General features: G+C 45.8%; 55 protein-coding genes and 1 riboswitch. Of the genes, 23 read left to right on the forward strand and 32 right to left on the reverse strand.

Annotated elements, in window-relative coordinates:
- Positions 1 to 251: 251 nt before the first annotated feature.
- The 4 genes from ACK8OT_RS16410 to ACK8OT_RS16425 all read right to left on the reverse strand — a co-directional run bounded on the left by ACK8OT_RS16410 (position 252) and on the right by ACK8OT_RS16425 (position 2,556).
- Positions 252 to 740, reverse strand: coding sequence for a hypothetical protein (locus ACK8OT_RS16410; protein WP_410197590.1), 489 nt, complete (start codon positions 738 to 740; stop codon positions 252 to 254).
- Between the two features lie 182 nt (positions 741 to 922).
- Positions 923 to 1,432, reverse strand: coding sequence for a hypothetical protein (locus ACK8OT_RS16415; protein ID WP_410197591.1), 510 nt, complete (start codon positions 1,430 to 1,432; stop codon positions 923 to 925).
- Positions 1,425 to 2,105 (reverse strand): hypothetical protein, encoded by a 681-nt coding sequence (locus ACK8OT_RS16420; RefSeq protein ID WP_410197592.1) that lies wholly within the window; start codon positions 2,103 to 2,105, stop codon positions 1,425 to 1,427. The genes ACK8OT_RS16415 and ACK8OT_RS16420 overlap by 8 nt, the downstream gene beginning before the upstream one ends.
- Before the next feature lie 82 nt (positions 2,106 to 2,187).
- Complete coding sequence (locus ACK8OT_RS16425) at positions 2,188 to 2,556, reverse strand: DUF7674 family protein (protein WP_410197593.1); 369 nt, start codon at positions 2,554 to 2,556, stop codon at positions 2,188 to 2,190.
- Positions 2,557 to 2,971: 415 nt separating this feature from the next.
- On the opposite strand from ACK8OT_RS16425, the gene ACK8OT_RS16430 reads away from it, so the two are divergent.
- From ACK8OT_RS16430 to ACK8OT_RS16440, 3 genes are all read left to right on the forward strand, one after another.
- Complete coding sequence (locus tag ACK8OT_RS16430; protein ID WP_410197594.1) at positions 2,972 to 3,850, forward strand: DNA replication terminus site-binding protein; 879 nt, start codon at positions 2,972 to 2,974, stop codon at positions 3,848 to 3,850.
- A 178-nt stretch (positions 3,851 to 4,028) separates the two neighbouring features.
- The gene (locus tag ACK8OT_RS16435) at positions 4,029 to 6,389 is read left to right on the forward strand and encodes a YgiQ family radical SAM protein (RefSeq protein WP_410197651.1); all 2,361 of its coding nucleotides are present in this window, start codon (positions 4,029 to 4,031) and stop codon (positions 6,387 to 6,389) included.
- 136 nt (positions 6,390 to 6,525) lie between these two features.
- A complete protein-coding gene (locus ACK8OT_RS16440; protein WP_410197595.1) occupies positions 6,526 to 8,043 on the forward strand; it encodes a right-handed parallel beta-helix repeat-containing protein in 1,518 nt (505 codons plus the stop codon).
- A gap of 63 nt (positions 8,044 to 8,106) precedes the next feature.
- Here ACK8OT_RS16440 and ACK8OT_RS16445 read toward each other — a convergent pair whose 3' ends face one another.
- Positions 8,107 to 8,670, reverse strand: coding sequence for a lipid-binding SYLF domain-containing protein (locus ACK8OT_RS16445; protein ID WP_410197596.1), 564 nt, complete (start codon positions 8,668 to 8,670; stop codon positions 8,107 to 8,109).
- 89 nt (positions 8,671 to 8,759) lie between these two features.
- Positions 8,760 to 9,065 (reverse strand): putative signal transducing protein, encoded by a 306-nt coding sequence (locus tag ACK8OT_RS16450; protein ID WP_410197597.1) that lies wholly within the window; start codon positions 9,063 to 9,065, stop codon positions 8,760 to 8,762.
- Between the two features lie 121 nt (positions 9,066 to 9,186).
- On the opposite strand from ACK8OT_RS16450, the gene ACK8OT_RS16455 reads away from it, so the two are divergent.
- Positions 9,187 to 9,447: a DUF5062 family protein gene (locus ACK8OT_RS16455; protein WP_410197598.1), complete on the forward strand. Its 261-nt coding sequence runs from the start codon at positions 9,187 to 9,189 to the stop codon at positions 9,445 to 9,447.
- Positions 9,448 to 9,453: 6 nt separating this feature from the next.
- Here ACK8OT_RS16455 and murQ read toward each other — a convergent pair whose 3' ends face one another.
- From murQ to ACK8OT_RS16475, 4 genes are all read right to left on the reverse strand, one after another.
- Positions 9,454 to 10,350, reverse strand: coding sequence for an N-acetylmuramic acid 6-phosphate etherase (gene murQ / locus ACK8OT_RS16460; protein ID WP_410197599.1), 897 nt, complete (start codon positions 10,348 to 10,350; stop codon positions 9,454 to 9,456).
- 7 nt (positions 10,351 to 10,357) lie between these two features.
- The gene (locus ACK8OT_RS16465; protein WP_410197600.1) at positions 10,358 to 10,717 is read right to left on the reverse strand and encodes a DUF2956 domain-containing protein; all 360 of its coding nucleotides are present in this window, start codon (positions 10,715 to 10,717) and stop codon (positions 10,358 to 10,360) included.
- Between the two features lie 183 nt (positions 10,718 to 10,900).
- Positions 10,901 to 13,759, reverse strand: a complete 2,859-nt coding sequence (locus ACK8OT_RS16470) for an FAD-binding and (Fe-S)-binding domain-containing protein (protein WP_410197601.1) — start codon at positions 13,757 to 13,759, stop codon at positions 10,901 to 10,903.
- A 166-nt stretch (positions 13,760 to 13,925) separates the two neighbouring features.
- Positions 13,926 to 14,348 (reverse strand): ATP-binding protein, encoded by a 423-nt coding sequence (locus ACK8OT_RS16475; protein WP_410197602.1) that lies wholly within the window; start codon positions 14,346 to 14,348, stop codon positions 13,926 to 13,928.
- A 90-nt stretch (positions 14,349 to 14,438) separates the two neighbouring features.
- Between ACK8OT_RS16475 and ACK8OT_RS16480 the strand changes: the two genes are divergently transcribed.
- On the forward strand, positions 14,439 to 15,278 hold the full coding sequence (locus ACK8OT_RS16480) for a TIGR02285 family protein (protein ID WP_410197603.1): 840 nt from the start codon (positions 14,439 to 14,441) through the stop codon (positions 15,276 to 15,278).
- Positions 15,279 to 15,285: 7 nt separating this feature from the next.
- Here ACK8OT_RS16480 and ACK8OT_RS16485 read toward each other — a convergent pair whose 3' ends face one another.
- From ACK8OT_RS16485 to cobU, 3 genes are read right to left on the reverse strand one after another with little or no spacing between them, the layout of a single operon-like run.
- Positions 15,286 to 16,179 carry a cobalamin-binding protein gene (locus ACK8OT_RS16485; protein ID WP_410197604.1) on the reverse strand — a complete coding sequence of 298 codons (894 nt, stop codon included), beginning with the start codon at positions 16,177 to 16,179 and terminating at the stop codon, positions 15,286 to 15,288.
- The gene (gene cobO / locus ACK8OT_RS16490; RefSeq protein ID WP_410197605.1) at positions 16,179 to 16,784 is read right to left on the reverse strand and encodes a cob(I)yrinic acid a,c-diamide adenosyltransferase; all 606 of its coding nucleotides are present in this window, start codon (positions 16,782 to 16,784) and stop codon (positions 16,179 to 16,181) included. Before cobO ends, ACK8OT_RS16485 begins: the two co-directional genes overlap by 1 nt.
- Positions 16,785 to 16,812: 28 nt before the next feature.
- Complete coding sequence (cobU, locus tag ACK8OT_RS16495) at positions 16,813 to 17,373, reverse strand: bifunctional adenosylcobinamide kinase/adenosylcobinamide-phosphate guanylyltransferase (protein WP_410197606.1); 561 nt, start codon at positions 17,371 to 17,373, stop codon at positions 16,813 to 16,815.
- Between the two features lie 523 nt (positions 17,374 to 17,896).
- On the opposite strand from cobU, the gene ACK8OT_RS16500 reads away from it, so the two are divergent.
- From ACK8OT_RS16500 to ACK8OT_RS16525, 6 genes are all read left to right on the forward strand, one after another.
- Complete coding sequence (locus ACK8OT_RS16500) at positions 17,897 to 19,567, forward strand: ABC transporter substrate-binding protein (protein ID WP_410197607.1); 1,671 nt, start codon at positions 17,897 to 17,899, stop codon at positions 19,565 to 19,567.
- Positions 19,568 to 19,681: 114 nt separating this feature from the next.
- On the forward strand, positions 19,682 to 21,358 hold the full coding sequence (locus tag ACK8OT_RS16505; RefSeq protein WP_410197608.1) for an ABC transporter permease: 1,677 nt from the start codon (positions 19,682 to 19,684) through the stop codon (positions 21,356 to 21,358).
- 46 nt (positions 21,359 to 21,404) lie between these two features.
- Positions 21,405 to 22,046, forward strand: a complete 642-nt coding sequence (locus ACK8OT_RS16510; RefSeq protein ID WP_410197609.1) for an ATP-binding cassette domain-containing protein — start codon at positions 21,405 to 21,407, stop codon at positions 22,044 to 22,046.
- Positions 22,047 to 22,071: 25 nt separating this feature from the next.
- A complete protein-coding gene (locus tag ACK8OT_RS16515; RefSeq protein WP_410197610.1) occupies positions 22,072 to 22,542 on the forward strand; it encodes a PliI family lysozyme inhibitor of I-type lysozyme in 471 nt (156 codons plus the stop codon).
- Positions 22,543 to 22,546: 4 nt separating this feature from the next.
- Positions 22,547 to 22,984 (forward strand): arsenate reductase/protein-tyrosine-phosphatase family protein, encoded by a 438-nt coding sequence (locus ACK8OT_RS16520; RefSeq protein ID WP_410197611.1) that lies wholly within the window; start codon positions 22,547 to 22,549, stop codon positions 22,982 to 22,984.
- A 121-nt stretch (positions 22,985 to 23,105) separates the two neighbouring features.
- Complete coding sequence (locus ACK8OT_RS16525) at positions 23,106 to 23,639, forward strand: DUF7482 domain-containing protein (RefSeq protein ID WP_410197612.1); 534 nt, start codon at positions 23,106 to 23,108, stop codon at positions 23,637 to 23,639.
- An 11-nt stretch (positions 23,640 to 23,650) separates the two neighbouring features.
- Here the strand turns inward: ACK8OT_RS16525 and ACK8OT_RS16530 are convergent, their stop codons facing one another.
- The 3 genes from ACK8OT_RS16530 to fadI all read right to left on the reverse strand — a co-directional run bounded on the left by ACK8OT_RS16530 (position 23,651) and on the right by fadI (position 27,779).
- Positions 23,651 to 24,247 carry a GNAT family N-acetyltransferase gene (locus ACK8OT_RS16530; protein WP_410197613.1) on the reverse strand — a complete coding sequence of 199 codons (597 nt, stop codon included), beginning with the start codon at positions 24,245 to 24,247 and terminating at the stop codon, positions 23,651 to 23,653.
- Between the two features lie 110 nt (positions 24,248 to 24,357).
- The gene (gene fadJ, locus ACK8OT_RS16535; RefSeq protein ID WP_410197614.1) at positions 24,358 to 26,463 is read right to left on the reverse strand and encodes a fatty acid oxidation complex subunit alpha FadJ; all 2,106 of its coding nucleotides are present in this window, start codon (positions 26,461 to 26,463) and stop codon (positions 24,358 to 24,360) included.
- Complete coding sequence (gene fadI, locus ACK8OT_RS16540; RefSeq protein WP_410197615.1) at positions 26,463 to 27,779, reverse strand: acetyl-CoA C-acyltransferase FadI; 1,317 nt, start codon at positions 27,777 to 27,779, stop codon at positions 26,463 to 26,465. The genes fadJ and fadI overlap by 1 nt, the downstream gene beginning before the upstream one ends.
- Before the next feature lie 161 nt (positions 27,780 to 27,940).
- On the opposite strand from fadI, the gene ACK8OT_RS16545 reads away from it, so the two are divergent.
- The 9 genes from ACK8OT_RS16545 (at position 27,941) to ACK8OT_RS16585 (ending at position 37,565) form a co-directional block, all read left to right on the forward strand.
- Complete coding sequence (locus tag ACK8OT_RS16545) at positions 27,941 to 28,900, forward strand: AAA family ATPase (RefSeq protein ID WP_410197616.1); 960 nt, start codon at positions 27,941 to 27,943, stop codon at positions 28,898 to 28,900.
- Entirely contained in the window at positions 28,897 to 29,844 is a 948-nt protein-coding gene (locus ACK8OT_RS16550; RefSeq protein ID WP_410197617.1) for a DUF58 domain-containing protein, read from the forward strand. The genes ACK8OT_RS16545 and ACK8OT_RS16550 overlap by 4 nt, the downstream gene beginning before the upstream one ends.
- Before the next feature lie 61 nt (positions 29,845 to 29,905).
- Positions 29,906 to 30,388, forward strand: a complete 483-nt coding sequence (locus ACK8OT_RS16555; protein ID WP_410197618.1) for a DUF4381 domain-containing protein — start codon at positions 29,906 to 29,908, stop codon at positions 30,386 to 30,388.
- On the forward strand, positions 30,381 to 31,346 hold the full coding sequence (locus tag ACK8OT_RS16560; protein WP_410197619.1) for a vWA domain-containing protein: 966 nt from the start codon (positions 30,381 to 30,383) through the stop codon (positions 31,344 to 31,346). Before ACK8OT_RS16555 ends, ACK8OT_RS16560 begins: the two co-directional genes overlap by 8 nt.
- Before the next feature lies 1 nt (position 31,347).
- Entirely contained in the window at positions 31,348 to 33,273 is a 1,926-nt protein-coding gene (locus ACK8OT_RS16565) for a VWA domain-containing protein (protein ID WP_410197620.1), read from the forward strand.
- 16 nt (positions 33,274 to 33,289) lie between these two features.
- Positions 33,290 to 34,924 (forward strand): BatD family protein, encoded by a 1,635-nt coding sequence (locus ACK8OT_RS16570; RefSeq protein ID WP_410197621.1) that lies wholly within the window; start codon positions 33,290 to 33,292, stop codon positions 34,922 to 34,924.
- 20 nt (positions 34,925 to 34,944) lie between these two features.
- Positions 34,945 to 35,514, forward strand: a complete 570-nt coding sequence (locus ACK8OT_RS16575) for a sigma-70 family RNA polymerase sigma factor (RefSeq protein ID WP_410197622.1) — start codon at positions 34,945 to 34,947, stop codon at positions 35,512 to 35,514.
- A complete protein-coding gene (locus ACK8OT_RS16580; RefSeq protein WP_410197623.1) occupies positions 35,511 to 36,224 on the forward strand; it encodes a DUF3379 family protein in 714 nt (237 codons plus the stop codon). Before ACK8OT_RS16575 ends, ACK8OT_RS16580 begins: the two co-directional genes overlap by 4 nt.
- Positions 36,225 to 36,353: 129 nt before the next feature.
- Positions 36,354 to 37,565, forward strand: coding sequence for an EAL and HDOD domain-containing protein (locus ACK8OT_RS16585; protein ID WP_410197624.1), 1,212 nt, complete (start codon positions 36,354 to 36,356; stop codon positions 37,563 to 37,565).
- 85 nt (positions 37,566 to 37,650) lie between these two features.
- Here ACK8OT_RS16585 and ACK8OT_RS16590 read toward each other — a convergent pair whose 3' ends face one another.
- Positions 37,651 to 39,228: a Na+/H+ antiporter NhaC family protein gene (locus ACK8OT_RS16590; protein WP_410197625.1), complete on the reverse strand. Its 1,578-nt coding sequence runs from the start codon at positions 39,226 to 39,228 to the stop codon at positions 37,651 to 37,653.
- 38 nt (positions 39,229 to 39,266) lie between these two features.
- Positions 39,267 to 39,439: riboswitch (Lysine riboswitch) on the reverse strand.
- Positions 39,440 to 39,890: 451 nt separating this feature from the next.
- Here ACK8OT_RS16590 and ACK8OT_RS16595 point away from each other — a divergent pair.
- On the forward strand, positions 39,891 to 40,283 hold the full coding sequence (locus ACK8OT_RS16595) for an H-NS family histone-like protein (RefSeq protein ID WP_410197626.1): 393 nt from the start codon (positions 39,891 to 39,893) through the stop codon (positions 40,281 to 40,283).
- Between the two features lie 46 nt (positions 40,284 to 40,329).
- Here ACK8OT_RS16595 and galE read toward each other — a convergent pair whose 3' ends face one another.
- From galE to queE, 3 genes are all read right to left on the reverse strand, one after another.
- A complete protein-coding gene (galE, locus tag ACK8OT_RS16600; RefSeq protein WP_410197627.1) occupies positions 40,330 to 41,340 on the reverse strand; it encodes a UDP-glucose 4-epimerase GalE in 1,011 nt (336 codons plus the stop codon).
- Between the two features lie 176 nt (positions 41,341 to 41,516).
- A complete protein-coding gene (locus ACK8OT_RS16605; protein WP_410197628.1) occupies positions 41,517 to 41,741 on the reverse strand; it encodes a DUF3820 family protein in 225 nt (74 codons plus the stop codon).
- Between the two features lie 10 nt (positions 41,742 to 41,751).
- Complete coding sequence (gene queE, locus ACK8OT_RS16610; RefSeq protein WP_410197629.1) at positions 41,752 to 42,429, reverse strand: 7-carboxy-7-deazaguanine synthase QueE; 678 nt, start codon at positions 42,427 to 42,429, stop codon at positions 41,752 to 41,754.
- A 67-nt stretch (positions 42,430 to 42,496) separates the two neighbouring features.
- Between queE and queC the strand changes: the two genes are divergently transcribed.
- Complete coding sequence (gene queC, locus ACK8OT_RS16615; protein WP_410197630.1) at positions 42,497 to 43,153, forward strand: 7-cyano-7-deazaguanine synthase QueC; 657 nt, start codon at positions 42,497 to 42,499, stop codon at positions 43,151 to 43,153.
- A gap of 85 nt (positions 43,154 to 43,238) precedes the next feature.
- Here queC and ACK8OT_RS16620 read toward each other — a convergent pair whose 3' ends face one another.
- A complete protein-coding gene (locus ACK8OT_RS16620) occupies positions 43,239 to 43,823 on the reverse strand; it encodes a tRNA-uridine aminocarboxypropyltransferase (protein WP_410197631.1) in 585 nt (194 codons plus the stop codon).
- Between ACK8OT_RS16620 and rrtA the strand changes: the two genes are divergently transcribed.
- Complete coding sequence (gene rrtA / locus ACK8OT_RS16625; protein WP_410197632.1) at positions 43,822 to 44,430, forward strand: rhombosortase; 609 nt, start codon at positions 43,822 to 43,824, stop codon at positions 44,428 to 44,430. The genes ACK8OT_RS16620 and rrtA overlap by 2 nt on opposite strands.
- A gap of 16 nt (positions 44,431 to 44,446) precedes the next feature.
- On the opposite strand, the gene pyrF is transcribed toward rrtA, so the two are convergent.
- The 11 genes from pyrF to gyrA all read right to left on the reverse strand — a co-directional run bounded on the left by pyrF (position 44,447) and on the right by gyrA (position 57,330).
- The gene (pyrF, locus tag ACK8OT_RS16630) at positions 44,447 to 45,148 is read right to left on the reverse strand and encodes an orotidine-5'-phosphate decarboxylase (protein WP_410197633.1); all 702 of its coding nucleotides are present in this window, start codon (positions 45,146 to 45,148) and stop codon (positions 44,447 to 44,449) included.
- A gap of 1 nt (position 45,149) precedes the next feature.
- Positions 45,150 to 46,319, reverse strand: a complete 1,170-nt coding sequence (lapB, locus tag ACK8OT_RS16635; protein ID WP_410197634.1) for a lipopolysaccharide assembly protein LapB — start codon at positions 46,317 to 46,319, stop codon at positions 45,150 to 45,152.
- Positions 46,320 to 46,325: 6 nt separating this feature from the next.
- Positions 46,326 to 46,613, reverse strand: coding sequence for a LapA family protein (locus ACK8OT_RS16640; RefSeq protein WP_410197635.1), 288 nt, complete (start codon positions 46,611 to 46,613; stop codon positions 46,326 to 46,328).
- Positions 46,614 to 46,736: 123 nt separating this feature from the next.
- Complete coding sequence (ihfB, locus tag ACK8OT_RS16645) at positions 46,737 to 47,027, reverse strand: integration host factor subunit beta (protein ID WP_410197636.1); 291 nt, start codon at positions 47,025 to 47,027, stop codon at positions 46,737 to 46,739.
- A 179-nt stretch (positions 47,028 to 47,206) separates the two neighbouring features.
- Positions 47,207 to 48,883, reverse strand: coding sequence for a 30S ribosomal protein S1 (gene rpsA / locus ACK8OT_RS16650; protein ID WP_410197637.1), 1,677 nt, complete (start codon positions 48,881 to 48,883; stop codon positions 47,207 to 47,209).
- Positions 48,884 to 49,006: 123 nt separating this feature from the next.
- On the reverse strand, positions 49,007 to 49,696 hold the full coding sequence (cmk, locus tag ACK8OT_RS16655) for a (d)CMP kinase (RefSeq protein WP_410197638.1): 690 nt from the start codon (positions 49,694 to 49,696) through the stop codon (positions 49,007 to 49,009).
- A 227-nt stretch (positions 49,697 to 49,923) separates the two neighbouring features.
- Positions 49,924 to 50,937 (reverse strand): class 1 fructose-bisphosphatase, encoded by a 1,014-nt coding sequence (fbp, locus tag ACK8OT_RS16660; RefSeq protein ID WP_410197652.1) that lies wholly within the window; start codon positions 50,935 to 50,937, stop codon positions 49,924 to 49,926.
- Between the two features lie 150 nt (positions 50,938 to 51,087).
- Positions 51,088 to 52,368, reverse strand: coding sequence for a 3-phosphoshikimate 1-carboxyvinyltransferase (gene aroA / locus ACK8OT_RS16665; protein WP_410197639.1), 1,281 nt, complete (start codon positions 52,366 to 52,368; stop codon positions 51,088 to 51,090).
- 11 nt (positions 52,369 to 52,379) lie between these two features.
- Entirely contained in the window at positions 52,380 to 53,483 is a 1,104-nt protein-coding gene (gene hisC / locus ACK8OT_RS16670; RefSeq protein ID WP_410197640.1) for a histidinol-phosphate transaminase, read from the reverse strand.
- A gap of 2 nt (positions 53,484 to 53,485) precedes the next feature.
- Complete coding sequence (gene serC, locus ACK8OT_RS16675) at positions 53,486 to 54,580, reverse strand: 3-phosphoserine/phosphohydroxythreonine transaminase (RefSeq protein WP_410197641.1); 1,095 nt, start codon at positions 54,578 to 54,580, stop codon at positions 53,486 to 53,488.
- Between the two features lie 59 nt (positions 54,581 to 54,639).
- Positions 54,640 to 57,330, reverse strand: coding sequence for a DNA topoisomerase (ATP-hydrolyzing) subunit A (gene gyrA, locus ACK8OT_RS16680; RefSeq protein WP_410197642.1), 2,691 nt, complete (start codon positions 57,328 to 57,330; stop codon positions 54,640 to 54,642).
- Positions 57,331 to 57,438: the final 108 nt, after the last annotated feature.

Consider the following 57,438-nt stretch of genomic DNA (forward strand, 5'->3'; position numbering starts at 1 on the left):
TTCAAATATGCTTGATTCAACAAATACACTTTTCATAAGGAAAGTGTACGCAAGTAACGTATGGATAGCAAACTATACGTAAATAACGTAGTAACTAAATGTAGGGGGGCGAATCTCAACAGAGCTAAAACGCCCAATTAACGTGTGAGCAACACTGCCACTGAGCTAAAGCACTGCGCCGTAAACACAAAACTCAACTCGAAGTGAAAGCGCCAAGCGTTGCGAATCACTGTTGAATTGTTTGTATGGATTTATTTTTCAGGTGACTGAGAATAGTCAATACCAGAATAAGGCAGACAATCATTAGTACACTTCTCTACGATAATACTAATATACCTTGTATTTTTAATTTGCTCTTTAGTTAATTTAAAAGCGTTAAGAGACCTGTAAGCCTCTCTGTCAGATTGGGATTTATTTGGCAAGAATTCAGTACCATAAACAACACCGATTAGTATTTTTCTATCTTCGTCTAATAAATGCATACCAATATTAAAGCTAACCTTTTTATCACCATTGTTATAAATATTAAATAATGGATAAAAAGTAACAATTCCTGGGTGCCCTACATCTGTCATATCAGCGTGCGCAATAACTTTGATTCCGGGAGAATAATCATACTCTTTTTTGATTAATTCAAAGCATGGCTTATCAGTACAATCAGAAATATCTACATTAACAATATGCTCTTCAGCTACAGCAGTTATTGAAAATAACAAAAATATTAAAAGAGTAAATTTCATTTTCAAACCTATCAGATATAAATACAACATGTTGAGTAGACGGATTCATAATGCCGAGTTCAGCAGCGGATTTTAAGTTCTAGTTTTGCGGTAAAGTGAGCGCAGCGAGCCGAAAAACTTGGACTTAAAGCAGTCCCGCACGCGAAGTGTGCGTTGCTGCAACGACTTGTTACGTTATATTCTCAATAGATAGACATACAATTTATGCATAAATAATAGCTTTCAACCACTCTTATAATTTTCAAGTATTTTTTATATGCAATATAAAAGTTTAATTGCATTGACCCAATAACCCCACCGATAAATAGCAAATTCTTAACAAAGGTTCCTATTTCCCCATATTTCAACGCAATATTCAAACGAATAGCTAGAAAATATGCAGCAAGGCAGCCGATAAGAACTACCCATGGCCAAACACTCGAGTACCCCGAAAGAGCCTTGTTATTCCATATGGTGTAGGCTTCTTGAAATGAAACGCCTAGATCTTCTGATAATTTTCTCGGCCAAGTAATTAATATTCGTCGTAATTTCATAGCTTTCACCATAACCAAAAAAAGATTCTTCTTCACCACATATGGAATAAGAACGCCCGGTTCACCAAGCAAATTCTTGATGGCGGCTTTTTTGCCACGCAAAAAAGGTGACAGCGGAAATTTGTCCGGTGCAGCCGCTTGTTCTATTGTGTTAACCACGCAGGTAGGTCACCTCTACCTTATCACCGCAGTAAAATGCAGAATCGTCTTTTTTCGAAAACTCGAGACCTTCTTCAATGGTAACAACCAGTGTCTGTGAATCTTGCCACTCTGCGCCAACTTGCGCACCTTCTTTACTGAAGTAAAAAACTGAGCCGCCACCAGAACTCCACATCATTAGCGCGGAGGTATGGATATATTTACCATCGCTAAATTCTTCGGTAACCGTGAAGACTTTTCGGTTGTCAGGAGCAACAAGCTCAACTAATTTATTGACTCGGTAATCATGTTTTGGCTTCTTACGTCTTTTCTTCGTTTTTCTTTCGGATGATATTTCTTCTAGAAATGAATCTAGTGCGATTTTCCTATTCTTTATGTCGTCCTTGCTCGCTCCTAGTTCTTCCCAAAGCTTTAAATCACTGCCACTCGCAATGATAGATCGGACTTTTTCATACACGCTAGGTTCTAGGCTTTTTGTCTCCCATTGAGCATAAGCAAGAGCAAACCAAGAGTTATTCGAATCTTCATAGTCTTCGAAGTATTCAGAAAACGATTCCTTGACTTCTGAGCTAGCGTGCTCGGGACTCGCACCATTGTTATAAATATCAAAGAAACCATCATAAACATCAGCAAATGAATCAATATGTTCGACATTTACTCCCCATACACCCACTACGATTCATCTCCTAGTGTCGTTAGCAATAGAACGCCGCCAGAACGCGCGCGAGGTACGAGCGTCGCTGTTGCTGGCCTTGTTAACGGCCACTATGTAAGTTGTCATTATACTCTTCCATCTCATCCCAGGCTTTCCGCATTAAAGGTGGCATTGCAGTATATGCCCACGATCGCTCCTTTTTACCGTCAGTGAAGTTTAGATGCTCAAGGAACGATACATTCAATGCATTTTCTAGCTCCGAGGACGCGGACGGAAATAGTTTGACAAACAGTTCACAAACCCTTTTAAATTCATTCGTTTTAGCACCATCAATAAAAGACTGTGCTAAATGTCTGAATTCACCAATTTGAAGATGTAGAAGGCCTTCATCCTCTCTGAGCTCTTCGGATATTTCCGGGAACTCCTTTTCAATTAGGTCTAGTGCTTCCGTTCCGGAGATCATATTCATTTACCGTTAACAGCTGTACTATACGGAATTCCGTTAAGATCCTGCTTATTAGCTAGCAACCCCCATCATCCCACATAAATAAAATTAGAATTTTCAGCCAGTAAATATCACCTTATCACCCCATAACAAGCTATACAGAGGAAAGACAAAGCGGGACTGAGTTTAGCGAGCCTAGTATGGCTTGTTAAATTTCTGGCTATACATTTTTTGTGATTATATATCAATACGTTGGAAATCCGCTGTGAACAAACCGAGCTTTTTTTGAGAAATTTAGCGAATCAAAGTGAGCTATAATTGAGTAAAGACATTGTAACTGTGTAAAAACATAGCTCAGCCATTTTACTCCCCAGATTTAAAAACGCCCTATCACCAATAGATTATGGTGATAGTGCCCTAGCTGAAGCTAGGGCATTTTGTGATACCATGGCGCTTATTTCATCGCGCTGTTTATGTTATGCAACTTGCCGACCTACTCGATACCTTAGATAACCAACTTGCCCAGCTGCAGCAGTTAGTGCTTGGCAGCCCTAGCCGGCGGGTTGATATTTATGATTTGCCGGTTTATGACAAGACGCAAAATACCATTCCTGATCAGGTACCAGTGAACTATGTCGGTGGGCAAGCAGGCCTTAAATTAGGTTGGTCGCGCATTAAACAATACAGCGGCGACCCGAATACCAATTTAAAGGTTACCCGCAAGGCAGCGGGGTTTATTTGGCTGGATTGTCCGCCTCAGGTTTTGGCCGAGCATTGCGATAAAATTAACCAAACCAAGCAGGCTATCAAGGACTATTTAAGCTCACTCAGCAGTCGCCATGCTCGGTTTAATCAGGTGCACACTTTGCGCCCCCACGCCATTACCTTGCAAATTACCCGCAAGGTGCATTACTGCATTGAGCCCTTAACCAGTATTCGCTTTAGCTGGGCGACCAAAACCAGTAATGTGCGCGCCAATACCGACAAAGCATTGCATCAAGCGGCGCAATTATTGCCTGTGGATGCCGCCATTGAAGAGCAAGCCAAGGTGAAAGTATTGGCCGCTAATATCGCCAAAGATCGTAATAAAAGCGTGTCATTTCGACGCCGCCTTGCGCCGACTCCGGTGATCCATTTGCGTTTTGCCGAGCAGCCGCTGCACCTCTCAAGCAAAACCAAACAGTTAACCAATGCCACACCGATTTTAATTGCAGGCGATAGCAGCGCACTTAAAAGTGTTGGTCAATTATTGCCGTTTGATAATGAGGCACAAAAGAAAGTCAGCTACAAAGCGCAGCAAGTGATTATTAAAAAGTAACCGTTAGAGCAATCGATTAAATACCGAACCCTCATGGGCTTATGTATATGAATTCTCAAAGCATGAGCACGACTTTTTTTAGCATAGTGTTAACACAACAAATTAGGGTATAATTTGCGCCCCAAAAGTTGTGGATCTCGTTATGCCAAGCCAAATGCAAAAAACAACATCAATTCAAATGGGTGCCGAAATCGGCCTGTTTGATTACCCAAAATATCGCCCAGAGCTAAAGCCTGCGCCGTTTCTACCCATGTCAAAACGGGAAATGAAGCAGCTCGGTTGGGACAGTTGTGATGTAATTTTGGTGACAGGCGATGCTTATGTCGACCACCCTTCTTTTGGCATGGCGGTGATTGGTCGTATGTTGGAGTCACAAGGCTTTCGCGTCGGCATCATTGCCCAGCCCGATTGGAGCAGCAAAGATGCCTTTATGGCGCTAGGTCGCCCGAACCTGTTTTTTGGCATCACCGCGGGCAATATGGACTCGATGATCAACCGTTACACTGCGGATCGTAAATTACGCAGTGATGACGCCTATACCCCGAATAACGAAGGCGGCAAGCGCCCCGATCGCGCAGTGCTTATCTATTCGCAGCGTTGCCGTGAAGCCTATAAAGAAATTCCTATCGTATTGGGCGGCATTGAAGCCAGTTTACGTCGTCTTGCCCATTACGATTACTGGTCGGATAAAGTGCGCCGCAGCGTATTACCGGACGCCAAAGGTAACATTTTATTGTTTGGTAACGCCGAGCGCGCACTGGTTGAAGTCGCCCATCGTTTAGCTAAGGGCGAGCCCATTGCTGAAATGACCCGTATTCGCGGCACCGCCGTGATGCTTAAAGAGGTGCCAGAAGAATACAAGGTGGTTGATTCTTCACGTATCGACACGCCGGGCAAAGCCATGGTGATGGCTAACCCGTATCAAGTTGAGCCAGAGTGCGCCAGCGATGCCGGAGCCGTCGAAGAAAAGCCCAAACCCATTCGCGTGCAAACCTCGCGTCACGATGCCAAAAATACCGTGGTGCGTTTGCCGTCGTTTGAAAAACTGAAAAACGATCGCATTTTATACGCCCACGCTAGCCGAGTGATGCACCTTGAAACCAACCCTTGGTCTGGTCGCGCCTTAGTGCAGCAGCACGCCGAGCGTGAACTTTGGGTAAACCAAGCGCCTATTCCATTAACCACAGAAGAAATGGATCGGGTATTTGGCTTTCCTTATGCGCGAGTGCCTCACCCTAGTTACGGCAAGGCAAAGATCCCTGCCTATGAGATGATCAAAACCTCGGTCAACATTATGCGCGGCTGTTTTGGCGGCTGTTCATTTTGCAGTATCACCGAGCATGAAGGCCGCGTGATCCAAAACCGCTCGCAACAATCCATTATTAAAGAGATGGAAGACATTCGTGACAAGGTGCCCGGCTTTACAGGCACCATTTCCGATTTAGGCGGGCCTACTGCGAACATGTACCGTTTAGGCTGCTCCGATCCTAAGGCTGAGGTCAATTGTCGCCGCCCGTCTTGTGTATTTCCTAAGATCTGTGAAAAGCTTAATACCGACCATCAGCACACCATAGAGTTATATCGTGAAGCCCGCAAAGTGAAAGGCGTGAAAAACGTCATGATCGCGTCTGGCGTACGATACGATCTGGCCATTGAATCGCCAGAATACGTTAAAGAGTTGGTGACGCATCACGTTGGCGGTTACTTAAAAATTGCCCCCGAGCACACCGAAAAAGGCACCCTAGATCTGATGATGAAACCGGGCATGGGCGCGTATGACAAATTCAAAGAAATGTTTGAAAAATACAGCCGTGAAGCAGGTAAAAAGCAGTATTTGATCCCCTACTTTATTGCCGCGCATCCGGGTTGTACCGACGAAGACATGCTGAACTTGGCACTGTGGCTGAAACAAAACGAATTTGAGTGCGATCAGGTACAAAACTTCTACCCCTCGCCCATGTGTAATGCCACGGCCATGTATCACGCTGAAACCAGCCCGCTGTCACGGGTTAAATACAAAAAGCGTAAACCACTAACGGTAGCCAAAGGTGAACGCCAGCGCCGCTTGCATAAAGCCTTGTTACGCTATCACGATCCACTGAACTGGCCGCTATTGCGTGAAGCCTTAACCGAGATGGGTAAAGCCCACTTGATTGGTGAAAAGCCGGGCTGTTTGATCCCATCAGCCGAAGCCGAGCACATTAATGTGCGCGGTCATCGTCGCCAATCGGGTCGCCATGGCAGCAATCGCTTTGCCACTAAGCACCCTAACCAGCCTGATATTCGCAAAGATGGCCAAAACAAAGGCCGTAAAGGGCCTGCAGGCGCAACCATTAAGCCAAGCTATCAAGGCAAAGCGGCAGCTAAGGCCACAGATAAACCAACAGTTAAACCTATGGCAAAGCCAACGGGTAAACCTGTTGGTAAGCCAGTAGCTAAACCAAAAGCGAAGGCTGCAACGAATACAGGAGCCAAACCAAATAGCAGGCCAAAAAAATCAACGCCGCAAGGTAAAAAGCCTTCGCGACAAGGCCGCTAAACATTCCTAGCCCCGTTAAATCACGGGGCTTTTTTTTAACAAGGCCACAACCTTGCTCACATCAATATGCAATATGTTGCTTATTGATTAACTAAGCGCTATCGTCTCTGCGTCTTTTGTCAGAGTGGAATTTTGTATGCGCTTATCATTAGTTACTTTGGCCGTGCTTGGCTTGGCTACAACCCTAACAGCCTGTGGCGGCAGTGGCTCTTCAACCAGCCCAAGTGAGGGAGGCTCGCCAACCCTTGCGCCTTCAATTGAACCCTCGGTCGCGCCATCGACTGAGCCCAGCATTGCACCTTCACTGGCACCAACTCCGCAGCCAGATACGGTGAGTATCAAAATTAAACCTATCCCAGATAATGGCGGCGACATTATTATCACGCCAGCCAAAAGTGAATATCAAATAGGCGAAACCATCACCATAGAAGCGCGTGCTCGTGCGGGCTTTTTGTTTAATGGTTACAGCTCAGATCAGCTGCAAACCAGCGAGCTAGTGGTAAGCCAAGGCTTAGATTTAACCGCTGAGTTTGTTGAGGACAGCCAAACCGTGGTTGAAATCAGCACCAATGAGCAGCTACATCAAGCGTTTAAAGAAGCAAATCAACAAGGTGGCCATACCTTGCTGTTACTTGCCGATGGTGATTATCAACTAAACAGTACTTTTGTGGTCGATGCGCCTAATATCACCCTGCGCGGACAATCTGGCGATCGCAGCAAGGTGCGTATTGCCGGCCCACAGTACAACAACATGTTTTTAGTTCGCGACAGCCATTTTAAAATTGAATACGTCACCATAGGCGGTGCGCCGCTGCGTGACAGCGGTTTTGTTCGCAACCACATAGTGCAGATCCAAGGCGAGCGTAATGCCGATTACTTTAGTTTGCGCCACAGCCGCATTATCGACTCACAAGAGCAAATGATTAAGGTATCTAAGGACGCATCCACCCCAGATGTGGCCTCTGATTTTGGTTTAATCGAGCATAACCTGTTTGAATTTACCACAGGCCAAGCGCTGTGGTGGTACACCGGCGGCATTGATGCGCACCGCTCCCATAACTGGGTGGTACGCAACAACACCTTTAAGAATATTCACAACAACAACCCTAAGCCGGGTGAAAATACCGCGCTAACGGAGGGCGCCATTCACTTTTGGGCGGATTCTAAAGGCTCCTTGATAGAGAACAATGTCATTATCAATTGCGATCGCGGCATCATGTTAGGTCTGGACAGCAGTGGTCACGCTGACGGTATTATCCGCAATAACTTTATTATGACTAACAAAGATGTTGGCATCTATCTAGCTCAAGCCAGTAACACCCAAGTATATAACAACACTATCTGGTTAAACAGCAGCTACCCCAATGCCATTGAGTATCGTTTTAGTGAGTCGGTGAATAACCACATCGCCAATAACCTAACCAATGGTTTAATACGCCAGCGTAATAACGGCCAAGCCAATGTGGAATTTAATGTCACAAACGCCCAAAGTGACTGGTTTATTAATGCCGTTGCAGGTGATTTGCATTTAGCAAAAGCCATCGACACTGTGGTGGGCAAAGGCACGCCATTAGAAGGAGTGACAACCGACATTGATGGCCAGACGCGAGACACAAACGCGCCCGATATCGGCGCCGATGAAGCGCCATTCTAGCCACAAAAAAGCCGCGTAGCTTATGCTGACGCGGCTTTTTTCTATCTCTGGAGCAAATAACGATTAATTTAAATCGTCATTTTTGTAGTATTTGGTGCCTTGTAACGTTGCTTGCAAGGCCAATCCTTTTTGGGTGAGCTGGTAGTAAAGTACATCGGGATTAATGCTCAGGGCTTCATCAATGGCTCCGCCTTCTTCCCCTTTTTTCGCCGAAGCGTCAGCTTGGCCAGAAAAATCCCAGCCGTGCTCGACAAAATTATCAAACGAAGACTTGGTCTTAAAAATAAATATGCCATGGTAATTTTTAGCGCCTAAACCGATACCAACGCCCGCAGAAAACATATCCATGTAGGTGCGTTTGCCAGAGGCGCGCGCAATGGCAACACCGCCCCCACGAGCCGTAGACAAAAGTAACAAGTTAATGCCTGTGTTTGAAAATACCGCATAACCGTAAGACTGGTTAATGGCTTTTTTAGCACTAGGGTGTGCTTTGTATAAATGATTCATGGCCTCTTTAGCCATGGTATTGATTTCGGCACGTTGCTCTTGCACCGATGCAGCAGAGGCGCTAGGAACAGCAAAAATACTTAATAACAATAACGGAACCGCTAAAAATATTTTATTCATAATGGCACTAATTCAATGATTTAATTGTCTTTGAAGAGTAACTAATTAGGGTGATTCTCGCTAGTATTTCCGCAAATCATTTTGCGTGTTTAACGCTTGTCTTCGCCACACTGCCAGCAGAGTTCAAAACTGGCATCATTGGTTTCGCCGCATTGCTGGCATCGCCAGTCAGGCAAGCTTGCCTGTTGATTGAGGGCTGTAATCAGATCTTGTGCTTGTTGCCATTTACGCTCTTGAGTCAGCCAAAGCTGCGGCCAACAATCAAATACAGCGATATCCCCTAATGCCCCTTGGCTAAACTCATTTTTGATCAGCGTGTCGATACCCGCTTGTGTCATTAGATTTTTAACATGGTTCACCATGAGTAAACTTTCGTGGGTGTAGATTAATTTCATCTTTACATCAATCTCATAGCGACAGTGGTAATTGAGTCATGGGGTAAATAATGCTTGGTTAAATACCTAGATTAGATATAGTGACGTTATCACCCGCCCTTTAATAGAGCCAGTTTAGAGCATGAAAAAAATTAAGAATGAGCCGCAATTGCTAAAAAAAGCGTTAGAAGTGGGTCTAAAGTACGCCGAGCAACGAGGTTATGCCAAGCTTGATAGTCATGTGTCACAAAAAGAAAAGGTGGAAGTGGTTTATCGTTTGCTGGTGCAAGATAAACAAATCACTCCCATTCCCGCCGATAAAGAAGACGGCCAACAGCTTAAACACAAACTGATTATCTGGATCAGCCGTATGTTACCGGCCGATCACGCATTACTAAAATAATGCGGCTCAAGCCAAACAAGGTCGAATAAACCCCTGATGCTCGGCCAGTAGCGCCTTGGCTTGACTGGCGCTAAGCTGAGCTAAAATCATCACGATGGCGGTTTTACAATGGCCGTCAGCAGCCAGCAAGGCTTGCTCGGCAATGTCTCGCTCGCACTCCGTTGCCGCCATCACGATATTTTTTTGCCGCTCTACCAGCTTAGCATTGGTAGCTTCAACGTCTACCATCAAGTTGCCATATACCTTGCCAATGCGGATCATGGCACCTGTGGTTAGCATATTTAAAATCAACTTTTGCGCCGTGCCCGCTTTCATCCGTGACGATCCTGTCACTACTTCAGGTCCAACCACCGCACATATCGCAATATTGGCTAATTGCGCCATTTGGCAATCAGGATTACAGGCCACACTCACCGTGGTTGCACCTAATTGATTGGCATAGGCCATGGCACCCAATACATAAGGCGTGCGTCCGCTGGCGGCGATACCAACAAGTACATCTTGCGCGCTAAACTCTAGCTCAGCTAAATCTTGTTCGGCTTGTTGCTGGTTATCTTCGGCATTTTCGACCGCCGCCAAAATCGCGCGGTGCCCCCCCGCAATTAAGCCAACAACTTGACGAGGATCGCTACCAAACGTTGGCGGACATTCACTGGCATCCAAAATTCCTAAGCGCCCCGATGTTCCCGCACCCACGTAGATTAATCGGCCCCCCTGTTGTAATGCATTAGCGATTACATCAACAGCTTGCGCTATTTCAGGCAATGTATTGGCAACCGCATCTGGGACTTTTTTATCCTCGGCGTTAATGACTTTTAGCATGTCTATTGTCGGGAGGGTATCGATAGCCTCACTGGCAGGATTACGACTCTCGGTGACTAATTTTTGTAAATTGATGCTCATATTCTTCCTATGGATGCAGTAGCAAGAAATAACCAATAAAGCCCAGCCAACTTAGGGCAAGTAATGTCCAAGGAACCCAAGCTGCCCCCTTGCTGTGATCGGCTGACTCTGTTTGATTAGTCGAGGTAGCAACCTCTTGCTGATGAGCTTGGCTGTCGTTGTTTTGTTGCTGTGTTAATTTACGTTTTTGCTTATCCAGCTCACGGGCTTTCTCTTTATGACGCTTCTTGTATTCTTCGATGCCCTTTTGAATACCCTGCGCAATGAATTTGGTTTGCTCTTTGGTCTGCCCCGGACGCTGTGTCGCCTTAGCCACTTGCATCGCTTCTTCAACCACTTGGGGGGAAACACGGGTCTTTTTAGTCATCCATCATCCTTAGTTTTTACTCAGGCATAGCCATAGCAAGGTTTTTCTGGGGGAGATGGTATCATAAATGACGTTCAAAAAAGGACATGCAATCAAGGATGTTCGATATTGGACAAGGGGGATGCTGGCATCCCCCATTCACACCTTGCTGGTTTTACCGTTTACTTCTTTCACCGTATTTTTTCACTTGGCTTGACTCACTTGGTTAAGTAAATACACCACCCCTTTGTAACTGATGCCACTGTGCTCAGATAATCCAATTTCACAACTGCGGTTACTGCTCACGCCAAGCTGACAATCCGCCGGCACCGCAGATTTGAGATCAGCTAGCGCAGCCTGATTTAACTCTGGATAAAACAGCCCTTTATCTCCAGCAAAACCACAACATTCAATGTCGGCGGGAATAATCACCTGTTCGGCGCACTGAGCCACCAGTTGATGCATTTTGTCCGCCAAACCTAGCTTTCTGCTACTGCAAGTAATATGCAACATGACACTTTGTTTTAACGGGGTAATGGTTAACTTGGGCGCAACAAAATCAGCAAGAAACTCAATCGGATCATAGTGTTTTAGTTGATCGTTTCGCTTTGATATAGCGGTTAATGCACAGGAGCTAGAATCAATGTATATGGGATACTGCCCTTGGTTAGATGCGTCAAGCAAGGCCTGCTCTAGTTGATCGGCTTTTCGCGCGGCCTGTTCAATATAACCCTTACTGTTAAAGGCTATACCACAACAAAGCTGTTCGCAATCACGAGGAATAATGACCTGATAACCTGCTTTTTCCAGTAGCGCTATGGTGGTGGTCATCAAGCTTTGTTCACCTTGTTCGGCCATCAATCTATCGGTCCCCATCACGCGGCTGCTACAACTTGGAAAATACACCACACAGGGCGCTGAGCTTGAGTTGCTGGCCAACGCATCACGGCTTGGCACGGGGTCATTATTGCGCAGCGGCGCAAATTTGCTCCATTTCACCATATGGTGATCAAGAGAATGATTCAGGGTTTGGCTGATCCGGATAAAGCCCTGCTCGCCCAATAAATCCCGCCCCAGCTGAGCCAAGCTAAGCCCTTGTTTAACTAAAGTTGTGGTCGTGGCAAAATGATTGGCACTCCAATCAGCCAGTTTGTTTTTCAGTTTGATGTTTATCGTGTCGGCGGCCTTGACCTGCTCGGCCCGCAATCCCTTAATAAACTCACCCGTATCGATACCTATCGGACATCGCTGAGCACACCGCCCCGTTGCTGCACATGTGTCTATGCCTTGGTACTGATAACTATCAAGCAGCGGCGCGAGTTGCTGCTTGCTTTGCCCTTGTTGCCGTCTGGATTGAATTTCTCGCCATAAAACAATGCGTTGCCTTGGTGTTAAGGTGACCTCTTTACTTGGACAAACTGGCTCACAAAAACCACATTCAATACATTTGTCGATTGCTTGCTCTGCCTTGGGCATGGCTTTTAAATGCTGCAAGTGGGCGTTGGGATCTTCATTTAACACCACGCCGGGGTTAAGCATGTTATTCGGATCCAGTATGTTTTTAATTTCCCACATTAACCGATAGGCTTGTTTACCCCATTCAAGCTCAACAAACGGCGCCATATTGCGCCCAGTGCCATGCTCGGCTTTTAATGAGCCATTGTATTCTAGGGCCACCAGCTCAACCACAGCTTGCATAAATTCTTGATAACGCTCGATCTGCTCTGGATTGTCAAAGTTTTGGGTAAACACAAAATGTAAATTGCCATCTAAAGCGTGACCGAAAATAATCGCTTCATGATAACCATGCTGTCGCAGTAAGCTTTGCAGCTTTAAGGTCGCGGCAGCCAGCTGTGCTACGGGCACGGCAATGTCTTCAATGATCACCGTGGTGCCCGTTTCACGCACCGCGCCGACTGCGGGAAACAAACCTTTGCGTATCGCCCAAAGCTGCTCACACAGTGCTTTATCTTGGCTAAATGGCACTTGATAGGCGCAGCCAAATTGCGCAATAAGCTCACTCAATTGTGCTAGTTGCTGATCCAACTGCGACTGTGTCTCGCCTTGGATCTCAACCAACAGCGCCGCCGCATCTGAGCCAAGCTCAGTTAAAAAAGCCGGCATATTTGGCTTATCGGCAATGGCTGCAAGGCTGGCCCGATCCATCAGCTCGACCGCGGCCACTGAAGTATGTTTCAATGCACTCACGCAATGGCAAGTTGTCTCTAAATCCTTGAATACAAACAAACCTGTTGCACTAAAATCGCTTAAGGCAATGGTGTTGTAGGTAATATTTGAGATAAACCCTAAGGTGCCTTCAGAGCCAATCAATAAATGCACTAAGATGTCGATGGGATCATCAAAGTCAATTAAGGCGTTGATGCTATAGCCGGTGGTGTTTTTTAGCCGAAATTTGTGTTCAATATGGCTGCGTAACTGGGCGTCTTTTTTGGTCGCCCTCGCTAAGATGGCCAGTTCATTAAGCAAGTATTTATGACTGATACGAAATTGAGCAACACTGTTACTGTCGCTGGTATCAAGCACCGCGCCATCGGCCAAAACCAAGCGCATGGCAGCTAAAGTACTGTAAGAGTTTTGCGCCGTACCACAGCACATGCCGCTGGCGTTATTGGCCGCTATGCCACCAATTTTACAAGTGTTAATAGAAGCCGGATCCGGACCGATTTTGCGCTTAAACGGCGCTAATAGTTGATTCACTTTCGCGCCAATCAAGCCCGGTTCAACTTGTACTTTGCTGCCTTGGTCGATAATTTTGTGATGCCGCCAACGCGGGGTTAATTTCAGTAATACCGAATCGGTTACACCTTGTCCGGATAAACTGGTTCCCGCTGCACGAAAGGTAACGGCTATCTCAAGTTGTCTTGCTAATTGCAGCACACGGATCAGTTCGTCTTCACTGTCTAACAGCAATATGACTTTGGGGATCATCCTGTAGCAACTGGCGTCTGCACCAAGGGCTAAGCGCCTTAACTCATCCAAAATCACCCGTTCTGAGCTGATGAAATGCGAAACACAGGAAACAAACTCTTGATATTTATCCATTAAATTTTCTCGTTAAGAGGAGCTATAGGAACTACAGTTGATAGCGCTAGGGAATACAAGTCACTCAGCTTGATTGCGTTTGGCTCATCACAAAAATATGTCGCCATGGATATTGCGAGCCCATTGCGAAGCTAAGCCGTGGCTAAGCCTTAGATATAAGCAATCGCTACTCCTGCCATTTTTTCCTCATGGCTTCGATAGTGGTCTCGGGTACGCCATGGATATTTTGATATTGCTCTTGGCATACCAGAATCTCCAGTTTAACCTCGAGGGTTTTAGCTAGGTCCAGATAAGGCTGCATTTCCCAATGTTGAACAAAGGTATTGGCAACTATCACGCTGTGGCCTTGCTCAAGCTCTGCCTTGGTTTGTGATAAACACCATGAATGAGCCTGAGGTAACTGGCTGGCATCAAACCGATACTCACCACATGGGTTAACAAAAAATTGATCCGCTTCTAAATGGAGAGCGCCGCGCGCTTGTGCCAGTAATTTAGCCTTGGTTGATTTGCCACTGCCGGGTAAGCCCCGCACTAAAATCAGCGTCACATCCTCTTTTGGCTTAATGTCACTGGCTTGGCTCATATTCATGACGTTCTCCATTTTGGCCTTTGTTCATTTTCTCATGACTAAAAATACTGACTACACTTAAGCTATTATGACTTAAACGGTTGTCCTAGCATGCTATTCAAGATGGTTTCTGCAATAAAAATGGGGCTGGTTTTTGCACTATTTTATGTTTATGGCTCGTTAGCACAGGCTAAGCCCACCATTACTTGGCTTGAGTACGATCTGGCGCCCGGCTATATCTACCAAGGAGAGAATCAAGGAAAGGGCTTTGCTAATCTGGCTAGTCACTGGTTACAAGCGCAATTACCCCAATGGCAGCATGACAATAAGCTTGGCAGCATACCGCGATTGTTGGCTCTGGCTAAAGGCTCGCAAACCGTTTGTAGCAGCCTATTAAAAACGCCTGAGCGAGAAAAATTACTGGTCTTTAGTGAACCAATCCAAACCTTAGCAACCCATCGCTTGTATTATCTGAAAAAAAATCAGGCTAGGTTAGAGTCCATTGTTGGGCAACCATTAACGCAAGCTATCTCTTTACACAGCCTAATGAAACATCTTGATAAACTTAATTTTGCCGTTGCTTTTGGGCGCAGTTACGGCGCTAATCGTGATGAGATTTTACTGCAATATCACGATAGCATGCAGGTCTCGACTCAATATCGCCTTGGTTCACAGTATATTACCCGCCTGTTAGTGGATCGCCTTGACTTCATCATTGAATATCCTTGGATTATTCAATATGAACAAGCAGAGCAAGACTTTGACCAACAGACATTAGGCTCGGTTGCCATTAAAGAGTCAGGAGCACAGCTTAATGTACATATTGGCTGCACCCCTAATGAGCTAGGTAAGGCGGTGATCAGTGCCATCAATGAGGTTTATAACAGCCACCCCGATAATCCTCTACAAAGTTATGCCGATAACTGGAGCTATCCAGATAATGCAAAATAACGCAGCGTTAACCAAGCTGTTGCTCACGCACTTGATGTAAGGCTTCACACAGTTGCGTGACACCTAACACAGAGCGCGGCGTTGCTCGGTGAACCCAATCAGCTCGCAATTGGATAATGGCTTTGTTTTTCACCGCCGGTAACATAGACCATTGCTGCCAATCTATGGTGGGCGTTTGGCCAACTTCATCAGTGGTAATTATCGCTTGGGGCGCCGCGGCCAATACACTTTCGATACTGATAACCGGGTACTCTGCGGGATTATCATAAAACGGGTTTTGCGCACCGCAGACATCTAAATACTGCTGTACCCAACTGCCTTTAGCAACCGTGCGCAGTGGATTGGGCCAAAGCTGATAAAATACGCTGACTTTTGCTGCATCTTGGTATTTTATTTTTGCCGCATTTAACTGGGCTAAATAAGTGTCTGCAACTTGTGTGGCTTGCTCTGTTGCCCCAGTCAACTCGCCCAACATGCGTATCACACCAGCGACTTCGGCTAAGGTTTTAGCATCACTATCGACAAGCTTAAAGCCCAAATCAGCTAATTGATTTAGCTCTCGGTTTGGGTTTCCGCTACGCCAGCTAATAATCACATCTGGGTTGAGAGCGATTATTTGCTCTATGTTCAAGCCATTGTATCCGCCCACAATAGGGATAGATTTGGCCTGCTCTGGATAGTCGGTAAACCGTGTGGTGCCAACAATTTTATGGCCTTGGCCGATAGCAAATAGCATTTCTGCCGAATGTGGCGATAAAGTGACAATACGCGATATGGGCGGCTGGTTTGGCTCTTTGGTTTGCTCTGCTGCTACGTTTTGCAACAGCATAGGTGCAAGCACCAAGGGCAAAGCCCATAACCGCGCCAGCCAACCTCGGCGGATGCTTTGGCTAACAAACATTAATAATCAAACCCTTTTTGCGCCTTAATGCCGGCTTCAAAGGCATGCTTGATACTTTGAACTTCACTGACCGTGTCAGCAATCTCAATAATACCGCGATGACAAGCTCGCCCTGTGATCACCACATGCTGATGTTCGGGACGATTTTGTAATGCCGTTAACACTTGCTCAAGCTCAAGATACTTGTATGTCACCATGTATGTCAGTTCATCTAACAGCACTAGATCGATGGTGTCATCTTGCAGTAGTTTTTCTGCATCAGCCCAAGCTTGCGCCGCCGCTTGCATGTCTTTCTCTCGGTCTTGGGTTTCCCAAGTGAACCCGGTCCCCATTACATAAAAGTCCACCCCATGCTGCGCCAACAAATCGCGTTCACCGCAATCCCAAGTGCCTTTAATAAATTGCACTACGCTCGCCTTTAAACCGTGTCCAACGGCGCGGGCCACGGTACCAAAGCCGGCAGTAGACTTGCCTTTACCATTTCCGGTGATCACCATTAAGATACCTTTTTCATCGGTTGCTTTGGCGATACGAGCGTCTACTTGCTCTTTAATTCGCTGTTGGCGTTGCTTATGGCGCTGTGATTTATCGTTTGAATCGGTCATGTCTATTCCTTAATTATCCCTCAATGGGCTATTTAATGCGTTGTGGCAACCCTGCCACTACCCAATACACTTCGTCAGCTAATGTCGCGATACTTTGGTGTAACCAGCCTGTTTCATCCACAAAACGGCGATTAATCGCCCCCATGGGGACGATCCCCATCCCCACTTCATTGCTTACCAAAATGATGTCGCCCACCACTTGCTTATCCTGGTCTTGCTGTTTAGCCAAAGCCAACGCATCCAGCAACTGCTGTTTTTGCTGCTGCCAATGCTGACTAAGTTGGGCGCCTTGATGTTCTATGTCAAATCGTAACAACTCATTGGTCACCCAAAGCGTTAAGCAATCGACTAATAAACAATCTCCCGTTTGATGGTGTTGGGTTATCGCGTTTCCTAAATCAAAGGGGGTTTCCGTCGTTTGCCAAGTGGCCGGTCGCTGCTGGCGATGCGCGGCCACCCGTTGTTGCATTTCTTGGTCATAAACTTGCGCCGTTACCAGCACATTCACGCGGTGCTTTGACTGCAGCGCCAGTTGTTCGCCGTAACGGCTTTTACCACTACGAGCGCCACCCAAAATTAGTTTTATCATGGTAATCATCACGCTATGCCGTATTGAGGGCGATAAGATACGGCAATAATTCAAAATTACAATCTTAGTCGTCAGTGTTGATTACCGGATAAATGTGATCTTTCATTAATTTTTAATGCTGTTTGAATCGCGCAAGTGTCGAATTTTGCACTAAAATTTGAGCTGTAATGCAATTTTATGGGGTTGTTTTGCATTTACCAACCAAACCAGTAATCTGTGTTCTACAACAGCTAGTTTGTAACGGGTGCTCCCTAGCTATAGGGACAGCTTGATTGATAAAACAACGCCATAACTTGTTTATTACAAAAAACAAACAAAACATTATAACTAACTGATAAATCGCTCTTAATGCAGTGAGATTGATCGCAGAGAAGACGATAAACAACAATTAGGGCTAGTATTATTACTAGGTGTGATTTATAAGGTTTAAGCTAATACTTTTAGCTTATTTATGTAAAACCGATGATTTCTCCTAATCAGAGAATGTTGCTGTATCACCGATTAAGGGTCAAAAGGAATTCGAATGCTCGCGAAGATCACTAAACTATCTACTGCACTTGCTCTTGCTTTGTCTTTAACTGCACCAGTAGCAAGTGCAGCTGACAAGGTATCCCTCACTATTGTGTCTGAGTTTCGTCCTCTTTGGCAACGCAACTTCAACCCATTTGCGGCGACCAACAAACTGCCAACCACCATGCAGTTTATTTATGAGCCTTTAATTATTTTCAATGAAATGAAAGGTGGCGCCCCACATTACCGGTTGGCGAAAAAACACTATTTTTCTGACGATTTAATGTCGCTGTTCTTTGAATTACGAGACGATGTGAAATGGTCAGACGGCACCCCGTTTACCGCTGATGATGTGGTTTACTCATTAAACCAAGCAGCTAAAGGGGGCAAAACAGATGTTCAAGGTTTATCTGGCCATATTCTAAGCGTTCATAAACTGTCTGATTACAAAGTTGAGGTTAAGCTAACTCGCGTTAATACCGGCATCGATACGCAAATTGTTCGTGCGCCTATCGTCCCTAAACACATATTCTCTAAAGCCGGCGATTTAGTGGCCTTTAAAAACGAAAGCCCAGTGGGTACCGGCCCATTTACCGAGGTTGAAGTTTTTTCTTGGCAGGTTTATACCCAATGTCGCAACCCGTATTACTATGACAATGCCAATTTAGACATTGATTGTTTAAAAAGCCCTATCATTCAAAACAACAAGCAGCTCCTCGCGGCGGCCATTAAGGGCAGGCTAGACTGGACATCCTCATTTATTCCAAATATCGAGGAAGTGCTATTAAGCAAGAACTCAAGCACCAAATATTGGTTCCCTGCTGCCGGCTCGGCGTCATTCATGGTTAACTTTAAAACCCCGAATGAGAACAACCGTAAAGCATTTAACGATATAAACTTCCGCCGCGCCTTTTCGATGGCGATGGATCGAGAAAAAATTGTCAATGTTGCAGGCGCTGGCTATTGGTCAGTGAACGAATACCCCTCAGGTTTAGGCGATCAGTTTAAAGCATGGGCTGATCCCAGCGTAAAAAGTAAATACGGCAAATTTAATACCTTTGACATAACGGGCGCACAAATCATGCTTTCCAGTGCGGGTTATCGTGACATTGACGGCGATGGCTTTATAGAAAACCCAGATGGCAGCAAAATTGAATTTGATATTCTCGTTCCCAAAGGCTGGTCGGATCATATTCAAACGGTTGAAATTGGCATTGAAGGCCTCAACAAAATCGGGATCAATGCCAAAGTCAGTACCCCTGATTTTGCCGATCTCAACGAACGAGTAAAAAGCGCTGACTTTGATGCCGCCTTTACCAACTACTTCGCGGGTGCTAACCCGCATCGTTACTATTATACGGGTTTCCATTCAGAGCAAATGGACAAAGCGCGTTTTGGTGGTCATCACTATGTTGATAAAGATCTTGATGCGTTAATTGATTCTTTCAACCAAACAGCTGATGAACAAAAAAAGCTGGAGATAATGCACACCATAGAGCAGTACATCGGCGAGCGCCAAATCACCATGCCAGTGTTTAGCTCTAACTTTAACTTCCAGTATGACGATGTAAGCTTCAAAGGCTGGTTTAGCGCGAATAATCCTAAGGCAATCCCTGTAGTTTGGCCGGATACACCTGAACGTTTATTACATGTGTTAGATATCAAACCAGTTAATAAAGACTAACCAGTCTCTGCGTCTTGACCACGCCAAGGCGCAGGTTTTATTTGGCTTATCGCTTCGTAACCGCAGGAATAACTCATTTTTAGACAACCCCTGTTGGCCTTGATACCCCTTGCAATGACCAGCGTATTTGTCGCTGTGTTCATGTTACCTATCTTTGCCGGTTTGATTGGCACCGTATTACCCGCATTTAATTATCTTCCCGCACTGGGTGCTGAGCAGTTTTCTTTCGCCGCCTTTAGTCAATTTTGGCAACACCCTACAACCATGGCCGCGACCCGAGTTAGCTTACAAGTAGGTTGGTTAAGTACTTTTTTGTCCCTTGCTATCGCCTTACTTTTATTTGCCAAATTCTACCTTAACCCCAAATGGCAATGGCTGAGTTTGAGTTTAAGCCCCATTCTGGCGATTCCCCATGCGGCCATGGCGGTTGGATTAGGTTTTTTAATTGCCCCCTCGGGCTGGCTTTTGAGGCTAGTTTCACCCGAGCTAACGGGTTTTGACTACCCGCCAAACTGGCAAACCACGCAAGACCCCCATGGCTTGTCATTGGTGTTAGTAATGGTACTCAAAGAGGTTCCCTTTTTACTGCTGATGCTTATTTCTGCCGCCAAACAAGTCGCCATCCGCCCCACTCTGATGTTGGCCAATAGTATGGGCTACACCCATGCCGCAGCTTGGTTAAAGCTCATTTTTCCGCAGCTGATAGCCCAATTAAAACTGCCCCTGTGCGCGGTTTTAGCTTGGTCTTTAAGTGCGGTTGATGTCAGCCTTATTTTAGGGCCGTCATCGCCTCCGACCCTGTCAGTGTTGATCTTATCTTGGTTTAACGACGCCAATATCACACTTAGGCTGCAAGGGGCTGCAGGGGCACTTTGGCTGCTCGCTATCAATCTTGGCTCAATTGCGCTGATGCTAGGATTAGCCAAAGCGACCAGTAAATTCTGCTCTCAATGGTGTTGCAATGGCAAACGCACGTCTCTATTACAGCCATTGAACCGTTTAGCAAAGCCTTTAGCTTGGCTGTTTGTGCTGGCCATTGGCCTAAGTTTTATCGTGCTAATATTGTGGTCATTTACCGCCCAGTGGCGCTTTCCAGATGCGCTACCGACACGTTGGCAATTCAGTAATTGGCTTTCATCGTGGCGACAATTATTGCCTTTAATCGAGCACAGTTTATTACTTGCAGGGGTAAGCAGTTTAATTGCCGTCTTGTTAAGCTTGATCATGCTTGAAACAGAGGCTCAGCAAGGCAGCAAAACAAAACACGGTCAACTGCTGCGCTGGCTGCCTTTATTTTATTTACCCTTATTGATCCCCGACATGAGTTACCTGTTCGGCATTCAAGTCAGTTTAATCTACCTGCAATGGGATGGTTGGCTTGGCGCGTTAATTTGGGGCCACCTGATGTTTGTGCTGCCCTACACATTTTTGTCTCTTGCACCTTACTATCGCCGATATAATCAAGCCTATTGGCATCAAGCCTTATTGCTGAGCAAAAGCCCTTGGCGCAGTTATTTTATGGTCAAGTTACCCATGTTGTTACCCGCTATTTTGGCCAGTGCAGCCTTGGGGTTTAGTGTCAGCATGACGCTCTATTTACCCACCTTGTTTATCGGTGCAGGACGTTATCCAACCTTAGCGACCGAACTCGTTGCCTTGGTGGCTGGGGCAGATAGGCGGTTAATTTCCGTCTATGCGCTAATGTTACAACTCTTACCCATGATGGTGTTTTTGTTCGCCCTAAGCTTGCCTCGTTGGCTATTTCGTCAGCGCCTTGCCATGCAACTGTAAAGCGGGTTAGTTTGAAGCATCCACAACGTTTGCCACAGGAGCATAAATGAGTTTTCGCTGCCAGCATTTTCAAGTTTTTAAAGCGGGTAAGCCGTTATTTCAACCATTGAGTTTTGAACTTAACAAGGGCGAGTTACTAGCGATTATGGGGCCAAGTGGAGTGGGAAAGTCCAGCTTGCTCAGCGCCATTGCAGGCACTCTCGACCCGGTCTTTTGTTGCCAAGGTAAAGCCACCCTCAATGGGCAAAATTTACTCAATTTACCATTGCGCCAACGTCAAGTCGGCTTAATGTTTCAAGACGACTTGTTGTTTCCACATTTTAACGTCGGTCAAAATCTTGCGTTTGCCCTTTCCCCATCATTAAGCAAAGGTCAGCGCCAACAACGGATCGAAACGGCACTGGCCTTTGCCGAACTTGAAGGATTTGCAGCGCGTGATATCACCACCTTATCGGGCGGCCAGCGCGCAAGGGTCAGTCTGCTGCGCACCTTATTGGCCGAGCCGAAGCTATTATTATTAGATGAGCCATACGCCAAGCTAGATAAAAGCCTAAAAGATAACTTTGGCCAATTTGTGCTAGACCATATTCAACACGCTAACGTTCCTGCTATTCTGGTTAGCCATGATGTTGATGATGCCAAGGGTTGGCCAATTGTAGAACTAACGTCGCCATCCCCAACATATTAATGACCAACACGATCAAGGTAGAAACATGCGAAAGATTCCTTTATGGCTTACTTTTTTAACCTCTTGCGTTTGCTTTAATGCATCGGCAACGATGGCACCCGAATCGCCTTTGAGCTTAGAAACACAATTGCCCTCAGGAGAAACTTTGGTGGTGGCAACCGGCGCGGGTGAAGCCCAATCTATCGGCAGTTACAGTGTGCGTCTTTATCATTCGACTGAAGACAAAAACAAGCGCACCTTTTTTGCAAGTGGCCTTATTGCTGAGCGCTCAGGCACCCTTGGATCCATCGAGCTAATAGATCTTAACGAAAACGGACAGCTTGAACTTCTCGTAATCACGCGCTCAGTTGGCACAGGCAACTACATCAACGCTGCCGCCTATGCCATAGAGCAAGACCGAATCAGTGAGCTACTCACCTTAGACGATTTAGCGCCAGAATATGATGTCATCGCATCCATTAAACACGCCCTCTTAGCCAACGAAACTGATGAGTAACCAAATGATGAAAAACGTTCTATTCCTGTGTACTGGTAATTTCTACCGTAGCCGCCTTGCTCATGAATACTTTAATTTCTGGTGCGATAAACTGGCATTGCCTTATCAAGCCGACTCACGAGCCTTAAGCCAAGTGTTAGAAGGCAATGGTAATAAAGGGAATATCGCCAAAGAAGTCGTGCAAATTTTAACGGGCCTTGAGATCCCTTGTCATAGTCAGCATCGTCCGCCCTTGTCGGTCACGGCAGATGATTTTGCCAACGCAGAACTTGTCATCGCAATGGATAAAGATGAACACCTACCAATGGTGTCACAAGACTATGTCGCTGTGAAAGATAAAGTAAACTACCTAAATGTGGGCGATGTGCATGTCGAGCCCGTCTATGTAGCCGTGCCTAAGCTCATTAAACAAGTCGATCATTTAATCTCAACCCTAACCTAACCAATGGGGTAATTTCGGGCCTATTTACGTTGTCAGTTCGCATTTTTCACATACTGGGTTTGCGCATGATGTAACGATAACTAGGCTCTAACTATCAATATGTTAGTTGAGAAATAAGCCCATGAAGAAAATCATTACTGTCACCAGCGCACTGCTACTCATTGGCTTAAGCACTGGATTAACAACTGGCTGTACTCACTCGCCGCACCAAGCAAAATTAAATTTACAGCAAGGCTGGTATGAAGATGTGGCGGTCTATTACGTCACCACTGACGTGTCTGACGCTGAGATGGCCAAGGCCATGGACGCCAACTACACCCCGAGGCTGCTAGATGCCATTCCAGATTACCCTAAGCCACCGGAAGTGAAAACCATACTGGAGCGGGTTTATTTTTTCCCCAACAAGGAGCAAGGAAACGTTCTGGCTTCCATTCCCACGCCACTTGGGCCAAGCAGTGAAGATCTCAACTACAGCCCTATCTGGCTATTATTCAAGGTAACATGGCTGGGAAGCCAAGCCATACAGCCCTTGCGCTCTGAGGAGGCGATTTTATCAGCGCAAGAGCAAGGCTGGATTGACGTTGAACGCACCAATATTGTGGTCAACTGCCCCGTTGTCAGCATAGATAACAAGCAGTTTTTACAACAAAGGTAAGGCATAAAGCTTTACAACTTCATGCCATAACCAATGGAATGCTCAAAGGTGGCAATCGGCTTGAAGCCTAAGCGTTCATAAAAAGCAATGGCGTTTTTATTACTTGCTGATACTTCTAAGTGCACGCCTTCGACCTGATTTTGTTTTAGGTTATCAATGAAGGCCTGCATTATCTTACGTCCTATCCCATGTCCTTGAGTTTGAGGTAATAAATTGATGTGTAAATGGGCAGGATAATCTGCGTATTCTGGTCGAGGGAAATACCCTTGGTGGATATAGCTAATCAGGCGGTCGTTTAAACTAACGCAGTCAGTATTCGGTAATGGGTATTGTTGTCGCCATTGCCCAAACCATTCGTCCTCACAACGCTTGGCAAAGTTTGATGAGTCTTGCGTGCCCACCACATAACCACAGACCTTGTCATTTTCGGTGACGACAAAACAAGTTTGTGGCTCTAACACACCATACGGCGCGCTGTAAAAATGCCCCACTAACTGCGGATCTTGAAACAGTGCAGAAGCATCCTTGCCACCGTCTGCGGTTAATAAGCATATTTCGTAAAGAGCCGCTAAATCATCGGCTTGATATGGTCTAACATGAAATGTCATTCGCTTTCCAATCTCGGTGGTGATGGGATAAAGATACCGACACCACCACATATAAACAACATTATCGACTGCAAAATTACGATTATATTATGCAACATTGATTTTTTGCACTATATATCACTACTTTTGGCCAGCTTATCAATTAAATTAGCAATTTCTGCCTCTACCACAAATCGTTCACCGTATAGCTTGGCGAATATTTGGCACTTATCTAAAATCGCACCCGCCCCAAGTTGACGGATCATATTTATAGGTCCACCTAAATAAGGGGGGAAACCTATGCCAAATACCGCGCCGACATCGGCATCCCCATCGCTGGCCACCACGCCTTGGTGTAAACAGCGACAAGCCTCTAACACCATCTGTAATACGCAGCGCCATGCAATATCCTCTGGGCTTAAACTGGCATTAAGGCGAATATCTAACACATCATAAACTCTATCATCACCGAGCTGGCGTGACTTCTTATCATCGTAGCGATAAAAACCTTTGTTTGCTTTTTTGCCGAGCCGCTGATCTTTTAGCAAATGGGGAAACACATCCGGCGGCGTAAATCGCTTGCCTAACTGCTGAGTTAAAATAGGGGCTATTTTTGCCGCGACATCCAACCCTACTTCATCAAGCAAACGAAATGGGCCAACCGGAAAGCCAAAGTCTGTTAAAGCGGTATCAATTTTTGTCACCTGTTCGCCAGCCAACAAAATACGCGCCGCTTCATTGATATAAGGCGCTAAGATGCGATTGACATAAAATCCCGCCTCGTCTTTAACCACGATCGGCGTTTTACCTTGGCTAATCGCATAGTTAATGGTACGAGACAAGGTTTGTTCGGACGTTAAGGCATGAGGGATAACCTCCACCAAAGGCATTTTTTCTGCTGGGCTAAAGTAATGTAAGCCAATGATATTTTCAGGGCGTTGCGCTTTGTTTGCGATAGCCGCAATGGGAATGGATGACGTGTTACTGGCAAAGATCGTTGCTGGCTTGGCATGCTGCTCTACATCGGCCACCATTTGCTGCTTAAGATTGAGATCTTCAAACACCGCTTCAATCACCAAGTCGGCTTTGTTTAGGCCTTGATAATCTAAGCTACCCGAGTAGCGATTAATCACTTGATCGTAGTCGACTCGACTAAGGTGACCGCGACGGCGCTTTTGCTGCAAAATATGATGACCATAGGCGAGCGCATTGGCAACGCCTTGCTGATTGATATCTTTAATACGGGTAGGCGTTTTCGCTTGATTTACGCAGGTATAGGCAATGCCGCCGCCCATTAAGCCACCGCCTAGCACCCAAACTTGCTCAACCTGACGATTGTCGCTGAGCGGTCTTTTCTTTTTTGCGGCGGTCGAAGCAAAAAACAGCCTCCGCAGCGCCTGTGATTCGGATGTCATGACCAGTTGGCCAAACTGCTCGGCTTCAACCTTAAACCCAGCTTTGCTCATATTGCGCTGTTTAAGCACATGAATGATGGCATCAATGGCCGGATAATGGCCTTTAGATTGGTTCAATGCGCGTTTGTGTGCTTGCTTAAGCAGTAAAGATTTGAATAAAAAGGAGTCCATTAACCTCGCAGCAAGCGGTTTAGCGCGGCGTCGCGATACTTTCTTAGGCTCACTCGCGAGTGCTAAGGCCGTTGCCAATAACACATCTTGGGCGACCATACCATCAACCAGACCCAGCTTAAGCGCCGCTTTCGCATGAAGTTGCTTACCCGTTAGTATCAAAGCCAAGCTTTGACTCAAACCAATTTGCTTCACAAGTCGTTGAGTACCACCGCTGCCGGGTAATAAGCCTAATTGCACCTCGGGCAAGCCAAGGCGGGTTTTCGGGTTGTTACTCACCAGTCGATAATCACAGGCCAAAGCCAGCTCTAAGCCGCCGCCTAAACAGCTACCATCGATGGCCGCGACCACCCGATAGGGCAGCTTACTTAACCGTGCAAACAAGGTTTGACCGGTCGCCGCCAGTTTGGCCGCTTGATCCGCTGCGCTGCAGGCATCGAGCATCTTCACATCCGCGCCGGCAACAAAACAGTCTTTTTTGCCGCTGTAAATCACCAAACCTTTAATTTGCTTATCTTGCTCTAACTGCTCAAGGATAGCGGTCATCTCAGTGATGGTTTGCTCAGATAAGGTATTCACCGATTCATGCTCAAGGGCAATGCATATTTGAGCGATATCCTCAGCGGTGCGAACTAAGGTTAATTCAGCCATTATTTCACCTCCAAAACAAATGCACTGCCTAAGCCACCCGCGGCGCAAGCAGTACATAGCCCAAAACCGCCCCCTTGGCGGCGTAAATGGCCTAGCGTTTGTAAAATTAAGCGGATCCCGGTGGCAGCAAAGGGATGCCCATAGGCGATAGAGCCACCTTGTGGATTAAATTTTGCCATATCAACCTGACCAATTGGCGCCGTCAGCCCCACTTTGTCAGCAAAGCGTTGAGATTCAAACATTTGGATATTCGCGAGCGCCTGCGCCGCAAATGCTTCATGCATTTCGATACAATCTATATCTGCCAAGGTTAGGCCAGCTTTGGCCAACGCCATGGGCGTGGCATAAGCAGGGCCTAGCAACATATCTTGCCATACATCAATGGCGCTAAAGGCCCAGCTGCGAATAAGCCCTAACACAGGTAAACCTAAAGCCTCGGCTTGCTCTTGCGTCATTAACATCACCGCCGCAGCGCCATCGGTTAATGCGGTAGAGCTTGCCGCCGTTACTGTGCCATGACGCTTGTCAAAGGCGGGATTAAGGCTGGCATAATCAGCCAAATTCGATTGCGCGCGAATGGTATTGTCGGCCACTATGCCTTCTTTATAAGGTGCCACCCAAGTGGGCATCACCCACTCGTCTTGCCAACCTTGTTGCCATGAATGATGAGCCAATTGATGTGAGCGATGGGCAAAGGCATCTTGATCAGCGCGGCTAATAAGCCAAGACTTTGCCATTTGCTCGGCCGTTTGCCCCATGGTTAAGCCCGTTGAATACTCGGCGATAGCAGGAGCGACAGGCACTAAATCAGCCAGTTTTAGTTGCGAAATCAGATTGATTTTTTGCTTAAGGGATTTGGCTTTATTTAATTTAGTCAGTTGTTTAGCCATTTGCTGTGACACCCCTATCGGCAATACCGAGGTGGAATCGGCTCCACCGGCGATGCCAACACTAATACTGCCCGCCATAATCGACTCGGCAACATTGGCCACCGCTTGTAAACTGGTCGCACAAGCGCGAGAGACAGAATACGCATCGGTTGTAGGACCCAGCGCGGTGCCAAGCACAATTTCTCTGGCAATATTGGGCGCACTGGGCATTTGCACCACTTGGCCATAAACCAATTGTTCGATGCGCTCTGGCGCGATATCGGTGCGCTGGAGCATTTCGGCTACCACTAATTTACCCAACTGCAAGGCGGGTACATCCGTATAACTGGTCATTTGTTTAGCAAACGGCGTACGTAATCCTGCTACTATGGCAATAGCGGGAGCTCCATTAGCTGGGCTGATAAAACGATTAGCGGCGTTTCGCATAATGGGCACCTTGAATGATGAGTTAGGTAGATAATGGTAAATATTGGTAAATTAATGTAAATGTTTTTTATATTTCAATTATTTAATCATAGCCAGTCTTTTCAGACTTGCTGCTTTTGGGTAGTATCTTGTCACCTAGTTAACAGACTAAAGTTTTTCTCATGACAGCACAAAATATTCAAGCGCTTAGAGCGCATCTAAATAGCGAAATTCTGGGCCAAAGCGAGTTAGTTGACAGTTTGTTGATAGCCCTGCTGGCGGATGGACACATTATTGTTGAAGGCCCTCCGGGATTAGCCAAAACGCGAGCGGTCAAAGCCCTTGCCGACGGTATTGCCGGTGACTTTCATCGGATCCAATTTACCCCCGATTTATTGCCAGCTGACCTCACCGGCACCGATATTTTCCGCCCGCAGACCAGCGAATTTATCTTTGAATCAGGGCCATTATTTCACAACCTGATCCTAGCCGATGAAATTAACCGTGCCCCAGCTAAGGTACAATCGGCGCTGCTTGAAGCCATGGCCGAGCATCAAGTGACAGTGGGTAAACAGACCTATCCACTACCTGAACTATTTTTAGTGATGGCCACGCAAAACCCGTTGGAGCAAGAAGGCACTTATCCATTGCCTGAAGCTCAACTCGACCGTTTCATCATGCATCTTGAGCTAGACTACCCTGACGCTGAAACCGAAAAAGCCATTTTGCGCCTCAACCAAAAAGAAATCATGGGGGCTGCCAAAGCGCCGCTGAAAAAGCTCACTCCTGAGGATATTTTTAAGCTGCGCGATGCGGTAATGCAAGTCAACTTAGCCCCTGCTTTAGAGCAATATATCGTTGACTTAGTCATGGCCACACGCCAACCACAGCGATACTCAGATCAGCTTGCAAGTTGGATCAGCTATGGCGTTAGTCCGCGTGCCACCTTAGCGTTAGCCAGAACAGCTAAGGCCAGAGCTTGGCTTGAAGGCCGCGATTTTGTGACGCCGGATGACATCATTCGCTGTTGTTTCCCAGTGTTTAGACACCGTATTTTACTCAGCTATGAAGCCGAAGCCGATGGCATCAATGCCAATACCGTGATCCAACAAATCATCAAACAGGTGGCATTAACCGCATGATAAATCCAGCTTTACCTGATAGTGATGGACTTAATCTGACACTAAAAGAGTTGCTGTTTTATCAACAACAAAACAAGCCTCGCCCACTGCAAGGCCTTGCCAAAAGTGCCATGGCAGGGTCATATCGCTCTAGTATAAAGGGTCGAGGCATGGAGTTTGATGAAGTTCGTCAATACCAACCCGGTGATGATGTGCGCGCCATTGATTGGCGCGTGACGGCCCGCACTGGCAGTACCCATACTAAGATTTTTAAAGAAGAAAAAGAGCGCCCCGTGTTAATGCTGGTGGATTTATCTGACAGCATGATTTTTGGCTCTCAGCTGCTGCTTAAATCCGTACAAGGTGCTCATTTAGCTGCTTATTTGGCATGGCAAGCCAAGCAACGTGGTGACCGTATCGGTGGGGTTATTTTTAACCAAGGCCAGCATCAAGAGCTGCGTCCTAAAGGTCGAGCAAGTGGTGTTTTACAATGGTTACACCAACTGCAACAGCTTTATACCAATCAGCCACAAGCGTTATTACAAGTTGAACTCGGCTCAAGCCAGACTCCGGTTAACCAGCAAGACTATTTTACCCAACAATTAACCCGCTTGAGACGCTTAGCACAGCCGGGTAGCCAAGTGCATGTGATCAGTGATTTTGCTCATCTAGATGATGCTGGCGAGAAACAATTAGCGCTGATTAAACGTCATAATCAAGTCACCGCGTGGCAGGTTTTTGATCCTCTTGAGCTGCAACTTCCTAAGGCAAGGGGCTTAGCAAGCAAATTAACCTTCAATGTGCTTACCGAGCAAGGAGCGGGCTGGCTACGTTTAGGCAAAGACGATAGTCACTATCAACAACAAGCCCTGCTACGCCAACAACATTTGCTAACGCGCTTAACTCGACGCGCAATCAGTCTGCGCCAAATCAGCGCCGGACAGCCTCTGTTTGCCCAACTATGAGCGTTCAATGTGGAGTGCTGTTGAAAAATGACAACCCTGTTCTTTTTGGAGTATAACGATAATGCAAGCTAATTCCGCGATGCCTGATTTGGGCCTGCATGACATTATATTGCCCCCGCCCCCAAGTTGGTGGCCGCCCTCCATTTGGGCTATCTTGGCTGCTGGGCTAGTGTTAGCGCTTTGCGCCCTGATCGCCATTGGCATTTATCACTACCTAAGCAAGCGTAAAATCCAGCGTTTAGCTATCAAAACACTTAACCAGCAAGCCACAATAAGTATTACTGAACTCAATACCTTGCTAAAACAAGCAGCATTACAATACTACCCCCGTGAACAAGTGGCTTCACTTCACGGCCAGCACTGGCTGGATTTTTTAACCCAAAGCAGTGCCAATAAGGCAAACTTTTCGGCCCAGCAAGCACGTTGGCTTACGGCGTTATATCAACAAGACAGCCAAGCCCAAGCCGCTGACATACAACTTGCCCGTGTTTGGCTAAAGCAAGCACTGCCGATGGCAAAATCATGGCGAGGTAAGCATGTTTGAGTTTAGTTATGTTTGGGCAGCTTGGTTGCTTCCTTTACCCCTATTGATGCGCTTATTACCCGCGGTGACCAAACAGCAAGTGCGCCTATGGTTACCCCTCGCCCAAGTTGGTGCGGATGCCCCGACTCAAACCAGCAGTCGATGGCCGGTTATTTTATTATGGCTAACTTGGTTGTGCTTTGTGCTCGCCTTAATGCGCCCCATTTGGCTTGGTGAGCCGATTCGCATTAGCCAAGAGCACCGCGATGTGATGCTCGCCGTTGACCTTTCCGGCAGTATGGAAATCGAGGACATGGAGCTGGGGCTGCGCCAAGTAAACCGCTTAGAGATAAGCAAAAAAGTGATCAATGACTTCATTGCAAGGCGTCAAGGCGACCGCTTAGGTTTGATCTTATTTGCCGATCACGCCTATTTACAAGCACCGCTAACCTTTGATTTAACCACATTACAAGCCCTGATGCAGGAAACGCAAATTGGCCTAGTCGGTGATAAAACCGCCATCGGAGAAGGCATAGGATTGGCGGTTAAACGCTTTATCGAAGCGCAAAATGAGCAAAAGGTATTGATTTTACTGACCGATGGTCAAAATACGTCGGGCAGTATAACCCCCATTCAAGCTGCCGAGTTGGCCAAGGAGCATGACATTAAGATCTACACCATCGGCCTGGGCGCCGATGTGATGATCCAGCGCAGCTTATTTGGCAGTCATCGCGTTAACCCATCGGCCGATTTAGATGAAAAAACCTTAACCGAAATTGCCGTTATGACCGGGGGTCAATATTTCCGAGCCCGTAGCAGCGAGGAGTTAAGTCAAATCTACCAAACCTTAGATAAACTTGAACCCATCAGTGCACAAGAGCAAAGCTTTCGCCCCGAGCAGCCTTTGTTTCACTGGCCCTTGCTGATTGCCTTAATGTTACTTTCGATTCGTTTAATTTGGCTTAAGGAGGCGCAATAATATGGAGTTTCTGCGTCCTTATTTTCTATTGTTATTACCTTTAGTTGGCCTTATCGCTTGGCAAATGAAGCGCAGTCAGCCGGCGCAAACCTTATCCGGCTTGATTGCACCGCATTTGTCAAAACAGCTTGTTAGTGGACAAACCAACAAGCCTCGCCACATTACCTTGGTCGCAATCATGCTCATCGTCTGCATCATTGCCTTAGCTGGGCCAAGTTTTAGAAGCCTAGAGCTGCCGGTAAAACAAATCAGCCCCGCGCGGGTGATCGTAATGGACATGTCAGCCGATATGCTGGCCACTGATTTGCAGCCTAATCGATTGACGCAAGCTCGATTCAAAGCATTGGATCTGGTCAAGCAACGCCAAGAAGGCGAGCAAGCGCTGGTGGCTTATGCCGGTGACGCTTTTAGCATCAGTCCGTTAACCTTTGATGGGGGGAATCTACTCAATCTTATTCCCAATCTTGCCCCCAATATCATGCCAGCCATGGGCAACAAGCCGCAAACAGGCCTAGCCATGGCGATAGAGCTGTTGACCAATGCCGGACACCAACAAGGCGACATCGTATTTATCACCGCGGGTTTTAATGACGAGCAAGTCGATGCCATGCAAACCATGTTAGCCAATCAGCCGTGGCGTGTTTCTGTGCTGGCCGTGGGCACCAGTAAAGGAGCCCCCATTAGCCTTGCCAACGGCGATCTATTAAAGGACAGCCAAGGTAATATCGTGATCCCGCAACTTGATGCCGCCACCACCGCTAAGGTGGCTCAACTAAGCGACGGTATTTACCTCAATATTCGCGCCGATGGTAGCGATGTTGAACGCTTGAATGAGATCCACTTGTTAGAAAGTAAACGTAAAGAAAATGCACAATCCGAGCAAAACTTAACCACCAGCCAACAGGTTGATGATGGCTATTGGCTACTTTGGTTAATATTACCATTCTTATTATTGGCTTTTCGCCGCGGCCAGTTAGCCTGCATTCTGCTTCTAGCCACCCTTGTTCAACCCGAGCCAGCCATGGCCAGTTGGTGGCAAAACGAGCAAACCAATGCTTATCAGGACTTTGAGCAGCAAGCCTATCCGCAAGCAGCCCAGCAATTTAGTGATCCGCTATGGCAAGGTGCCGCCTATTATCGCGCTCAAGATTACGTAAGTGCTGCCCAAGCCTTTGCAAAAGTAGAAACCGAGCAAGGCTATTATAACTTAGGCAATGCTCTGGCCATGAACCAACAATACCAAGCTGCAATCGAGGCTTATGAACAAGCCCTCACACTTGCTCCGCAAATGATTGAGGCAAAAGAAAATAAAGCCACAATTGAAGCGCTACTCGAGCAGCAAGAGCAGCAAGAGCAGCAAGAGCAGCAAGAGCAGCAAGAGCAGCAAGAGCAGCAAGAGCAGCAAGAGCAAAGCTCATCTGAAAATGAGCAACAAGAGAACCAACAACAAGAGAATCCAAATAAAGATCAAACCCAGCAGCAAGACTCAGAGCAGGAGTCCGACCAAGAACAAGGGCAAGATCAACAACAAGATGATCAGCAAAATAGCAAGCAGCAAGCGCAGCAAGAGCAGCAAAAGCAACAAGAACAAAGCTCAACGTCAGAAAATGAATCTGAAGCAGAGCAAAGCGCCGAGTCACAGCAAGCTCAAACCAGCCCTGGTGAGGAGCCTTCGGATGAGTCCTCGAATGAGTCCTCGAATGAGCAGCAGGCTACGCAGCTTGATCAGCAGCCACAAGCTAGCCCAGAGTCCGATGAAACAGAGGACCAGCTAGCGCAACAACCAGTAGCGCAGCAACAAGACGTTAACCAAGAGCAAGGCCCTGAAATTCCGGCATTATTACAACAAATGCCCGATGATCCTGCGGTGTTATTACGCAATAAGATGCGTTTAGAATATCAAAGACGTCAACGTGAAAATCGCTAACAGCAAGGAAATATCCGTGAAACAAGCAAGCAAAATAATAACTTATGTTTTATTAGTTTGGTGTGGACTTGGCGCTAGCTACACTTGGGCGGCCCTGCAAGCCAGCGTAAGCCAAAATCCAGTCTATGTCGGTGAAATTTTTACCCTTGAAGTGGCCATTGATAAAAGCCTCGACCCAGACGAACTAGACACCCAAGCCCTTGAAGCGACATTTGATGTATTTCGCCCCTCCGTGAGCCGGCAAAAATCTTATGTGAATGGCACCTTAACCAGCAGTACCCGTTGGACTATCTCATTACTTGCCAAACGCGCGGGCCAAGTTGTCATACCGCCCCTTACCATCGCTGGCGAAACCACACAGCCGATCAAGCTAACGGTATTAGATGAAAAACAACAGGCAAGCAATCAGCAAACCGACGATGTGTGGATGGAGGCAAAAGTCAGTCAAACCGACGTTTATGTCGGCCAACAGCTGATTTACACCGTGGATTTGTATATCGGCGCCATGTTAGAAAACGCCAATTTGCAAGCGCCTAATTTGCCGGGAGCCGAAGTGGTGCAACTAGGCAGTGACGAAAAGCAGATGGTGGTCAAAAACGGAGTTAAGTATCAACAAATTACCCGTCAATTTGCGATTACCCCCAAGCAAGCCGGTGAGGCTACCATAACAGGCGCAAGGTTAACGGGAGAGCTATATAAAACCGTTGCCACTAACGGCTTTCGAAGCCGCACGGTGCGCCAAGTGGTGGATATTAACAGTGGCGATCTAGCCCTTACGGTAAAAGCCAAGCCCGCTCAGGTTAGCGCCAAGGATTGGCTAGTCAGTAGTGAAGTGTTATTAAGTGAACAATTACAAGATGATGCACAAAACCTAACCGTAGGACAGCCGATTACTCGCACCTTTACATTGATTGCGGCTAATACCAGTGAGCAAGCATTACCAAAAATACAATTTAACTACCCAAGTTCAATACGAGTCTATCCAGATAAGGATGAAGTCAGCGGCTTTATTCATCAAGGCACCGCCTTTGCTCAGCGTATCAGCAGCCATGCCATCATCGCCGAGCAAGCAGGTGAACTGGTATTACCCGCCGTTTCGGTAGCTTGGTGGAATAGCGAGACCGATCAACTGGAATATGCCACCGTGCCAGAGCGTACCATTCAGGTGTTACCCGATCCCAACGCTCACGCAACGCCTATTCCCGCTATCCAGTCAGCGCCCGCTCAACAAAGTAGTGCCGGCTTTTGGCCTTACGCCACGCTAGCGTTTGCCCTACTTTGGTTAGCCACCTTAGCCCTGCTGCTTCGCCAGCGCCTAAACCATAAGCATCAAGGCAAAGTGCAATCGCAGCACAACATAAGCCAATCTGTCACTCTTAGTAATGTCGATAAAGCCTTAGTAGCTGCGGTAAAGACCAATGATCCGCGTCAAGCATGGCTAGCATTACAATCTTGGGCACAACATCATTGGCCCAACATCAACGGAGTGAGCCAGCTTCCCGTCTCGGCTGAACTACACTTAGCCATACAGCAACTGGAGCTGAGCATAGCCAAGAGCCAACCTTGGCAAAACCAATCCCTGTTAGCCGCCCTAAAGCAACAAAAGCGGTCAACAAGCTCAACGTCGCTGCCCCCAATTAACCCAAGTTAGGCCATAAGGCGAATATTTCGATGTTTAGCAAATTATTGGGAAAGAAAAAAGCCAGTCGCACGGTCATAGATGATATGGCTAATAAACAAAAACGTTATGAGGCTCTGGTACAAGCTTATCATGGCGATATTTATCGATACGCGTACTGGTTGTGCCGTGACAAGCATGTGGCAGAAGACATAGTGCAAGACACTTTTCTGCGTGCTTGGCGGGCATTGGATTCTTTGCAAGACGAAAAAGCCGCTAAGGCTTGGCTGATCACTATATTGCGTCGTGAAAACGCAAGGCGATTTGAGCGCAAACAATTTGATTTAGTCGACATGGAGACCGACACCTTAGTTGATAGCGACTTAGCCGATGGCGAGCAAAATATGGAAAATGAATGGCTACGTCGTCAAATTGACAAGCTGCCACAAGAATATAAAACCCCCTTGTTGCTGCAAGTGATTGTCGGTTTATCGGGAGATGAGATTGCCGAGCAACTTAATTTGAACAAAAACACGGTCATGACTCGTTTATTTAGAGCAAGGAGCCAACTCAAAGAGGCGATGGAAAATAAGTCAACTAAAACCAATATGGGGGGCAAATGATGGATGAACTCGAATTTCGCCGTCGCGTGTTAAGCAATCCACAAGATCAGGACGATGCCTTGATTGATGCGGCTCGAACAGATGCCCAAAAGAAGAAGTTTTTGGATGAAATGAAATCTTTTGATCAGCAACTAGAGAAAAGCTTAAAATCCGTTGCCGTGCCGGAGGGCTTGGCGGATAGAATATTACTTAATCAATCATTTGAGCAGTTTCAAGATAAGCAGAAAAATCACCGCTGGCACATTGCGTTAGCTGCTTCAATTGCCTTCATTATTGGTTTAAGTGTTAATTTAATTCAACTTCCCAGCTCACCCAATATGGGTGAAATAGCCATAGAGCATGTTCAAAATGAATGGCTATTTACTGAACAAATCAATGAAAATGCAAATATTCAGTCGGTGAATGCCAAGCTGGCTAAATATGGTGGCGCATTGCAGCAAGAGCTTGGTCATATTTACTATGTAAACCACTGCTCCTTTAATGGCGAGCCAGCGTTACATATGATCATGGCTGGCGAAAAAAGTAAAGTCACGCTATTTATTGTGCCTAAATCTACCCAACTTTCCATTGACCCTGTGTACACTAAAGGCAATATGCGAGCCATGGTGATGCCGGTACAAAATGCAAACTTGGTGATTGTTGCGGATATAGCTGAGCCGGTAGCCAAACTGGAGCAAAAGCTCGAAAGCAGCATTAACTGGTCAATTTAGCAGCAATTAGTCACTCACTGCGCCGAGAATATGCTCGAAAGCAGAGCTTGCTCTGCTTTTTCCGGTTTGGTTTAAATTCGCAATGCTATATTATGCTTTTATCATTAAACCTTAGCTGTGTTGTGTTTTATGTATTCTTTTGTTGCCCGTCAGCCTATTCTCAATACGAAAAAGCAAGTCATTGCCTATGAGTTATTATTTCGTGATAGCGCTGAAAATATTTTTCCCTATATTGACTCTGATGATGCCACCAAAAAGCTGGTTTCAGATAATTTTCTAAATGTGGGCTTTGATAAAATAGCAGACCATAAAACTTGTTATATCAATTTTTCCAAGCAAGCTATCCTGCAACAGATACCCCGTCTCTTACCGCAACAAAACTTAGTGATTGAGCTGCTAGAAGACATTGAACCCTGCAAAGAATTACTCAACGAAATCATTACGCTTCATGAGCTAGGCTATCAACTTGCGTTAGATGATTTTCACTATAAAGTGCAATGGCAGCCATTTTTACCCTATATCAGCATCATTAAGTTCGACATTCGCATGTCGTCATTTGATGAAATCCGCAAGGTAATCGCATTAACACAACATCATTCGATTAAGTATTTAGCCGAAAAAGTAGAAACTGTTGATGAATTTGAGCAAGTAAAAAAGCTCGGCATTGAAATGTTTCAGGGGTATTTTTTCAGTCGACCTGAAATATTAAAACAAAAAGCCCTCGCGCCCAGTCAGCTAGTTGTGCTTGAGCTATTAAATGAAATAGCAAAACCTGAACTGGATTTTAATCGAATCGAAGGCATATTTGTACGCGATGTCACCTTGTCCTATAAATTGCTTATGTTTGTTAATAAACAAATTAAGTCAAATGCGAAGCCTATCGCGTCTTTCAAACAAGCAGCCGTGTACTTAGGTGAGCAGCAACTGAAAAAATTTATCTCTCTTGTTGCTACCTCTTTATCCAATCAGGACAAACCCTCTGAATTGTATTTAATGTCGGTGATCCGCGCTCGCTTTTGTGAACTGGTTTTAGACAAACTAATCCCAGAAAATGCGCAACAAGGCTTTCTGGCCGGATTATTTTCATTATTAGACAGCCTGCTGGACCAACCGTTAACGGCATTACTTGCCGAAGTGAAATTAAAGCCAGCAATCACTCAAGCGCTTACCGCACGAGAAGGCCTCATGGGCAATTGTTTAAATTGTATTGAGCATTTTGAACGTGGTGAATGGCAAAAAATTAGTGAAGATGGCAAGCTGATTGGATTAAAACAAGAACAATTAGCGCAGATATATTTGGCATCTTTATCTTGGGCTAAGACATTTAATATCGGTAACTAAACCCATAACACACAGGAAACTTAGTGATGGCTGTTGCAATTGCAGTCGCACTCAAATCAGAGCACGACTGACATCTTGCTAAAAATCAGTTTTGCTCAGCCAATTTTAGCTCTTGGCGTTTTAGCTGATATAAGCACGCCGCTACCGCTAGCATCATTAGCAACAATGCGACACCTAGCCCCAACCACACTGAACCCGTGGCACCTAATACTAAATACCCCACAAAGCTCACAATAGCCGTTAACAAGGCATACGGCAGCTGAGTGACCACATGATCGATGTGGTGGCAGCTTGCCCCTGTGGACGACAAGATTGTGGTATCGGAAATCGGCGAACAATGATCGCCAAATACCGCCCCTGCTAACACGCTGGCCATGGCCGGTAACACTAAACTGCTATCAGACCCCATGGCTAAATCAGCCGCAATAGGTAGCATAATACCGAATGTGCCCCAGCTGGTGCCGGTCGCAAATGCCATAAAACCTGCCAATAAAAATAACAACGCCGGAATGTAAGCGGTATTAATATTGCCAGTCACCAAAGATGCCAAATACTTACCGGTTTCTAGCTGGCTAATGACACTGGCCATCGACCAAGCAAATAGTAAGATAACGATAGCCGGAAACATGGAGCGCGCCCCCGTAACCAAGGCTGAAAATAATACCTTAGTGGGTAACTTATTGCGTAACACCATCACGAGCGTAACCGCCAATCCAGTCAACCCGCCATATACCAAAGCGCCGGTTGCATCGGTATTAGCAAACACCTCGATTAAGCTAAATGGGCCTTCACTCGCTTTCGCGCCTAGGTAAATCAGACTAAAGACCGTCGCACCAAGTAATGCCAAGATAGGCAATAACAAATCCACCATATGAGCTTTATCGGCTTGAGCAGGAGGCAAGGTTTCCCCTGGTGGCGTGCCTTTATCCTTGGCATATAGCTGACCTTCTAATGCCGCTTGCTCATGCTTTTTCATTACCCCGATATCAAGTTTGAACCAGGCTGTTAGCAACACGAGCAGCAGTGCAAATACAGCATAAAAATTCATCGGAGCCATGGTCATAAAGGCAGTCAGTGGGCTTAGTTCAGTTAACTGATGAGTTGCCAGCAATCCACCTAAGATAGCTATGATGTAAGCTCCCCAACTTGAAATTGGCATAAGAACACACATAGGGGCTGCGGTGGAGTCTAATAAATACGCCAGTTTGGCTCGTGAAACGCGGTTTTGATCGGTGATCGGACGTGCAATGCTGCCCACCGCCAAACTGTTAAAGTAATCGTCAATAAAAATGAAGATCCCTAACAACACAGTAAGTAATTTAGCACCACGTTGGTTTTTAATCCGTTTTGCAGCCCAATGTGCAAATGCCGTGGTAGCCCCTGAGATCGTCATCAAACAAGTCATCATGCCAAGTAGTAATAAAAAGGCAATGATGTCTATGTTCCACTTGTTGAGCTCGCCGTCTTGCCAGAATAATGTCAATAACGTGGTCGCAACATATTCAAGCCAATGCAATGGATTAAAATCGACAATCAATAACGCCCCCATTGCAATGCCCAAACCAAGTGAAAGCAATACACGACGGGTAATGATGGCAAGAAAAACCGCTAAAACAGGGGGGATTAGCGATAAGGGGGATTCGGCTAAACTGATTAATTCCATTGGCTACTTACTTATATAAATGAAGAGCCAAGCAAATTCAGCACGGTAGCTCCCCATAGTGAAAACTATGACAGTGATACACCTGTTCAATGTACCCCCAGCCCAGTAAGTTTGATGACTTACTTGACTTCGGCGTACTTCCCTTTTGCTCTAGCTCAATGGCATCACCCTAACTAAAGCGACTAATGAAGTACGCACCTCTACGATATTGCGCCAAAAACTAACACGAAAGCAGCATAAAAACAAAGAATATAGACAGTGTTTATATCTTTATAATCATAATCAACCATAAAAAAGATATAAAACCTAAATTAGCATCATCAGTGCAGCATAAATGCGGGGCCACAACATGCCAACAGCGCAGTGCTTGGATAAACCATGCATTGCCGCTGTAAGTCACTTTTTATACTTCGGGCTATCGCGCTATTTAAGCCAAATAATACCAGTACTGATATATGGTACGGAAAATGTCCATGACTAAAGCTTCTACTACAAATAAATTAATGCCCTTATAAGCCTGCGATAGCCAAAATTTATTTATTTTTTCAGCCAAATTTTATTTAAAGATAAAAAACAGAATATATTCAGTCTTTAAAGACTAGAAATTCTATATTCTTCGGTCTATATTGTAGCCACTCTCACATTTATTTATGGTAACTAAAATGAGCGATATAATTAAAGCCCTGTTAAATGCCCGTAGCTTAAAGGCTGCAAGTAAAGAATTAACACTAGAACAATTAGAAGAATCATTAGCTAAATTCACTAAAATCGTTGAAGAAAGAAAAGCTGAAGAAGAAGCTGTACGTGCAGCTAACGAAGAAAAACTTCGTAAGCTAGAAGAATATAAAGAAATGCTTAAAGCAGATGGTATTGATCCTGCTGAGCTGTTAGGCAGTGTTGTCACTGAAACCAAAAAGCGTGAGCCACGCCCAGCAAAATACCAATACTACGATGAGCAAGGTGAATTACGTCAGTGGACAGGTCAAGGCCGCAAACCTAAGCCAATTCAAAAAGCATTAGATGAAGGCAAAAGCCTAGACGACTTCTTAATTTAATTGTTGTCTTTGTATCACCCATAAAAAAAGGCCTTACGGCCTTTTTTTATTTATACCCGTTAGGATTGTTAGACTGCCAACGCCAACTGTCAGTAGTCATGTCCTCAATTGTTTTTTCAGCTTGCCAATCTAATTCTTGCTTAGCAAATTTAGGATCGGCATAACAAGTTGCGATATCTCCAGGTCGACGAGGCGATATTTGATAAGGTATTTCTTTACCGCTCGCTTTTGCAAATGCAGCAACCATTTCTAGTACCGAATAACCTTGCCCCGTACCCAAATTATACGTTGCTAATCCGGGCTTCTCTGCTAGTTTAGCCACGGCTTTAACATGGCCTTTAGCTAAATCAACCACATGGATATAATCTCGAACTCCAGTGCCATCAGGCGTGTCGTAATCATTACCGAATACATTTAATTGCGGCAGTTTACCCACAGCTACCTGAGCGATATAGGGCATTAAATTATTGGGAATGCCATTAGGATCTTCACCTATGGTGCCACTAATATGAGCGCCTACCGGGTTGAAGTAACGCAGATTGATAATATTCCACTGCGGATCACTGCGATATAAATCACCCAAGATTTCTTCGATAAAGAGTTTACTGCGACCATAAGCATTGGTGGCTGAGGTCGGAAAATCTTCGGTAATGGGCACCGTAGCGGGATCGCCATACACCGTAGCCGAAGAACTAAACACGATATTTTTAACATGATGCTTTGCCATTACCTGACAAAGGGAAACCGTGCCACTGATATTGTTGTCGTAATAGGTCAGGGGGATTTGTGTTGATTCACCCACGGCTTTAAGACCTGCAAAGTGAATAACACTGTCAAACTTATATTGACCAAATAATTGCTCTAACCCAGCGAGATCACGAATATCTAATTCGTGAAAAGGGATCTTTTTGCCGGTAATGCTTTCTACACGTTTGAGAGATTCAACATTTGAGTTACTCAGATTGTCGATAACAACGACATCATAATCTGCATTTAATAGTTCAACTAAGGTATGGCTACCGATATAGCCAGCTCCACCTGTAATTAGAATACTCACTTATCTCTCCATTTAAATGTGAAATTGGGTTGCCTTATTGCTCCAATCAATACCTCAGTAAGCAATAAAATAGCTAAGGTAACGAATGAAACAATTTGACTTTAACTTGATTGTATTACAGCTGAGCGATGAAGTAACTAGCTCGCAGCTTAATCCTAAGATAAATTGGTCTTGCGCTATTTGGCTAATAAGATAGGTCTTAACATGGTTTCTAAGCCATTAAGCTTAACTTCGTAGGCCAAAGCCAATTGCTGGCCAAGTAGACCTTGAGGAAATCCTTGCTGGGAAAACCAGACTAAGTAGGGCTCTGGTAAATCGATCAGCTTTAAGCCTTTATATTTACCAAATGGCATCGTTTGTAATAAGGCTGCTTTCATGGCAAAAATATCGTGTTGCTCCATTTCAGCTTCCTTAATCTATACCTAAGTACTTATGGGTTTGAATGGATAACCGCCAGTTCCTAGCGATACAAGTATCCATTGCCAATTTAGTCGCACGCGGCTTTTGACTGATAGGCTGTAAACATATTTGAGGTGGCTGTTGCCATTGACACTGAGCAAGTAATTCATCCAAAGCATCAATGTCTTTCTCGGTCGCCACGGGGTGTTTGATCTCATTTGCCCGTTGCAATGCATCTTGGCGCACCGCTAACCCCCCTTTCATCTTAACTTTTGGTGAAACAGTAACATAAGCTCGGTCATCAACCTTGATTTCATAGGTGCCGCTGGTTTCAATTTGACACTGATAGCCCAGTTCAGCCAATCTCAAGGTTAACTCGGTTAGATCATACATACATGGCTCACCGCCGGTGATCACCACATGTTTAGCGTTGTAACCTAAGCGATTAAATTCAGCCACAATCTGCTCTGGTGTGGCATCTGCCCAAGCATCCGACTCATCACTTTTATGGGTAACCCGCTCAAGTTGCGTTTGTTGCTCTAGCGAAATATGCCAAGTATGTTGGGTATCACACCAAGGACAACCGACATCACAGCCTTGCAGACGCACAAAAATAGCCGGCACACCGGTAAACACCCCTTCGCCTTGAATGGTTTGAAAGATTTCGTTGATCCGATAAGCTTGAGCCATTGGTTTATACACCTGTTTTGCGTAAAATCGTGGGTTATATGTGAATAATAAGCGAAACTCAAGACTTATGAGCAAAAAAGTAGTCGTCATTTACTCCGGTGGAATGGATTCTTATACCGTTCTCAATAAAGCCATTCAACAAGGGCATGAAGTATTTGCTTTAACCTTTAATTATGGCCAGCGCCACGTTAAAGAGGTTCAGGTTGCCAGTGATTACTGCCAAAGCCAAGGCATTAATCACAAAGTAGTCGATATTTCAGCTATCAATCAACTGATAGGTGGATCTTCATTGACATCTGATATTGCGATTCCTGAAGGCGATTATGATAAAGCCAATATGACATCAACTGTGGTGCCTAACCGCAATATGATTTTGCTTTCAATGGCTATTGGCTATGCAGTCTCCATCAATGCCGAGCAAGTAATGTACGGCGCACATGGCGGCGATCACGATATCTACCCGGACTGTCGTCCTGAGTTTGTCAAACGCATGAATGATGTGGCTTTGATCGCCAATTACGAACCGATAGAAATCGTCACGCCGTATCTCAATGCCAGTAAAAATGACATTTTACAAGATGGCCTAAGTATGGGATTAGACTATCAATTTACATGGACCTGCTATAACGGTCGTGAAAAGGCCTGTGGTAAATGCGGCGCTTGTAAAGAGCGACTAGCCGCTTTTGCTAGCCAAGGTAAAACTGACCCGCTTAGCTACGAATAACTCTGCTATCCCATTACGGGTAGGAGCGGTTTTTAAACCGCGATTTCGGCTATCAACATGCTGGTTCGCTGAATAAATTCAGCTCCTACTCATACCGCAGACTGCGCACGCTTGGTGGCATTTGCTGCAATTGGAAATCTATCATGGCATCAAAGGTACGAAGCAGTGCCGTGTACTTTGCTTCATTGCCTTCAAGCTGACTCATTAAGTAATACCCTGCCTCCACACTGGATACCCCTTGCGCTTTGTTCGATTTACGAATGCGATATTGACTCGGTTGCTTCACCGCGATACCAACCCGGGGTAATTGCTGTAATGCTGGGTTTAGCTGAAGCAAGCGAAACGCTTTTTTCCAGCTACCATCGAGTAAGATGAACTGACTATTATCGGCAAATTTACCCTCACCCGCACTAATAACAGGCTCACTTGAGGGATATAAGAGATAAGTCGGCGCCTCTACTAACTTCTCTAATGAGATAGTTTCACTGCAGATCAACTCACATTGGCTTAGGCTCAAACTTAAAATTCTTGCACTGCCAACGGCTTTGTTTGCTTCACTGGGATGCTGTAATATGATCAACTTATATTGATTGTTAATCTCGGTGATAAGCTTACAAATACAGGCAACTTGTGCCTTATTGCAGCGATTGCACCATGGCCGTTCAGACATGTTTTTCCTTACTGGAGCGAATGATTTAATGCGCGCTTGCTTGTTAACCCTTGGTGTTACCTTAGCCCTCATGGTGTTAACCATGTTAAATCAACCATGGAGCGAACAATGGCTGATATTTTACCGTCCTGAGCTGCCAGCTCAAGCTTGGCGTTTTTTAACCGCCTCGTTTTGTCATACCAATACCAATCATTTGCTGGTTAATAGCCTAGGTTTACTGATGATTTGGCTATTATTTAAACGCCACTTTCATTGGCAAAATTTAACCCTATTAATGCTCATCACAAGTTTAGGTGTGAGTATCGGGCTATGGTTTTTTGATCCCGATGTGGTTTGGTATGTTGGGCTTTCGGGTACCTTGCACGGCCTATTTTGCTACGGAGCTTGTAAAGACGTGGAGCAAAAAATTCGCTTCGGTTGGCTGCTTTGTCTTGGTATCGCGTTAAAGCTGGCGTTAGAACAATGGGGGCCGCCTCAGCAAGCTATGGCTGCGTTAATTGACGCTAACGTGCTGGTCAATGCCCACTTGTATGGGGCAATTGTGGGGATCATGTATTACTTAATCATGCGCTATCAAGCAGCGTTAACGCAGGTTAAAGCTGCTTAAATAGCCTAGTACCAGATTATGCACGGAGGCTTTGATTGATGTCTGCTAACACTTGGGCTGGGTTGGCCGCTTGTGTAATCGGGCGACCAATCACTAAATAATGCGAGCCTGCAGCCATCGCCTCAGCTGGAGTCATGATACGGCGTTGATCGCCGGCATCACTGCCTGCGGGTCTGATGCCTGGGGTGATAAGTTTGAAATCGTTACCTAAGGTTTCACGTAACATACTGGCTTCTTGCGCCGAGCACACTACCCCATCTAAACCCGAGTCTTGGGTTAAGCTGGCTAAACGCTTCACATGCTCTTGCGGCGACACATTAATGCCTATTTCGGCTAAGTCTTGCTGCTCCATGCTGGTCAGCACAGTTACCGCAATAAGCAGGGGAGCATCTTTACCGTAACTTTCCAAAGAGGCTTTAGCAGCTTCCATCATACGACGGCCGCCACTGGCATGAACATTTACCATCCAAACACCGAGATCGGCTGAGGCGGCGACGGCCTTGGCCACCGTATTTGGAATATCGTGAAATTTTAAATCAAGGAATAGATCAAATTTACGATCAACTATTTGTTTCACCAAACTCGGCCCAAAGTGGGTGAACATTTCTTTACCAATCTTTAGACGACAACTTGCAGGGTCAATCTGATCAATAAAACTTAACGCTGCATGCTGATCTGCATAATCAAGTGCGACTACTACTTTTGGGTCGGTCTGCATTCTATTCTCCATCTAATCCACGTATCGGTTTTACTGAGCCCCAAGTTTTACAAGAAGGACACTGCCAATAGATTGAGCGGGTGGCAAAGCCACACTTTCTACATCGACAACGGGGGCTCATTTTTAACTGCTCTAACACTAATTTTCTTAAACTATCTAAACTGGTTTTTGCTCTGCCTTCTTCTGCCAATTCTAGGTGAAACACCATTAACTGGTAAAATCCTTTCATCGTCGGGTTTTTAACCAACTGCTTAGCGACAGCGGCTTCACCACTTTCAATGCCTTGGTGTTCGGCAATGTATTGTGCGATTTTAATGCCGACGCTGGCACCCGCCCCTTTGTTCCAAACGTGGTCGAGCCATTCAATCAAGGCTTGTTGATCTTTACTGGCATTAAAGCACACCGCCAAACGCTCAATAATTTCGCTGACAAAATCAATATCTTGCTCTGGAACTTGCGATAAATATTTAAGTGCTTGCTTGTATTCTTGTTGCTCAATATACACATCCGCCAAGCCGATGCTGGCGCGCACACATTTCTTATCAACTTGAAGCGCCTTTTTTAATTCCGCAATTGCGCGTTTATCATCTTTGTTTTCATGGGCTTCATTGGCTAACTCACAATGAAAATGGGCAATATCTTTAACTGCAGTCTTAACTTGGCTTTTTTCGAGTTGTTGAGCCACCTTGATGGCTTTTAACCACTCTTTGGTTTGCTGATAGATATGCAAGAGTTGTTGCAGCGATTGGATCTTATAATCAGGCTCAAGCACCAATTGGAGGAATAAAGCTTCACTGCGATCAATTAAACCCGCGGCATTATAATCCTTCGCCAGTTGCAACATGGCCAAATGCTTTTGCTCGGCAGTCAGTGAAGGTCGTGCAATCAGGTTTTGGTGGATCCGAATGGCTCGGTCTACCTCACCACGTTGACGAAACAAATTTCCCAAAGCAAGGTGGGTTTCTATGGTTTCGCTATCAACTTCAAGTAAATCAATAAAAAGATCAACCGCTTTATCGGGTTGATCACTGAGTAGAAAGTTAAGTCCAGTAACGTAGTCGCGACTGAGTTTATTGGAATTTCTTTGCTCACTCTGATGAAGCCCTCGCCGCCCCATATACCAACCATAACCCGCGGCAATGGGTAACAACAAAAATAGCAGCTCAAGCATCGAGGTTTAATCCTTAAGCGGAAGCTTCCTTAAATGTGCCAACTCTTCACTCTGACGCGTCACTTTCTTCGATAAACGTCGATTACTGATTTTCAATTTAAGGTACAACATACTGCTGATCCCCGCGCCTAGCGCAAATGCAATACCAAAGGTAATTGCAATAAGCACAGATAAACGGATATCAGATTGTGCTATCAGATAATTGAATGTCACCATTGCGTCATTCTTTAATCCAACAAAAATAGCAACAGCGAATAGGAGTGCGAGAATAATAAAGGTTAATAGCGCTTTCACTTGGCCTCCCCAAGCCCATCAAAATATAACACTACAAGAGTGGCTAGATTACACTAAATCCAACTCGTATCCTATTGTTGGGCAATAAAAAAACGGCACTAGGCCGTTTCTTAATAATCTTTATTATGCACCAAGGCTAGCGTTAACACGCTCTCTTAACTCTTTGCCTGGTTTAAAATGCGGAACATACTTGCCATCCAACTCCACTTTCTCACCCGTTTTCGGGTTGCGACCAACGCGTGGTGCACGATAGTGTAGTGAAAAACTGCCAAAACCTCGAATCTCAATGCGATCGCCTGAGGCGAGAGTTTCAGTCATTTGCTCTAGGATTTCTTTAATCGCTAGCTCGACTTCTTTAGCTGAAAGATGCAAATGTTTGCTAGTGAGTCGTTCGATGAGATCTGACTTTGTCATAGGTGCTCCCATGGGTTAAAAACTGTTTACGCTACTGCTTACGCTTGTGCAGAAACAATAAGAGGGGCAAAGCCCCTCTTCTGACTCTGTAACTACTTATTCAGTAACTATTTTTTAGTTTACTCTAAGTAGCCCAGTTTACAAATAACAGGGTATAAAAATTTACCCTTTATTTATAATTAGTCGTTTTTAGCCGCTTTGAAAGCTTCAGCCATTGCGTTGCTGAATGCGCCTTCGTCTTGCTGCTTGCTGTTTAGGCCTTCGATAGCTGCTTTTTCTTCAGCTTCATCTTTAGCACGTACAGATAAGCTTACGATGCGGTTCTTACGATCAACACCAACAAACTTAGACTCTAGATCGTCGCCTACAGAAACAACAGTTGTTGCATCTTCAACGCGGTCACGAGAGATATCAGCTACGCGGATGTAACCTTCAACGCCTTCAGCAAGTTCGATTTTAGCGCCTTTAGCGTCAACTTCGATTACTTTACCTACTAATACAGCGCCTTTCTTCTTATCAGCGATGTAGTTGTTGAATGGGTCTTCAGCGATTTGCTTGATACCTAGGCTGATGCGCTCGCGCTCTGGGTCTACTTGTAGAACCACAGCTTCGATTTCGTCGCCTTTCTTGAATTCACGTACTGCTTCTTCACCTGCTACGTTCCAGCTGATGTCAGATAGGTGAACTAGACCGTCAATGCCGCCGTCAAGACCGATAAAGATACCGAAGTCAGTGATTGACTTGATCTTACCGCTAACACGATCACCTTTGTTGTGAGTGCTAGAGAAAGATTCCCAAGGGTTAGCAATACATTGCTTAAGACCTAGAGAAATACGACGACGCTCTTCATCGATATCAAGAACCATAACTTCAACATTGTCACCCACGTTAACAACTTTAGATGGGTGGATGTTTTTGTTAGTCCAATCCATTTCAGAAACGTGAACTAGACCTTCAACGCCTTCTTCGATTTCAACGAAACAGCCGTAGTCAGTTAGGTTAGTTACGCGACCAGTTAGCTTAGTGCTTTCTGGGTAACGGTTAGCAATTGCTACCCATGGATCTTCGCCTAGTTGCTTAAGACCTAGTGAAACACGAGTGCGGTCACGGTCGAACTTAAGAACTTTAACGTTGATTTCATCACCTACGTTAACGATTTCACTTGGGTGCTTAACGCGTTTCCAAGCCATGTCAGTGATGTGTAGTAGACCGTCAACACCGCCAAGATCAACGAATGCACCGTAATCAGTAAGGTTCTTAACGATACCTTTAACTGATTGGCCTTCTTGTAGGTTTTCAAGTAGTTCATCACGCTCTGCACTGTTTTCAGTTTCGATAACAGCACGACGAGAAACAACAACGTTGTTGCGTTTTTGGTCAAGCTTGATAACTTTGAATTCTAGGTCTTTGTACTCTAGGTGAGCAGTATCGCGAACTGGGCGAACGTCTACTAGAGAACCAGGTAAGAAAGCACGGATACCGTTTAGTTCAACAGTGAAACCGCCTTTAACTTTACCATTGATAACACCAATAACAGTTTCTTGCTCTTCGTAAGCTTTCTCAAGAACGATCCACGCTTCGTGGCGCTTCGCTTTCTCACGAGATAGCTGAGTTTCACCGAAACCATCATCTGTTGCGTCAAGGGCTACGTCTACTTCGTCACCTACGCTAACTTCTAGCTCACCAGCAGCATTTTTGAACTGGTCAACAGAGATAGGAGATTCAGATTTAAGACCTGCATCTACAAGTACGATACCGTTTTCGATAGCAACGATTGTACCTTTGATGATCGCACCTGGGCGCGTTTCGATTTCGTTTAAAGACTCTTCAAAGAGTTGAGCAAAAGATTCAGTCATGTTATTAGACACTTTTAAGTTAATGACAACCACTCATGTTCCATCGCGAGTGGGGTTGCTGTACAAAGTTCATTCCATCCTTAGAACAAACATTAATAAGGCCAAGCCATGCCACTGGCACGGTTAAGCCATATTGAGATTCAATTTCTCGTTCACATAGTCAACGACTTTAGTAACTACTTGATCAATATCAAGTTCTGTTGAGTCGATAACCAATGCATCATCGGCTGGTTTTAACGGCGCCACAGGTCTATTTCTATCTCTGTGATCTCGCTCTTCAATCTCAGCCAAAAGATGCGCGATATTAACATCAAAGCCCTTGACTTGCAATTGCTTATAGCGTCGCTGGGCGCGGGCTTGCGCGCTGGCATCCAGGAAGATTTTCACCGGTGCATCGGTAAACACCACGGTTCCCATGTCGCGACCATCGGCAATCAGGCCAGGCGCTTCACGAAAACTACGTTGGCGACGCAATAGGGCTTCACGAACGCGAGGAAACGCCGCCACTTTTGATGCAGCATTACCGGTTTCTTCGGTACGCAGCTCACGGCTGACATCTTCCCCTTCTAAAAACACCCTTACCCCATCAGCGGTCGGTTTGAATACGACATCTAAATGCCCAGCTAATAATGACACCGCGTCTTCATTTTCTAATTCAACATTATGATGCAGTGCAGCCAGCGCAAGAACGCGGTAAATTGCGCCGCTGTCTAATAAATGCCAGTTAAATTTTTCCGCCAATTTTTGGCATAAAGTGCCCTTGCCCGAGCCACTCGGTCCATCAATTGTGATTACTGGGGCCTTCGCCACCATACAACGCCTCCATTACGCTAAATCCAAGCGTATCTTGTCCTGCTAACGGAGCTTGCCAAATAAGAAAACATCACAGAAATAAGGCAAACTAAAATAATCGCGGCAGATTATACCCAAGCACCTCGCTATCAGCTAGGTAGAAACCAAGTTATGTGAAGGCATATAGATTTTTGCAACAATCCTAATAATATGCCTTGCACTTACAACGAATGCACTGTCGCAAGACGTTAGGCACTTTCGAAGCGATCACATTCGGCTAAAAATTGCTCGACCTTAGTCACCATCTCGGTTGAGCCGACAAAATAAGGTGAGCGTTGGTGCAATTCGGTGGGCACGATATCCATAATACGTTGGCCACCGTCACTGGCTTTGCCTCCCGCTTGCTCGGCTAAAAAGGCAATCGGATTACATTCGTACAACAGACGCAATTTACCCTGCGGTGCACTCGCGGTAGTCGGATATAAATAAATCCCCCCTTTGAGTAGATTACGATGAAAATCCGATACCAGTGAGCCGATATAACGTGAGGTATAAGGACGGTTATCTTCTGGTACTTGCTCTTGGCAAAACTTAAGGTAGCGTTTTACGCCAAGAGGAAACTTAATGTAGTTACCTTCATTGATGGAATAGATCCGCCCTTGCTTGGGCATGGTTAAGTTTTCATGGGACAAGCAAAATGTACCAATGGAAGGATCTAGGGTAAAACCGTGGACGCCATTGCCCGTGGTATAAACCAGCATGGTTGATGAGCCATAAATCACATAGCCAGCCGCAATTTGCTTGTGACCGGGCTGTAAAAAATCGGCCAGCGTCACTTCTGAGCCAATCGGTGATATGCGCTTATAAATAGAAAAGATGGTTCCGACCGAGACGTTCACATCAATGTTTGATGAGCCATCAAGGGGATCCATTAAAATCAAGTACTTACCGTTTTTCGATTTAGTACTCTGAAACGCAACGAACTCTTCCTCTTCTTCCGAGGCGACGCCGCACACTTCACCGCGCGCTTCCATGGCCGCCTTAAATTTTTCGTTGGCATAAACATCCAATTTTTGCTGGTCTTCACCTTGCACATTCTCACCACCGGCGCTGCCGACGATATCAACTAAACCCGCTTTATTGATTTCGCGGTTAACCACCTTGGCCGCCAGTCGAATGGCGCCTAACAGCTGACTCAAGCTGCCCGAGGCATCTGGGAAATCAAGCTGCTTCTCAACAATAAATTCACCTAAGGTTTTCATTGGCTGTGACATTGCGTTTACCTTGTTTCTAATTGATTAACGTTTCCCTCGCCTTTAATCCTAGTATCAACCTTGACCTAGTGTATGAGCTAAGTGCTCAAAATTACTTAATTTTTGGTACAAAAAAAGGAGCCAGTTGGCTCCTTGTTATTAGTGGCTGACTTGTTTCAGCTTATCGAAATAGTCGGGGAAGGTTTTCGATGTACATCCCGGATCGTTGATAGTGACAGGGGTATCACTTAATGCCACCAGTGAAAAGCACATGGCAATACGGTGATCATCATAAGTATCGATGGCCGCATGCGTTAACTGAGCAGGCGGGGTCACTTCAATAAAATCATGGCCTTCTACCACTTCTGCGCCAACTTTACGCAGCTCGGTTGCCATCGCCGCCAAACGGTCGGTTTCTTTTACGCGCCAGTTATATACATTGCGGATCGCAGTCGTGCCTTTAGCAAACAGCGCCGTGGTGGCAATCGTCATGGCAGCATCGGGAATATGGTTCATGTCCATGTCCACCGCCTTAAGCTCGCCCACTGATGATTTAATGTAATCATCGCCCCATTCAATCTTAGCGCCCATGGCTTCAAGCACATCGGCAAATTGTACGTCGCCTTGAACGGACTTTTTACCTATGCCCGTTACCTTGATCGTACCGCCTTTGATTGCCGCAGCGGCCAAGAAGTAAGAAGCCGATGACGCATCGCCTTCAACTAAAAAGGTACCCGGCGCGGTATACACTTGATTGCCCTTGATCACAAAGCGTTGGTAATCCTGGTTTTCAACCGACACGCCAAACTGCGCCATGATGTGCAAGGTGATTTCGATGTATGGCTTAGAAACCAGCTCACCGACAATCTCAATCGTCGTGTCTGCGTTTGCATAAGGTGCCGCCATTAAAAATGCCGTCAAAAACTGGCTTGATACCGAACCATCAATTTTAATATTGCCGCCATTTAAGCCGGTGCCCTTAATACGCAGCGGTGGATAATCGGTATTTTTAAGGTATTCGATGTCGGCTCCCGCTTGGCGCAGTGAATCCACTAAGCTACCAATCGGGCGCTCTTCCATGCGCGGCTCACCCGTTAATACGTATTCACCTTGGCCTAAACAAAGGGCTGCGCACAATGGACGCATCGCGGTACCGGCATTACCTAAAAACAGCTCCATCTCACCTTGGGTGTTAAACGCACGTCCAAGTCCTTCCACCACACAAGTGGTTTTGTCGGCCGACAACTCGTAGTTTACGCCTAATTTTTTTAGCGCATTAAGCATATGACGAATATCGTCACTGTCGAGCAAGTTAGTTAATGTGGTGGTGCCCTTAGCGAGGGCGGCCAGTAATAAAGCACGGTTTGACACGCTTTTAGAGCCTGGAAGGTTTATTTCTCCATCTACTTTCGCGATGGGATTCAGAGTTAAAGATTCCATTGATATCCTACTTATTGGCCTAGCTCGAGCACTTGGATCAGCGCTGTTTTAAAGGTTTGGTTTTCTTGTTCTGTGCCGATACTGACACGTAAGTGGTTTGGCATGCCATATCCACCGATTGGACGCACGATCACGCCTAACTGCAATAACGCTTGAAAGATTGGCATCGCATCGCGCCCCGTGTCGAAGGTAATAAAGTTACCTTTTGAGGGGATATATGGCAAATCGTATTGGCTAAAGAACTGTTCAAAGTCCGCCATGCCTTGATTATTCAGTGCCACACTTTTCGCTAAATACTCGCTGTCTTTAAGGGCTGCACACGCCGCCGCTAACGCCAAGCTGTTACAGTTAAAAGGTTGGCGTACGCGATTAAGTAGATCGGCAATCACGTCATTGGAAATAGCATAACCTACACGCAATGCGGCCAAGCCATAGGCTTTGGAAAAAGTACGGGTGATCACCAAGTTTGGATATTGCTTGATCCAAGCAACCGAATCAGCTTGCTCATCCGCGTACTCATAATAGGCTTCATCTAATACTACAATCACCTGCTCTGGCACCTTAGCCAAAAAGTCTAAAATCGCTTGCGATGACAAACAGGTCCCTGTTGGGTTGTTTGGGTTGGCGATAAAGATCATTTTGGTGTTCTCGGTGATGGCATTGGCCATGGCATCTAGATCATGACCCCAGTCTTTAGCTGGAACCGCTATCCCTTTGGCACCGATGGATTGGGTCACTAATGGGTAAACCACAAACGCATACTGCGAAAAAATAACCTCGTGATGAGCGCTAACAAAGGTACGGGCTAAAATTTCCAGCACATCATTAGAGCCATTGCCTAAGGTGATTTGGTTGGCATTGACACTGTATTTATTCGCTAAGGCTTGTTTAAGGTTAAAACCATTAGCATCTGGGTAACGGGTTAACTCAGCAAACTCAGCAGCAATACAGGCGGTTACCTCAGCACTTGGACCTAAGGGATTTTCATTGGATGCCAGTTTAACGATATTGGTAATGCCCAGCTCACGCTCTAGCTCAGACACAGGTTTGCCCGCTTGATACGGATGCAAGCCTTGAACGCCAGTATTGGCTAAAGAAATATAATCACAGCTCATTGTTAAGCCTTCCCATGCTGTTTGGCAAACTTATCCATAAAGGCCACTAAGGCTTCAACGCCCGCTTTTGGCATCGCATTATAGATACTGGCGCGCATGCCACCCACAATACGATGACCTTTTAAAGTTAATAAACCTTGCGCGGCAGATTCAGCTAAAAATGCCTCGTTTAATGACTCATCCACCAATTGAAATGGCACGTTCATCCAGCTGCGATAGGTAGGATCAACTTGGTTTTGGTAAAAATCAGAGCCGTCGATGTAGTCATAGAGTAATTTCGCTTTGGTTTCGTTGTGCTCAGCCATAGCAGACAAACCGCCTTGCTGTTTTAGCCACTGAAACACCAGACCAGCCAAATACCAGCTGTAGGTTGGCGGCGTGTTAAACATCGAATCCGACTCAGCCAGTACTTTGTAATCTAGGATAGAAGGAATGGCTTGACGCGCTTTACCAATCAAATCATCACGCACGATGACTAAAGCTAACCCTGATGGGCCAATATTTTTTTGTGCGCCTGCGTAGACTACGCCAAATTTACTGATATCAATTGGGCGAGACAAAATGGTCGAGCTCATATCTGCCACCAAAGGCACATCGCCAGTGTCAGGGATGCTGCTGATTTCTAGTCCTTCAATGGTCTCATTAGGACAGTAATGCACATAAGCGGCATTGGGATTTAACGGCCATTGGCTGCTATCACGCAGCGAAGCTTGACCCGCGGCATTGGTTTCACGGATATCAATTTCATTGATCTTGCCGTGCTTTTTCGCTTCTTCAGCCGCAGACTGCGCCCACTGGCCAGTGATAATGTAATCCGCTTCAAGCTTCTCACCAAAGAGATTCAGCGGCACAGCAGCAAACTGTCCTCGGCCACCACCTTGGCAAAACAGCACTTTATAATTATCTGGAATATTGAGTAAATCCCGAAGATCTTGCTCTGCCTTATCGGCTAAGGCGATATAGTCTTTACTACGGTGGCTGACTTCCATCACAGAGACATGTAAGTCATTCCAATTACGAAATTCCGCTTGCGCCTGCTCCATTACAGCAGGAGGTAGCATGGCAGGACCTGCACAAAAATTATAAACCTGAGTCATTCTCTTGTTCCGAAAAATAAAACGAGCGGCAAAAGCCGCTCATTTTTCATTGTTGTTGATTATTCTTGTTCCGTCGATTCATCATCCGGTGGAAGCTGCTGCTCAGCACCTCCCTCGGCAGAGACTTGCTCTATTTCTGTTTCATCTTCTTCGACTTCTTCAATCCGCTGTAAGGCAACTACGTGCTCACCTTCACTGGTACGAATTAAGGTTACACCTTGGGTATTACGTCCGACCACTGACACTTCATCAACACGAGTACGAACTAAGGTACCTTTGTCAGAAATCAGCATAATGTCTTCCGACGCTTCAACTTGAACCGCACCGACCACCTTACCGTTACGCTCACTCACTTTAATCGATACCACGCCTTGGGTCGCACGACCTTTGGTTGGGTATTCTGATTGCGGCGTACGTTTACCATAACCGTTTTCGGTTACGGTTAAGATGTCACCTGACTGGTTAGGTACGATCAATGAAACCACTTTTTGGTCATCGCCAAGTTTGATCCCGCGAACACCCGTTGCCGTGCGGCCCATAGGACGTACGCCGCGGAAACGAATTTCAGGCTCGCCGTTTTCGTCTAGTACGGGATTACCGTCTTCATCGATCACTGGCGTTTCTTCAGACTCTTTAAAGCGCACCACTTTACCGGCATCAGAGAACAACATGATTTCACTGTCACCATCGGTGATAGCGACGCCAATCAATTCATCGTCATCGCGCAAATTAATTGCAATCAAGCCTGAACTACGCGGTTTGCTGTATGCGCTTAATGCGGTTTTCTTAACCGTGCCCGAGGCTGTTGCCATCAGGATAAACTTATCATCTTGGTATTCACGTACCGGCAAGATAGCGGTAATACGCTCGTTTTCTTCCAGCGGCAAAATATTGATGATTGGACGACCACGTGCGGCACGTGAAGCCAGCGGCAATTGATACACTTTTAGCCAGTACAACTTACCACGGCTTGAGAAACACAAGATGGTGTCATGGGTATTGGCTACCAATAGACGCTCGATGAAGTCTTCATCTTTCATCTTAGTCGCTGCTTTACCTTTACCACCACGGCGCTGCGCTTCGTAATCCGTTAACGGCTGATACTTAACGTAGCCTTCGTGAGAAAGCGTCACCACCACATCTTCTTCTGGGATCAAATCTTCCATGTCGATGTCACCGCTCATGGCGGTAATTTCGGTGCGACGCTCATCGCCGAATTGATCGCGAATTAGCTCAAGCTCTTCACGGATAACCTCAACCAAGCGCTCTGGGCTGTTTAAGATATGCAATAGCTCTGCAATTAGCTCAAGCAGCGCCTTGTATTCATCAAGGATCTTCTCGTGCTCTAGACCCGTTAACTTATGTAAACGTAAATCAAGGATCGCTTGCGCTTGTTGCTCGGTTAGGAAGTAACCGTCATCACGAATACCGTATTGCTCTTCTAACCAATCTGGACGCGCCGCATCCACACCCGCACTTTCGAGCATGGCAGCCACATTACCTAGCTCCCAGCCACGCGCTTGTAAGGCAATTTTTGCCTGCGCTGGGGTTGAAGATTCACGGATCAGCTCAATCACAGGGTCGATGTTCGCCAGTGCAATGGCTAAACCTTCCAAGATATGCGCGCGGTCGCGTGCCTTACGTAATTCAAAAACAGTACGGCGAGTTACTACTTCTCGGCGGTGACGAATAAAGCTCTCTAGGGTTTCTTTTAAGGTAAAGATTTTGGGTTGGCCGTTTTCCAGCGCCACCATGTTAATACCAAAAGAAACTTGCATTTGAGTTTGCGCATAAAGGTTGTTAAGTACAACCTCTGCCACATCACCACGCTTAATTTCAATACAAACACGAATAATACGCGTTGATTCATCGCGAATTGCACTGATGCCTTCGATTTTCTTTTCTTTGACCAGTTCAGCGATTTTTTCAATCAAACGTGCTTTGTTTACCTGATAAGGTAGCTCATGCACTATGATGGTTTCGCGACCTGTTTTAGCATCGGTTTCAATATCAGCGCGGGCACGAATACGCAGTTTACCGCGACCTGTGGTGTAAGCATCCACAATGCCTTTACGACCAGCAATAATGCCGTGGGTCGGGAAATCTGGGCCTGGGATATAATCCATTAACTCGGCAACCGTCAACTCACTGTTTTCAATCAAGGCTAAACAGCCATTGATCACTTCAGTTAAGTTATGAGGCGGAATATTGGTTGCCATACCGACCGCGATACCCGATGAGCCGTTAACCAGCAGGTTTGGGATCTTAGTAGGTAATACCGCAGGAATTTGTTCAGTACCATCATAGTTAGGTACAAAGTCCACGGTTTCTTTATCTAAATCGGCCAATAACTCATGGGAGATTTTGTCCATGCGGATTTCGGTATAACGCATCGCCGCAGCGGAGTCGCCGTCTACCGAACCAAAGTTACCTTGACCATCAACTAGCATGTAGCGCAGCGAGAAGTCTTGCGCCATACGAACAATTGTATCGTAAACCGCTGTATCACCATGAGGGTGATATTTACCTATTACATCACCTACCACACGGGCAGACTTTTTATAGGGTTTGTTCCAATCATTGCCCAGTACACTCATGGCGAACAAGACGCGGCGATGAACCGGTTTTAATCCATCGCGTACATCAGGAAGTGCACGTCCAACAATGACGCTCATGGCATAATCGAGATAAGATGTTTTCAGCTCATCTTCGATATTTACCGGCGTGATATCTTTTGCAAGATCGCTCATATAAGCCTAAATCCCTAAATCTAATAATTTCGGTGTGATTTGACGAGGACGGGATTCTAGCACATTTTCATGGCAGAGACAGAGGGAGGTAGGACACATAACCTGCAA

Source organism: Motilimonas thetidivivens (assembly GCF_046452435.1).
Taxonomy (GTDB): domain Bacteria; phylum Pseudomonadota; class Gammaproteobacteria; order Enterobacterales; family CBDFNC01; genus Motilimonas.

Excerpts from the sequence above, each read along its gene's own strand:
- ACK8OT_RS16410 (WP_410197590.1), bottom strand. The coding sequence starts at position 740 with ATGAAATTTACTCTTTTAATATTTTTGTTATTTTCAATAACTGCTGTA.
- ACK8OT_RS16425 (WP_410197593.1), bottom strand. The coding sequence starts at position 2,556 with ATGAATATGATCTCCGGAACGGAAGCACTAGACCTAATTGAAAAGGAG.
- ACK8OT_RS16435 (WP_410197651.1), top strand. The coding sequence starts at position 4,029 with ATGGGTGCCGAAATCGGCCTGTTTGATTACCCAAAATATCGCCCAGAG.
- ACK8OT_RS16440 (WP_410197595.1), top strand. The coding sequence starts at position 6,526 with ATGCGCTTATCATTAGTTACTTTGGCCGTGCTTGGCTTGGCTACAACC.
- ACK8OT_RS16445 (WP_410197596.1), bottom strand. The coding sequence starts at position 8,670 with ATGAATAAAATATTTTTAGCGGTTCCGTTATTGTTATTAAGTATTTTT.
- ACK8OT_RS16450 (WP_410197597.1), bottom strand. The coding sequence starts at position 9,065 with ATGAAATTAATCTACACCCACGAAAGTTTACTCATGGTGAACCATGTT.
- ACK8OT_RS16455 (WP_410197598.1), top strand. The coding sequence starts at position 9,187 with ATGAAAAAAATTAAGAATGAGCCGCAATTGCTAAAAAAAGCGTTAGAA.
- murQ (WP_410197599.1), bottom strand. The coding sequence starts at position 10,350 with ATGAGCATCAATTTACAAAAATTAGTCACCGAGAGTCGTAATCCTGCC.
- ACK8OT_RS16465 (WP_410197600.1), bottom strand. The coding sequence starts at position 10,717 with ATGACTAAAAAGACCCGTGTTTCCCCCCAAGTGGTTGAAGAAGCGATG.
- ACK8OT_RS16470 (WP_410197601.1), bottom strand. The coding sequence starts at position 13,759 with ATGGATAAATATCAAGAGTTTGTTTCCTGTGTTTCGCATTTCATCAGC.
- ACK8OT_RS16475 (WP_410197602.1), bottom strand. The coding sequence starts at position 14,348 with ATGAATATGAGCCAAGCCAGTGACATTAAGCCAAAAGAGGATGTGACG.
- ACK8OT_RS16480 (WP_410197603.1), top strand. The coding sequence starts at position 14,439 with ATGCTATTCAAGATGGTTTCTGCAATAAAAATGGGGCTGGTTTTTGCA.
- ACK8OT_RS16485 (WP_410197604.1), bottom strand. The coding sequence starts at position 16,179 with ATGTTTGTTAGCCAAAGCATCCGCCGAGGTTGGCTGGCGCGGTTATGG.
- cobO (WP_410197605.1), bottom strand. The coding sequence starts at position 16,784 with ATGACCGATTCAAACGATAAATCACAGCGCCATAAGCAACGCCAACAG.
- cobU (WP_410197606.1), bottom strand. The coding sequence starts at position 17,373 with ATGATAAAACTAATTTTGGGTGGCGCTCGTAGTGGTAAAAGCCGTTAC.
- ACK8OT_RS16500 (WP_410197607.1), top strand. The coding sequence starts at position 17,897 with ATGCTCGCGAAGATCACTAAACTATCTACTGCACTTGCTCTTGCTTTG.
- ACK8OT_RS16505 (WP_410197608.1), top strand. The coding sequence starts at position 19,682 with ATGACCAGCGTATTTGTCGCTGTGTTCATGTTACCTATCTTTGCCGGT.
- ACK8OT_RS16510 (WP_410197609.1), top strand. The coding sequence starts at position 21,405 with ATGAGTTTTCGCTGCCAGCATTTTCAAGTTTTTAAAGCGGGTAAGCCG.
- ACK8OT_RS16515 (WP_410197610.1), top strand. The coding sequence starts at position 22,072 with ATGCGAAAGATTCCTTTATGGCTTACTTTTTTAACCTCTTGCGTTTGC.
- ACK8OT_RS16520 (WP_410197611.1), top strand. The coding sequence starts at position 22,547 with ATGATGAAAAACGTTCTATTCCTGTGTACTGGTAATTTCTACCGTAGC.
- ACK8OT_RS16525 (WP_410197612.1), top strand. The coding sequence starts at position 23,106 with ATGAAGAAAATCATTACTGTCACCAGCGCACTGCTACTCATTGGCTTA.
- ACK8OT_RS16530 (WP_410197613.1), bottom strand. The coding sequence starts at position 24,247 with ATGACATTTCATGTTAGACCATATCAAGCCGATGATTTAGCGGCTCTT.
- fadJ (WP_410197614.1), bottom strand. The coding sequence starts at position 26,463 with ATGGCTGAATTAACCTTAGTTCGCACCGCTGAGGATATCGCTCAAATA.
- fadI (WP_410197615.1), bottom strand. The coding sequence starts at position 27,779 with ATGCGAAACGCCGCTAATCGTTTTATCAGCCCAGCTAATGGAGCTCCC.
- ACK8OT_RS16545 (WP_410197616.1), top strand. The coding sequence starts at position 27,941 with ATGACAGCACAAAATATTCAAGCGCTTAGAGCGCATCTAAATAGCGAA.
- ACK8OT_RS16550 (WP_410197617.1), top strand. The coding sequence starts at position 28,897 with ATGATAAATCCAGCTTTACCTGATAGTGATGGACTTAATCTGACACTA.
- ACK8OT_RS16555 (WP_410197618.1), top strand. The coding sequence starts at position 29,906 with ATGCAAGCTAATTCCGCGATGCCTGATTTGGGCCTGCATGACATTATA.
- ACK8OT_RS16560 (WP_410197619.1), top strand. The coding sequence starts at position 30,381 with ATGTTTGAGTTTAGTTATGTTTGGGCAGCTTGGTTGCTTCCTTTACCC.
- ACK8OT_RS16565 (WP_410197620.1), top strand. The coding sequence starts at position 31,348 with ATGGAGTTTCTGCGTCCTTATTTTCTATTGTTATTACCTTTAGTTGGC.
- ACK8OT_RS16575 (WP_410197622.1), top strand. The coding sequence starts at position 34,945 with ATGTTTAGCAAATTATTGGGAAAGAAAAAAGCCAGTCGCACGGTCATA.
- ACK8OT_RS16580 (WP_410197623.1), top strand. The coding sequence starts at position 35,511 with ATGATGGATGAACTCGAATTTCGCCGTCGCGTGTTAAGCAATCCACAA.
- ACK8OT_RS16585 (WP_410197624.1), top strand. The coding sequence starts at position 36,354 with ATGTATTCTTTTGTTGCCCGTCAGCCTATTCTCAATACGAAAAAGCAA.
- ACK8OT_RS16590 (WP_410197625.1), bottom strand. The coding sequence starts at position 39,228 with ATGGAATTAATCAGTTTAGCCGAATCCCCCTTATCGCTAATCCCCCCT.
- ACK8OT_RS16595 (WP_410197626.1), top strand. The coding sequence starts at position 39,891 with ATGAGCGATATAATTAAAGCCCTGTTAAATGCCCGTAGCTTAAAGGCT.
- ACK8OT_RS16605 (WP_410197628.1), bottom strand. The coding sequence starts at position 41,741 with ATGGAGCAACACGATATTTTTGCCATGAAAGCAGCCTTATTACAAACG.
- queE (WP_410197629.1), bottom strand. The coding sequence starts at position 42,429 with ATGGCTCAAGCTTATCGGATCAACGAAATCTTTCAAACCATTCAAGGC.
- queC (WP_410197630.1), top strand. The coding sequence starts at position 42,497 with ATGAGCAAAAAAGTAGTCGTCATTTACTCCGGTGGAATGGATTCTTAT.
- rrtA (WP_410197632.1), top strand. The coding sequence starts at position 43,822 with ATGTTTTTCCTTACTGGAGCGAATGATTTAATGCGCGCTTGCTTGTTA.
- ACK8OT_RS16620 (WP_410197631.1), bottom strand. The coding sequence starts at position 43,823 with ATGTCTGAACGGCCATGGTGCAATCGCTGCAATAAGGCACAAGTTGCC.
- pyrF (WP_410197633.1), bottom strand. The coding sequence starts at position 45,148 with ATGCAGACCGACCCAAAAGTAGTAGTCGCACTTGATTATGCAGATCAG.
- lapB (WP_410197634.1), bottom strand. The coding sequence starts at position 46,319 with ATGCTTGAGCTGCTATTTTTGTTGTTACCCATTGCCGCGGGTTATGGT.
- ihfB (WP_410197636.1), bottom strand. The coding sequence starts at position 47,027 with ATGACAAAGTCAGATCTCATCGAACGACTCACTAGCAAACATTTGCAT.
- rpsA (WP_410197637.1), bottom strand. The coding sequence starts at position 48,883 with ATGACTGAATCTTTTGCTCAACTCTTTGAAGAGTCTTTAAACGAAATC.
- cmk (WP_410197638.1), bottom strand. The coding sequence starts at position 49,696 with ATGGTGGCGAAGGCCCCAGTAATCACAATTGATGGACCGAGTGGCTCG.
- fbp (WP_410197652.1), bottom strand. The coding sequence starts at position 50,937 with ATGAAAACCTTAGGTGAATTTATTGTTGAGAAGCAGCTTGATTTCCCA.
- aroA (WP_410197639.1), bottom strand. The coding sequence starts at position 52,368 with ATGGAATCTTTAACTCTGAATCCCATCGCGAAAGTAGATGGAGAAATA.
- hisC (WP_410197640.1), bottom strand. The coding sequence starts at position 53,483 with ATGAGCTGTGATTATATTTCTTTAGCCAATACTGGCGTTCAAGGCTTG.
- serC (WP_410197641.1), bottom strand. The coding sequence starts at position 54,580 with ATGACTCAGGTTTATAATTTTTGTGCAGGTCCTGCCATGCTACCTCCT.
- gyrA (WP_410197642.1), bottom strand. The coding sequence starts at position 57,330 with ATGAGCGATCTTGCAAAAGATATCACGCCGGTAAATATCGAAGATGAG.